Here is a 57,671-nt window from a genome sequence, read left to right as displayed (position 1 = left end):
TGGACGACGGCGCTGTCCGGCCCGATCAGTGAGGTGGACGGTTTGAGCAGCACCGCGGAGTCCGCCGCGCGGGGGAGTGGGCCGCCGGTGGGCCGATCGCCGGCCGCCCAGTTCAGGGCCAGGCAAACGATCTTGGTGGGTTCGGCCGGCGCGAGCAGTGTGACGTCGCTGAGCGGGCGCGACGGTCCGCCCGCGGGGACCCAGCTCCGGGCCGCGGTGTCGTAGCGGACCGGGGAGAGGTGCGTGCCGCCGGACCCGGAGTCGATGCGGCCGTATCCGTACCGGCCCGCGTCGGTGTATCGGCAGACGAGCAACGGTGTTCCTCCTTCCGGCTATGACGGCGGGGACGCGGTCACCAGGTGACGGGGAGTTCGGCGAGGCCCAAGGTGACGTGACCGCCCCGCCAGCGCAGGCTCTCCACCGGTACGGCGAGGCTGAGCCGCGGAAATCTGCGGAGCACCGCGGTGAGCGCGGTCCGGAGCTCGAGGCGGGCGAGCGCCGCACCGAGACAGTGATGGGCGCCGTGGCCGAAGGCGATGTGCGGGTTCGGGAGCCGGCCCACGTCGAGGCTTCCGCCGCCGGTGAAGACGGCCTCGTCGCGGTTGGCCGAGTTGATCGAGATCTGGACGAGCTCACCGGCCCGGATCAGCCGGCCGTCCAGCCGGACGTCTTCGGTGGCGATCTGCAGCCGGTTGACGTCGATGACCGGCTGGTAGCGCAGGATCTCCTCGACCGCCGTGTCCACCAGCGACGGGTCCGCGCGCAGCCGGCCGAGCTCGGCCGGGTGGGTGAGCAGCCGGAGCAGCCCGGCGCTGATCGAGGTCCCGGTGGTCTCCAGGCCACCCGCCAGGATCACGATGGTCAGGTTCACCAGCTCCTCGAGCACGAGCCGGCCGCCGGCGTCGAGGGCATGGACGAGGGTGCTGAGCACGTCCGAGTCCGGCGATGCCCCGGCGGCCAGCGCCGCCCGTTTCACCGCGACGTGCCCGCCCACGTAGGCGGCGAACTCCTGCCAGGCCGCCCGCTGGTCGCTGCCGTCGCCGGTCAGCGCGGTGATGCGGTTCGACAAGCCGTGCAGGAGCTCATGGTCGTCCGTGGGGAAGCCGAGCACCTCGACGATGACGAGCGCCGGCAGCGGCCGCGCGAGATGACCGACCAGGTCGGCGGGCGGTCCGGCCTTCTCCAGGTCGTCGAGCAGGCGTTCGGTGAGATCCTCCACCCGGGCGCGACGGCGGTCGACGTTGCGTACCGTGAAGGCTTTGGCCACCAGCCCGCGGAGCTGCGTGTGCGGCGGGCCGTCCATGTTGACCGTGCGGATCCCGGCTCCCGCGCCGGACGTGGCCCCCGGGATGTCCCGGGTGAAACCCTCCCCGGCGAGTACCGTCCGGACGTGCTCGTAGCGGGTGACCAGCCAGGCCGTCCGGCCGTCCGCGAGGCGGACCCGGGACAGCGGCTGCTCCCGGCGGAGCCGGCCGAACTCGGGAGGCAGTTCGCCGGCGTGGTCGGCCGCACGCGGGAACGCGCTCATCGGCCGCACGGATCCGGGCGGAGCGAGCCCAGCCGGGCCGGCGCGGCGGGCCGGCCCGCGCGGTGCCGGTGAGGGGTGGCTGTCCGGGCTGGCGTCATCGGTTCTCCTCCGTGGGCAACGGTGGGCGGAACGTGTACGACGGGGTCGTCCTCGGCGCTCGGAAACGCATCGCGCGCCGGTGTCGCGGTGGCCACGCTGCCGCACCGTGCCGGTGCGCAGAACCCCGATTTGAATGGGGTACCGACCCTTTTTCCTGCCTGCTATCGTTCCGTGTGCTCATTTGTTGCCCGAACGGAAAGGGCGGCGGCAAGCCATTATGTGATCGCGTGACCGAATAGCCGGGTGCGGGCGACGGTATCAGGCGGGGATCGACCGGAATACCCCGATCAAGTGGGGGTTGGGGCGGCCCCGGGAATGCGGCAGGGTTCACACCGCAACGAGGGTGCCGGAACGTCAGAGCCGGCGAGACCGCGATTGGACTGGCCCGTGGCTGTACCCGAACCGACGTACGGCGATTTCCTGCGCCTGGATTCCCTGTTGTCCCTGCCCCGGGAATCGCCCGACGTGCACGACGCGCATTTCTTCTTCACCGTGCACCAGGCATTCGAGCTGCTGTTCAAGATAATTCTCTACGAGCTGGACGCCACGGTGGCGGCCGTCGCGGCCGACGACATCGCCGTGGCCGTCCACTGCCTGCGCCGCGTCCGCTCGGTGGAAGACGTCATGGTCGAGCAGGTGGCGACGCTGGAGACGATCAGCCCCGGCAGCTACGCGCTGATGCGCCGCACCCTCGGCGGCGCCAGCGGTCTGCAATCGGTGCAGTTCCGCGAGATCGAATGCCTCTCCGGGCTCAAGAGGAAGAACCTGCTCGCCACGCTGCGGATGTCCGGCGCCGAACGGCGGCGCCTGGAACGGCGTCTGGCCGAACCGTCGCTGTGGGACGAGTTCCAGCGGCTCCGGGCCCGGCGCGGCAACCCCGATCTGGTGAAGCTCTATCGGTCGAAGGTCCCCGTCGACGAGGTCACCGTCCTGGCCGAAGCGATGCTCGACCACGACGAGGGCATCACGATGTGGCGGGCCCGGCACGTCCTGATGGTGGAACGGGTCATCGGGAACAGCGCGGGCACCGGCGGCTCGTCCGGCGTGTCCTATCTGCGCGCCACCTGCGAGAGACATTTCTTCCCGGAGCTCTGGGAACTGCGCGCCGAACTCTGACATGGCCGGGTCCGTCCACCGCCGACATCACCTCACACTGACAGACATGGGAGTATCGCCGTGAAGGGTATCGTCCTCGCCGGCGGGAACGGTAAACGGCTGCATCCGCTCACCATCGCGTTTTCCAAGCAGCTGCTCCCGGTCGGCAACAAACCGATGATCTACTATCCGCTCGCCGTTCTGATGGCAGCCGGGATCCGCGAGATCCTCATCGTTCTCCGCCCGGGAGACCTGCCGTTGTTCCGCGAGATTCTGGGCGACGGCTCCCCCTGGGGCGTGGCCCTCACCTACGCCGTCCAGCCCGAGCCGCGCGGTATCGCCGACGCCATCCTCATCGGCGCCGAACACATCGCCTCCGATGATTGCGCGCTGGTGCTCGGCGACAACATCTTCCACGGCAGCGGGTTCGGCCGGCTTCTGCAACGTGAGGTGACGCAGGTGAAAGGCTGCACCCTGTTCAGCTATCAGGTCACCGACCCGCACCGATACGGTGTCGCCGTCACCGACGCCGACGGGAACATCCTGGAGATCCAGGAGAAGCCGGAGAACCCGCCGTCCCACCGTGCGGTCACCGGTCTCTATCTGTACGACAACGACGTGGTCGACATCGCTAAGTACATCCGCCCGTCGGCGCGCGGCGAACTCGAGATAACCGATGTCAACAACGCCTACATCGCCTGCAACCGGGCCCGGGTGGTCGAACTCAGCCGGGGGTACGCGTGGCTGGACACCGGGACCCCGGAGGCATTGCTCCAGGCCGGCCAGTACGTACGCACCCTGGAGGAACGCCAGGGCGTGCAGATCGCCTGCCTCGAGGAGATCGCCCTGCGGATGGGTTACATCGACGCCGAGCAGTGTCACCGCCTCGGCCGGAGCATGGCCGGCTCGGCGTACGGTCGCTACGTCATGAACATCGCCCGGGAACTGGGTGCCGATACCGTGCCGGACCGAGCCGGGTGAGCTTCGCCGGGTTGCGGACCAGCCGGACCACGGCCACCCGGCCCTGCTCGTCGAGGTCGAGCAGCACCGCCGCGGCGACCCCGTCGGCGGTGGTGAGCAGACCGGCGGGCCCTCCGTTGAGGTCGGCGGGGTGCGCCGCGAGGTCCGGCGGGAACAGTTCGATCGAGTCGCGGAAGAACGCGACCACCGCGTCCCAGCCGTACAGAACCTCCCGCGGCATCTCGTTGGAGCCGTTCGCGTCGGCCCACAGCGCGACGTCGGGAGCGAGCACGTCCATCAGCTCGCTCAGATCGCCGCCCAGGCAGGCCTTCAGGAACCGGTCCGTGACGGTCCGCCGGAGCGCGGGATCGGCGTGGTACCGCGGGCGGCGTTCCCGGACGTGCGCCCGGGCGCGGGCGGCGAGCTGGCGCACCGCGGGCTCGGCACGGCCGACGGCCTCGGCCACCTCCGGGTAACCGAAGTCGAAGACGTCGTGCAGCACGAAGACCGCACGCTCCAGCGGCGACAGCGACTCCAGCAGCACCAGCACGGCCATCGAGACGGACTCGGCCCGCGCCACCGGCTCGTCGGCGCCCGGCGCGCTCGGCAGCGGCTCGGGCAGCCACGGTCCGATGTACGCCGCGCGGCGCACCCGCTCTCGGCGGAGGTGGTCGATCGCCAGCCGGGTGGCCGTGCGCACCAGGAAGGCCCTCGGGTCACGAACCGTCCCGGGCTCCACCCGGTGCCAGCGCAGCCACGTCTCCTGGACCACGTCCTCGGCGTCGGCGGTGCTGCCGGTCATCCGGTACGCCAGCTGGAAGAGCAGCCCGCGATGGCGCTGGAAATCGTCGGGGAACACGGTCTGTCCGGACACGCGAGGCCTCCCGCCGCGGCTTCCGATCTCGTTCTCACCCTACTTCGCACGGCATGTCACAGAGGACGGGCGCCCCGCGTCGTATGGGCCGAACGCACCGGTGCGGAACCGGCGACCGCTGTCCAGCAGGTCCGCTGGTCCGTTCCACCCCGATCCGAGAGGCATCCACCATGACCGACAGTTTCGGCGTCCGCTACCTCACCGCCGTGGCCTCCGCGGACTACGACACCCTGACCGAGATGTACGCCGACGACGTCGTCTTCTACACGCCGTTCCGTCGCGGTGACACCGGCCCCGCCTTCATCACGGGCTTCCTCGCGGCGTTCCACCGGGCACATCCGGGGCTGACGGCCTCGCTGCACGACGAGTTCAGCAACGCCGACGGCACCCGGGTCACCCTCCGGATGAGCATCCGGTGGCACAACACCGGCCCGTTCATGACCTTCCCGCCCACCGGCGCGGAGGGCGTGGAGAGCGAGATCCACACCTTCCGGCTGCGTGACGGCCGGATCGTCGAGCAGTGGGTGGGCCACAACACCCTCGGGCTGACCCGCCGGCAACTGACCGACTGGCAGATGCCGCTTCCGCAGGACGAACAGGACCCGGCACCGGCGATCGTGACCGTCCAGGCGACGCCGGCCGAGGTCGGCTGACACCGGGAGGAGCAGACCTCAGCGGCGGCAGCGGTAGGCGACCGGCACCGTGGCCTGGGCCGGCGACGGCTCGATGATGTTGACGGTGGCGGTCTCGGTGGCCGTGCCGACGCCGGTGAACGTCCAGGTGAGCGTGAGGGTGGCGGTGTGCTGTCCGCGGCCCACCCGTTCGGTGAGCACCGGCCCCGGCGGCGCGTCCGAGCGGAACCACTGGTAGCGGATCGTGCCGCCGCGTCCGTTGGTACGCACCGTGGCGACCACGTCGACGGCGACGTCGCAGCGGTTCCCGGCGGGCCGGGGCACGGCCACCGTGGCGCTCTCCACCTCGAGGGGGCGCAGCCGCTGCCACAGGTAGAGGCCGACCACCACGACCAGCGCGAGGGTCAGCAGGCCGGAGACCAGCGACACCAGCCGGCGCAGCAGTGGGCGCGCGCGGGCCGGCGGGGCGGTGGCCGGCCAGGCGGGGGTGGCCACCGGGGTCACCGGTACGCCGGGACCGAAGCGCATCTCGCTGTGGGTGCGGATGGTCGGCTCGGACTCGCCACCGGCGTGGACGGTCGGTACGAGGGGCGGCCCGGACAGGTGCACGGTCGCGTTCGGGTCGCCGAGCCGAGCGGTGCGCTCGTCGGCGGCACCGAAGTAGGCCGTGCGCTCGTCCGGCGAACCGACATGGGCCGTGCGCTCGTCGGGAGAGCCGACCGGGGCGGTGCGCTCGCCGGAGGACCCGATGTAGGCGGTGCGCTCGTCGGGCGAACCGGGGCGGCCGAGGGTCCGCCACGGATCGGCGGGCTCCGGCATCGCCCGGTCGTCGAAGGGTTCCTCCGGCACGGCCCTGCTCCTAACCGGGGGTGCAGATGTTGTCGAGAGTCACGTACACCGGGGACGCCGACCGCCCCGAGTTGCCGGCGGCGTCGACGGCGACGACCGAGATCGGGATCCGGGTGGCCACCTTGGGCATCGGCAGCGAGGTGAGCGTCCCCCGGAAGACGTTGCGGCCGGCCGAGCTCATCGCGACGGTCGAGGTGGCGCCGTTCAGGGTGTAGCGGAACGTCACCTTCAGCTCGGCCGGCCCGCTCTCGTCATCGGTGACGGTGGCCGTGACGGTGCTCGAGCGGTTGCCGTAGGTGCACTTCTCCGACTCCAGCCTGGTCGGGCTGGCCCGGACCGCGCCGACCGCGGGCGCGGTGGTGTCCGGCGGCGGAGTGGGGGAGGTGCTGACCGACGGGCTCGGCGCGGCCGTGGTGGGGGTCGTGGTCGTGGTGGGGGCCGGCGTGGACGGTGACCGGGTGGCCGGGGCCGTCGTCGATGTCGGGCCGGTGGTGGCGTCCGGTGTCTCCGGGCTGTCCGTGGCCGGTGCGGCCGTGGGTGTCGCCGACGCCGCCGGGGGGATCGGGCCGGCCGTCGCCGGGGCGACCGTCGTGGGATCGGCGGCCTCACCCGCCGCGATCACCGGGGACGCCTCGTCGGCGGCGGCGAAACGGTACCCCACCCCGGCGATCAGCAGCGTCGCGACGACGGCGGCCGCGGCGGCCGCGGTCACCTTGCGGGCGCGGCGGCCGGTGGCGGTGCCGGCGCCGACCGTCGTGGAGGCGAGGCTGGTGGCGTTCTCGGCGCGGTCCGGGAACGGCCACAGCAGGGCGAGCAGGGCGGCCCGGCGGGCCAGTTCGCGCAGCCCGCGGTCCTCCCAGTCCGGCCCGTACGCCGCACCGGCCACCCGCTCCAGGATGTCGAGGAAGGCGACGGCGTGCGGGGGCCGGTCGGCGGGCTGCTTGGCCATGCCCCGCCGGAGCAGGTCGTGCACCGGCGCCGGGGCCGGATCGGTCGGGATGGGCGCGTTGGCGTGCTGGTCGTGCAGGGCGAACAGGTTCGCGCCGTCGTAGGGCGGCCGGCCGGTGAGGCATTCGAAGAAGGTGGCGGTGGCGGCGTAGATGTCGCAGGCGGGTGTCGCCGGTGCGCCGGTCCACTGCTCGGGGGCCATGTAGCGGGGCGTGCCGGTGACGACGGTGCCGGTGCCCTGACCGGCCGTCGTGGCGATGCCGAAGTCGGCGAGTTTGCTCAGCCCATCACCGGTGACCAGCACGTTCTCCGGCTTGTAGTCCCGGTGCACGACACCGTGGGCGTGTGCCGCGGCCAGCCCGGCCAGCGAACCCTTCAGCACCACCAGCGCCGCCTCGGGGGTCGTCGGGCCGTTCTCCCGCAGCATCTGCCGCAGCGACACCCCGTCGACCAGCTCCATCACGATCGCCGCGCCGTCGGCGGTCTCCACGTACTCGTAGAGGCGCGAGACGTGCGGGTCGTCGATCTCGCCGAGCAGCTGCGCCTCCCGGCGGAACGCGGCCCGGAAGGCGGCGTCGTCGCCGAGCACGTGCACCAGATATTTGATGGCGACCGGGGTGCCGGTCTCGTCGTGGGTGGCGAGCACGACGCTGCCCGACGCGCCGGCGCCGAGCTGACGAACGGTCGTGTAGCCGGACAACTGCCAGCTGCTCATGTCGACCTACTCCACCATCCAAGGGGCGGAGGCCCACCTCCACCGCGCCGATCATTCTGGTCGCGCGACGGCCACCCGGGGGATCAGCACATCGGGTGATTTCCCCGGCCGGATCGGCGACCTCGAATGCGTCACAAGGTATCGGCCCGCCGCCACCGATCTCAGCCCGGCGGGCGCGGCAAAGGCCGGACCACCCGGAAAGCGCGCGCCGCACGGGCGGGACGGCCGGAACAAGGCGGGGCGAGGTCACGCGTACCGGTAGAAAGGGGTTGGGGGTGCTGGGACCTTGACCTCGAAAGCTCTACATAGGGCGTTTTCGGTACGTAACAGGGTCGTTGCCGTGTGTCAGTGGACACGTATCCGTCATTCCGGCGTCTTTCCCCGTCCCCGTCTCGTAGTTTCGAAGGCTGCCGCGGACGGTTCAGCGACAGGCGCCCGGCCGACGTCGACCCCGAGGCGGAGAGGAAGAGCGCACGGTGACCGTGACGAGCGACCCGCGACTGATCGAGCTTCCCGAGTTCACCCTGGAGCCGGAGGCCCCGGCGGTGTTCCGCTCGCGGTCCGCTCCGGTCCGGCGCACGCTGGTCGACATCCTCGACGCGACGGTCACGGCACACCCCGACGCCCCCGCGATCGACACCGGCGCCGGCACGCTGACCTACCGGCGGCTGGCCGCCGAGGTGGAGGCGCTGCGCGCCACGCTGAGCGGACACGGGATCGGCGTCGGCGACCGGGTCGGCGTCCGCATCTCCTCCGGTACGGCGGAACTGTACCTGGCCATCCTCGGTGTGCTGGCGGCCGGCGCGGCGTACGTGCCGGTGGACGCCGACGACCCGGACGAGCGCGCCGAGCTGGTCTTCGCCGAGGCGGGCGTCTGCGCCGTGCTGGGCGACGGCCTGGACGTGTCGCCGCGGGGCACCCCGCACGGGCGGCCGGGTCGGCGGGGCCCGGCCGACGACGCCTGGATCATCTTCACCTCGGGATCCACCGGCACCCCGAAGGGGGTGGCGGTCCCGCACGGCGCCGCGGCCGCGTTCGTGGACGCCGAGGCGCACCTGTTCCTCACCGGCGACGGCGCCGCGCCGCTCGGGCCGGGCGACCGCGTCCTGGCCGGCCTGTCGGTGGCCTTCGACGCGTCCTGTGAGGAGATGTGGCTCGCCTGGCGGCACGGCGCCTGCCTGGTGCCGGCCGCGCGGTCGCTGGTGCGCAGTGGCGTCGACCTGGGCCCGTGGCTGGCCGGGCAGCGCATCACGGTGGTGTCCACGGTGCCGACGCTCGCCGCGCTGTGGCCCGCCGAGGCGCTCGAGGACGTCCGGCTGCTGATCTTCGGTGGTGAGGCGTGCCCGCCGGAGCTGGCCGAGCGGCTGGCCGTCGGGGGACGCGAGCTGTGGAACACGTACGGCCCGACCGAGGCGACCGTGGTGGCCTGCGCCGCCCGGATGACCGGCGAGGGCCCGGTGCGCATCGGGCTGCCGCTGGCCGGCTGGGAGCTGGCCGTCGTCGACGAGTCCGGTGAGCCGGTCACCATGGGGCAGACCGGCGAGCTGGTGATCGGCGGTGTCGGCCTGGCCCGCTATCTCGACGCCGCCAAGGACGCCGAGAAGTTCGCGCCGCTGCCCGCCCTGGACTGGGACCGCGCCTACCGCAGCGGCGACATCGTCCGCGCCGAGCCGGACGGCCTGCTGTTCCTGGGCCGCGGCGACGAGCAGGTGAAACTCGGTGGCCGCCGGATCGAGCTGGGCGAGGTGGACGCGGCGCTGCAGGCACTGTCCGGGGTGGCCGGCGCGGCGGCCGCGGTGCGGCGGACCGCCGGCGGTAACCAGCTGCTGGTCGGCTACCTGGTGCCGCACGACGCCGCCGGTTTCGACCTGGCGGCCGCCAACCGGCGGATCCGCGAGCAGCTCCCGGCCGCGCTCGTCCCGCTGCTGGCCGTGGTGGACGGGCTGCCGACCCGCACCTCGGGCAAGGTGGACCGGGCGGCGCTGCCCTGGCCGCTGGCCGTGCCCGGCGCCGCACCGGACGCCGGGCTGACCGCGACCGAGCAGTGGCTGGCCGGCGGCTGGGAGGAGATCCTCGGGGTCCGCCCGGCCGAGCCCGGCGCCGACTTCTTCAGCAGCGGCGGCAGCAGCCTGAACGCGGCACAGCTGGTCGCCTGGATCCGGCGGGACCACCCGCGGGTGTCGGTGGCCGACGTCTACCAGAATCCGCGACTGTCCGAGATGGCGGGCGTGCTCGACGGGCTCGGCGCCGAGACCACGGTCCACCGGGCGGTGCGGCCCACGCCCCGGCGGACCGGGTTCCTCCAGGCCCTGCTCATGGTGCCGATGCTGGCGATGGTGGGGCTCCGCTGGCTCACCGTGGCCGCCGCGCTGGGCCGCGCCGTCGGGCTGCTCCCGGCGGTCTCCTGGTGGTGGATCGCGGCCGCCTGGGCGCTGCTGTTCAGCCCGCCGGGCCGGATCGTCATGGCCGCGGCCGCCGCCCGGCTGCTGCTGCGCGGCGTCGGCCCCGGCGCCTACCCGCGCGGCGGACACGTCCATCTCCGGCTGTGGGCGGCCGAACGCTTCGCCGAGCTGACCGGCGCGACCGGGGTGGCCGGGGCGGGCTGGATGATCACCTACGCGAAGGCGCTCGGCGCGCGGCTCGGCGCCGACGTCGACCTGCACTCCGCGCCGCCGGTCACCGGGCTGCTCAAGCTCGGCCGCGGCGCGGCGGTCGAGCCGGAGGTCGACCTCTCCGGCTACTGGGTCGACGGCGACGTGGTCCGGATCGGCACGGTGCGCGTCGGCGCCGGCGCCCGGGTCGGCTCCCGGAGCACTCTGATGCCCGGCGCCCGGGTCGGCAAAGGCGCGCGGATCGGCGCCGGCTCGACCGTGACCGGCGCGGTGCCGGCCGGGCAGCGCTGGGCCGGCTCCCCGGCCGTACCGGTCGCCGGTAAGGACACGACCGGCTGGCCGGAGCGGCGCCCGGAACCCTCCCGGCTCGGCGGCCCGTTCTGGGTGGCCGCCTACAGCGTCACCGCCCAGCTGCTGGGCCTGCTCCCGGTGCTCGCCGCGCTGCCCGCGCTCGCCCTGGCCGGCTGGGCGAACACCCGCGGCCCCGCGCTGCTCGCCGTCCCGGCCGCGCCGGTCGCCTACCTGGTCGCCTACGCCCTGCTCGTGCTGGCGGCGGTGCGCCTGCTCGGCATCGGCCTGCGGGAGGGGTTCCACCCGGTCCGCGGGCGCGTCGCCTGGCAGGTGTGGACCACCGAGCGCCTGATGGGGATGGCCCGGGTCGCGCTGTTCCCGATCTACTCCAGCCTGTTCACCCCGGTGTGGCTGCGCCTGCTCGGCGCGCGGGTGGGCCGGGGCGCCGAGATCTCCACGGTGCTGGCGGTCCCGGCCATGACCACCGTCGACGACCACGCGTTCCTGGCCGACGACACCATGGTCGCCACCTACCAGCTGAGCCACGGCTGGCTGCGGGTCGCCCCGGCCCGGATCGGCAAGCAGGCGTTCCTCGGCAACTCCGGGATGGCCGCGCCGGGCCGGTCGGTGCCCAAACGCGGCCTGGTCGGGGTGCTCTCGTCGGCGCCGCGCCGGGCCAAGAAGGGCTCGTCCTGGCTGGGCGCCCCGCCGATGCCGCTGCGCCGCGTCGTCGAGGCGGCCGACACCGGCCGCACCTTCGACCCGCCGCCGCGGCTGCGGCTGGCCCGCGCCGCGATCGAACTGTGCCGGGTCGTCCCGGTGATCGGCTCCGGCGCCCTGGCGATCCTGGTGCTCGCCGTGCTCACGCTGATCTGGCGGACCGCCGGAGCAGCGGTGGCCGCGCTCGCCGCCGGGCCGGTGCTGTCGGCCGCCGCGATCGTCGCGGCGCTCACCGCGTCAGCGGCGAAGTGGCTGCTGGTCGGCCGGTTCCGGGCCGGCGAGCGGGCGCTGTGGACGTCGTTCGTCTGGCGCAACGAGCTCGCCGACACGTTCGTCGAGGTGCTCGGCGCGCCCTGGCTGTTCCGGTTCGTCACCGGGACGCCGCTGCTGAACCTGTGGCTACGGACGCTCGGCGCGCGGATCGGCCGTGGTGTGTGGCTGGAGACGCTGTGGCTGCCGGAGTTCGATCTGGTCCGTCTCGGCGCCGGCGCGACCGTGAACCGGGGGTGCGTGGTGCAGACCCACCTGTTCCATGATCGGATCATGAGCATGGATGAGGTCACTCTCGGCGCGGGCGCCACCCTCGGCCCGCACGGCATCGTGCTGCCCGGCGCGAGCATCGGTGCCCGGACCACCGTGGGCCCCGGCTCGCTGGTCACCCGCGGCGACGCCGTGCCCGCCGACACCCGCTGGCTCGGCAACCCGATCGCGACCTGGGCTTGACATCTCCTTGCCCTGAAAGGGACAAGGATTCCACTGGGTCGCCCCAGAGTGTTTCCTGCTTCATCGCCGATCGCCCGCCCGGGAGGTGGTTCCCCGTTGAGGTCTCACATCAGCTCCACAGGCCGACACCGCCAGCCCGGCGGCCACCAGGTTTCGGGCCGCATTCACGTCCCGATCATGCCTGATATCGCAGCCGATGCAGGTCCACACCCGCACCGACAGATCCATCCTCCGCGCCCGCATTCCGCAGTGGGAGCAGAGCCGGGTGGACGGGTACCAGCGTGGCACCACGATCAGCGTCCGCCCGTACTCCTTGGCTTTGTATTCGAGCAGCTCACGGAACAAGCCCCAGGAGGCGTCGCTGATCGCCCGCGCGAGCGTGTGGTTTTGGAGCATGTTGCGGACGGCGAGGTCTTCGATCACGAGCGTTTGGTTTTCGCGCACGAGTCGAGTCGTCACCTGATGCCACATGTCCCGGCGCCGGTCAGCCACTTGGGCATGCACCCGCGCCACCTTCAGCCGCGCCTTCTCCCGGTTCCGGGAGCCCTTCTCCTTCCGCGCCAACTCACGCTGCGCCTGGGCCACCCGCTGGCGTGCGCGGCGTTTCTGCCGCGGGTTCTCCACCGCCTCGCCGGTGGAGAAGGTCAGCAGCCGATTCAACCCGGCGTCGATCCCCACCACCTTTTCGGCGATAGGGGCGGTGGCGGCTGGGATTTCGCACCGCAGGGAGACGAACCAGCGGCCGGCCCGGTCCTGGGACACGGTCACTGTCGACGGCACCACACCCTCGGGCAGCGGCCGCGACCACACCACAGCCAGAGGTGCGCCCATCAGCTTCGCCAGCCGCAGTTCGCCCTGCCGGTAGGTGAAGGCACTCGCGGTGAACTCCGCCGACCGCCGCGACCTCTTCCGCGACTTGAACCGCGGGAACCGGCATTCACCCTTGAAAAATTTCTGGTAGGCGGTGTCCAGATGCCGCAACGCCTGCTGCAACGGCACGCACGACACCTCGCCCAGAAACGCCAGCTCGGCGGTCGTCTTCCAGCCGGTCAACAACGCCGACGTCGCCCCGTAGCCGAGCTTCTCCTGCCGCTGCTGCCAGGCGTCACGGCGGGCCTGCAAACCCAGGTTGTACACCAACCGGACACACCCGAACGTCCGCGTCAACAGGCTGGCCTGCGCCGGGGTGGGATAGAAGCGGTACCGATACCCGCGCTCCACCACCCTGACCATCCACGCAGGATAGAACAGGCGTACGAGCGCGGTCGTGGCGGGTCGGTGTGCCGACGCCGATTCGCCGGGACGGCGAATCGGCTATCCCTGTCCTGCTCCGCAGGCAACTCCGTTTCCTCTCCGGCCTGAAGGCCGGAGTATCCACGAAAGAATTCTGATGAACCCACCGGCCACGCCGGGCGCCGACCGTTCCCCCGACCCGTACCTGCCGGAGCACGGCAACGGCGGCTACCGGGTGCTGCACTACGAACTCGACCTCGACTACCGGGTGGTGTCGAACCGGCTGGCCGGTAAGGCGATCGTCACGGCGCGGGCGGTCCAGCCGCTGTCACGGTTCAGCCTGGACCTGGCCGGGATGCGGGTCCAGGGGGTGCGCGTCGACGGCCGCCCGGCGAGCTTCGACCACCGGCGGGGCAAGCTCCGGATCAAACCGGAGCGCCCGATCGGCTACGGCGCGACCTTCAAGACCGAGATCCGGTACGGCGGGAAGCCGGTGCCGGTCTCCGGGCGGTGGGGCGACATCGGGTGGGACGAGCTGACCGACGGTGTGCTGGTGGCGAGCCAGCCGAACGGGGCGCCGTCCTGGTTCCCGTGCAACGACCGGCCGGACGACAAGGCCGGGTTCCTGGTGCGGTTGACCGTGCCGTCGCCGTACACCGTGCTGGTCACCGGCGACCTGGTGTCCCGGCGCCGCGGGGCCGGATCGACCACCTGGGTGTACGAGCGTGACGAGCCGACCGCCCCGTACCTGATGAGCGTCCAGATCGGCCGTTACGACCTGGTGGAGCTGGCCGCCGGCGGGGTGACCCAGCGGGCCGCGATCACCCCGCGGGTGCGCGCCGCCTTCCGGCACGACTTCGGCCGGCACGGCGAGATCATGACGGCTCTGGAGGGGCTGTTCGGGCCGTACCCGTTCCGCGAGTACGTCGTGGTGGTCACCGACGACGAGCTGGACGACCCGGTCGAGGCGCAGGGCATGGCCGTCTTCGGGCGCAACCACGTCGACGGGCGGCGCACCCACGAGCGGCTGGTCGTGCACGAGCTGGCCCATCAGTGGTTCGGCAACAGCCTCACGGTCGCCGACTGGCGGCACATCTGGCTCAACGAGGGCTTCGCCACGTACGCCGAGTGGTTGTGGTCCGAGGTCTCCGGCGGCGTGCCGGAACAGGTGCACGCGGCCCGATGGCACGCCTGGGCGGCGGCGCAGCCGGCGACCGTCGTCGTCGGCGACCCGGGCGTCGACCGGATGTTCGACCCGCGCGTCTACAAACGCGGCGCGCTGACCCTGCACGCCCTGCGGGTGCGGGTCGGTGAGCAGGCGTTCTTCGCACTGTTGCGCTCCTGGGTGGCCGAGCACCGGCACCGGACCGTGACGACCGCCCTGTTCAAGGCGCACGCCGCCCGGTTCACGAGTGCGCCGCTGGACGACCTGTTCACCGCGTGGCTCGACCGCCCGGCGCTGCCGCCGCCCCCGCGCCTGCTCTGACCTTCCGATCGGCACCGTTCATGTTCGGTTGTGAACGGTTCTGAGTGCCCTTGCTCGCTTCGTGGACACCTGTCATCCCGACTGAACATATTCAGTGTGCGGTCCACGAAGGGAGGAAGGATGAAACGCATTCTGATGGCGGTGACCGGCCTGGTCGCCGTCGTCCTCGGCGGCCTGGCCCTGCCCCAGCCCGCCAGCGCGGCCACGACGCTGATCTACGCCACCTTCAAGGGCGACGGGGCGGCCGACCAGGAGCTGTGGATCTACCAGTCCACCAACGGCGGCACCAGCTACAACGTCCTGTACGACACCAACTTCCGGGGCCCGACCGGGGTGCTGCGCGACCCGAGCATCATCAAGCGGGGCAGCACCTGGTTCATCGCCTACACCTGGCAGTCCTGGACGACGAACTCGACGTACTTCGCGGTGGCCCGCAGCACCGACCTGCTGAACTGGACCAACATCGCCACCGTCCCGTCCGGGATCAGCAGCACCCGGTTCACCTGGGCGCCGGAGTTCTACATCGAGGGCAGCACGGTCACCATCATCGCCAACGTGGCCCAGACGACCTGCTCCAACTGCTTCCGGCCGTACGTCTACACGGCGCAGAACAGCGACCTCACCTCGTGGAGCGGGCCGCAGCAGATGTGGGGCCTCGGCTTCAACCACATCGACGCGTACGTGGTGAAGTCCGGCAGCACCTGGCACTCCTTCGTCAAGAACGAGACCACCAAGTACATCGAGCACTGGACCAGCACCGACCGGCTCACCGGCGGCTGGATCAACCGGGGCACCCTGTGGGCCTCCGGTTACGAGGGGCCGTCCCTGGTCCGGCTGGACGACGGCCGGTGGCGCATCTACATCGACAAGTACACCAACGGCGGGATCTGGACCGCGACCAGCTCCGACCTCGACACGTGGACCGGCCTGAGCGCGGTCGGCTGCTCCGGTTGCCGCCACGGCACCGCGATTCCCCGATGATTGGACTCCCCATGACACCGTTGCGCCGGATCCTCACCCCTCTCCTGGTGACCGCCCTGACCGCGCTGGGCGCCGTCGCCGTCGGCTCGTCACCGGCGGCCGCCGCCACCAACCAGTTCCGCGGTATGAACTGGGCGGTGCTGGGCGACAACTTCAGCACCGGCCCGCTGGTCGTGCAGGGCCTCAGTTCGTCGGACAGCAACGCGACGGTCCGGGCCAAGGCCAACGCCCTGTACGACGACATGGCCGCGATCGGCGTCAACACGGTCCGGCTGCCGATCAACACGCACACCGTCGGCACAGCGTGGTGGGAGAACTACCGGGGCGCCATCGACGCCGCCACCGCCCGCGGGTTCAAGGTGATCCTCGCCTACTGGGAGGACGGCGCCGCCTCCGGTGGCCGGATCACCAACATCGCGGCCTGGAACACCATGTGGTCGAAGGTGACCTACCAATACGGCGGGAACACCAACGTCTACTTCGAGCCGATGAACGAGCCGCACGGCTACAGTTCGGCGGAGTGGCGCAACGTGGCGGCGAACTGGATGAGCTACCACTACTCGGCGGTGCCGGCCCGGACGCTGATCGGCGGCACCGGGTACAGCCAGGACCTGCGGGACGTCTGCAACGACAGCCGGTTCAGCGGCACGCTGCTCTCGTTCCACCATTACGCGTTCTTCTACAGCGCGATGACCTACGACGCCTTCCGCAGCCACATCCAGACCCGGCTCGGCAACTGCGCCTCCCGCGCCGTGGTGACCGAGTTCGGCGCCCCGATGTCCACCGGGCTCAACTACGCCGACGCGAACAGCACCGACAATTTCGTACGCCACATCCGCGCCGTCACCCAGGTCATGCGGGACAACCAGATGGGCGGCACCTACTGGCCGGCCCTGGGCGGCAAACCCACCGGCACCTCGGGTTTCGACTACTACTCGATGTTCGCCTTCAGTGGCAGCGGCACCAACCTCAACCTGGCCGTCCGCAACGCCTCCGGCCGCGACCGCATCCGCTACGGGTGGGGCCTCTGACGCTCGGAACGGACCGGCCCCCTGCCACGGCACGCGCCGCTGTGGCAGGGGGCGGTGCATGTACATCCACGGGGCCGCGACCGCCGGTCCCCCCGGCGGCCCGCCCGGTCGTGTGAAGCCCGGCACGCCGGAGATCTCCCGGGCGGCCCGGCCGTCCGCCTGACCCTATTCTGGTAGCCCCCCGGCCCGGGGGAGGCAGGTCACGCCCTCGACCGGATCCGGAGTCCTCGGGATGTATGCGCTCGGTATCGATCTGGGAACCACCTACACGGCCGCGGCCGTCTGGCGTTCCGGCCACGCCGAGATCGTCTCGCTGGGCAGCCGGTCGGCGGCCGTACCCTCGGTGGTGCTGCTGCGCGCCGACGAGACCATCCTGACCGGCGAGATCGCCAGCCGTCGTGGGCTGACCGAGCCGCACCGGGTCGCCCGCGAGTTCAAGCGGCGTCTCGGCGACCCCACGCCGATCCTGCTCGGTGGGGCACCGTACTCGGCCGAGTCGCTGATGGCCCGGATGCTGCGGGCCGTGATCGACGAGGTGTCGTCCCGCGAGGGCGGTGAGCCGAACGCGATCTGCGTCTCGCATCCGGCGAACTGGGGACCGTACAAGATCGATCTGTTGTATCAGGTGCTCCGGCTGGCCGGCATCGAGCGGCCGGTCCAGCTGATCACCGAGCCGCACGCGGCGGCGGTCTTCTACGCCCGGCAGCAGAGGCTGGAGCCGGACGCGACGGTGGCCGTCTACGACCTCGGCGGCGGCACGTTCGACGCGGCGGTGTTGCGCAAGACTCCGGACGGATTCGACCTGATCGGCAAGCCGGAGGGGATCGAGCGTCTCGGCGGCATCGACTTCGACGCCGCGATCTTCGCCCACGTCGCCGGCTCCCTCGACGGCGCGCTGGACGACCTCGACGGGGAGGATCCGGCGGTGACCGCCGCGGTCGCCCGCCTCCGCGAGGAGTGTGTGCAGGCCAAGGAGGCGCTGTCGGTGGACACCGACGTGACGATCCCGGTGCTGCTGCCGGCTCTCACCACCGAGGTCCGGCTCACTCGCGCCGAATTGGAGGCGATGGTCCGCCCGGTGCTGAGTGGCCCGACCGAGGCGTTGCGCCGGGCCGTCAGGTCGGCCGGAATCGAGCCGGCGGACCTGCACTCGGTGCTGCTGGTCGGCGGGTCGTCGCGGATTCCGCTGGTCGCGCAGATGGTGGGCGCGGAGTTCGGCCGTCCGGTGGCGGTCGACGCCCACCCCAAGCACGCGGTGGCGCTCGGCGCCGCCTGGCACGCCGGCGCCTCGATCGCCGAGGCCCAGACGGCGCTGGTGCTGCCCGAGGCCGTCGACCCGTGGGCGACCGGCGCCGCGGAGGCCGTCGCCCCGGCCTGGCCCGGTGACGCCTGGACGGCCACCGCCGAGCCCGCCCCGGAATCGTCGCGGCCGCCGGCGACCTCCGGAGCGCCGGTTCCGGAGCCGGCCGGGCCGACCGCCGCCGTCGCGTCGCCGGCCGGCCGGCCGAAGCTGTCGCGCCCCGTCGGCGCTGTTCTGGCCGCCGCCGTGGTCGCGCTACTGGCCGGCGTCGCCGGCACGGTCTGGGCGGTGGACAGGTTCGGCGGGGACGACAGGACGAAGGCCCCGGCCACCGAGGCCGGCATGCACAGCCCGCAGCACACTCCGGCCGCGGGGGCGACCGCCTCGCCGAGCGCGAGCGTTCCGGCGAGCGCGGCCGCCGCCCCGGTGCCGGCCGACGAGGCGTGCACCGATCAGATGAGGCAGAGCCCGCGCTGGGTCTGCCTTTCCCGCGCCACCATCCGGGACGGCAAGTTCGTCATCTGGTACGAGGCGGACTGGAACGGCGAGACCCCGGACACCGTGAAGGGGTTCCACCTGCACGTTTACGGCGGCGACGGGCAGAATCCCGACGAGACGACGATGGGCAGCCAGGTGACCGCGCACGGCGAGTACTACTTCGAGGACCAGCAACCCTCGGTGCGCCGGACCAGCGACGCCGACTTCGAGGCCGTCGGCGACGCCCCGAAGGTGTGCGCCCGCATCGCCAAGAGCGGACACGGGCTGGCCCGGGCCGCCGACGGCAGCTACCACACCGGGAACTGCATCCCCATCCAACGCGACTGACGAGCCGCGCGCCGGTGCCGGGCCGGGCCCCGTCGGGCTCTGCCCGGGACGGGGACGGCGAACCTCGCGCGAACATGTCCGAAGCTGTTGCCTTCTGTTGACTCACGTATGCAAATAGTTCAGTGTGTTTGCAGTGTCGTCGATCGAAGGGAAACAATCGATGCCCCGATCGCCCGGGAGAACCCTGCTCCTCGCCGTCCTGCTGGTTCTCTCCGTCCTCGCCGCGCCCGCCGCGCCCGCCTCCGCGGCGCCGCCGGTGCACGGCCTCAAGGGTGAGTACTTCCGGATGTCCGCGCCGGGCGCCCGGGACTTCGCCGAACTCGGCGGGATCCTGCTCGATGCGAACATCGACCTGCCCGGCCTGGCCGGCACGTTCGCGTCGCTGACCGGGCGCACCGAGCACACCACCGCACGCTGGACCGGAAAGATCACGGCGCCGGCCACCGGCGACTACACGTTCTCGATGATCGGCGACAACGGGTTCCGGTTCCTGATCGACGGGCGGCCGGTGATCGACCACTGGGTCGGTGACTGGGACCGCGAGCAGGTCAGCGCCCCGGTGCCGCTGGTGGCGGGGGAGGCGCACGACGTCCGCATCGAGATGTTCCAGGACGTCGGCGGCGCGAACCTGTTCCTGCGGTGGTCGGGCGCCGGGCTCGAGAGGCAGATCGTCCCGGAGAGCGCTTTCACGCCGCCGGACGGCTTCCAGGTCTTCCCGGTCGCGTTCACCGTCCAGCCGGACGGCCGCACCCTGATCGCCGACTTCGACGCGACCGTCGACGACCTCGGCACCCTCGCCCAGCACCTCAAGGTCGAGGTGGACACCACCGCCTTCCCGATCCGGAGCGTCCGCAAGCACGGCGACAGGGCGGTCGTCACCCTCACCGAGAAGATCCAGAAGGGTCAGCGGGTCCGGGTGAATTACGACGGCGGCGGTGGGCTCGTCGTCGGCGGCGAGACGGTCCCGCAGGTCATCCGCTCGGCGGTCAACACGTCCACACACCGGCTCACCACGCCGTGGGGTGACCGGGTCGACGAGCGCCATCCGCTGCCCGAATACCCGCGTCCACAGTTGATCCGCAAGGACTGGATCAACCTGAACGGGCCGTGGGAGTTCGCCGCGGCCCAGGCCGGGGAGCAGCCGGTCTTCGGCAAGGCCCTCGGCGAGCGGATCATCGTGCCCTACCCGGTCGAGTCGCTGCTGTCCGGCATCGAACGGCGCGAGGACCACATGTTCTACCGCAAGCTCGTCACCGTTCCGCGCGGCTGGACCGGCAAGCGGATCAAGCTCAACTTCGGCGCCGTCGACTACGAGGCGAAGGTGTGGGTCAACGGCACGCTGGTCGCCACGCACACCGGTGGCTACACGGCCTTCACCGCCGACATCACCGGCGCGCTCCGCAAGCACGGCCAGCAGGAGATCATCGTCGCGGTCACCGACGTGACCGGGCCGAACCAGCCGAAGGGCAAGCAGTCGCTGAACCCGGGCGGCATCGTCTACGAGCCGTCGTCCGGCATCTGGCAGACGGTCTGGATGGAGCCGGTCGCCCCGGTCGCCGTCGACGACCTGGTCGTCACCCCCGACGCCGCGACCGGGTCGGTGACCGTCCGGGTCGCCTCCGCGGCCGACGCGACGGCGGTCGTCGTGGCCCGCGACCGGAAGGGCCGGATCGCCGGTAGGGCGGTGGCGAAGACCAACACCGACGTCCACGTGAAGATCGACAAGCCGCGCCTGTGGAGCCCCGACGACCCCTACCTGTACGACCTCGACGTGCGGCTCGGCAATGACTCCGTCCGCGGCTACTTCGGCCTCCGTGACGTCGCCGTACTGAACGTCGGCGGTTTCCCGAAGCTGGTGCTGAACGGTAAGCCGATCTTCTCGCTCGCCACCCTGGACCAGGGCTTCTGGCCGGACGGCCTGTATACCCAGCCCAGTGACGCGGCCCTGCGCTTCGACCTGGCGGAGACCAAGAAGCTCGGCTTCAACGCGGTTCGCAAGCACATCAAGGTGGAGTCGGCCCGCTGGTACCGGCACGCCGACGAACTCGGCCTGCTCGTCTGGCAGGATTTCGTCTCCGCCGACATCACCAGCACGGCCGGCCGGGAGGCGTTCCTGAGCCAGGGCCGGGAGATGATGCGCCAGCTGCACGGCTTCCCGTCGATCATCGGATGGATCGTCTTCAACGAGGGCTGGGGTGAATGGGACCGCACGGCGACCGGACAGATCGCCACCGCCGTCAAGATTGACGACCCGTCCCGCATCGTCAACGCGCACAGTGGCGTCAACTGTTGCGCGTCCAAGGGTGACTCCGGCAAGGGTGACGTGATCGACCATCACGACTACGTCAACAACGATCCGCCCTACCCGGACGCCACCCGCATCGCGATGGACGGTGAACACGGCGGCTTCACCCTGCGTACTCCTGGGCACATGTGGCCGGGCCCGCCCGCCGTCATCTACAGCGGCGTCGCCGACAAGGCCGCGCTCACCGCGAAGTACGTCGACAACACCGAGCGCTTCTACCTGGAGGCGGCCGGAGCGGAGCTGTCCGGCTCCGTCTACACCCAGATCACCGACCTGGAGACCGAGCTCAACGGCCTCTGGACCTACGACCGGCGAGAGATCAAGGTCGACCCCGCGGCGGTACGGGCGGTGAACGCGAAAGTGATCGCGGCCGGGGCGGCGTCCGGTCAGGCCCGGACCTATCCCGGGCACGGCGACTGGAACCTGGACGAGGGCAGCGGCACGGCCGCCCGCGACAGCGGCGGCGACAGCCACCTGACCCTGACCGGCGACACCGCGTGGGTTCCCGGCGTGAGCGGCACGGCGCTGCGCTTCGACGGCGCCGGCGACCACGCCGACACGGCGGCGCCGGTGCTCGACACCACGAAGGACTACACGGTCGCGGCCTGGGTGACCCTCGACGAGCTGCCCGGCAACTACGCCACCGCGGTCAGCCAGGACGGCCGCCGCACCGAGAACCCCTTCTATCTCCAGTACGGGCAGGGCGCCTTCGCCTTCAGCACGCCCGGCGGCAACCGGGCCCGGCTGGTCACCACGCCCGAACTGAACCGCTGGTACCACCTGGCCGGCGTCCGGGACCACGCCACCGGCGAGATCCGCCTCTACGTCGACGGCCGGCGTGTCGCCACGGTCCCGGCCGGCCCGGACGTGGTGAGCACCGGCCCGCTGTCGGTGGGCCGGGCGAAGTACGCGGGCAACCGCACCGACTTCTGGTCCGGCTCGATCGACCGGGTGCACGCCTACGACCGGGGCCTGACCGACGAGGAGGTGGCCGCCCTCTACACGGCCGAACACGCCTGACCCGCCCCGGTCGGGAGGTCACCGCCCCTCATCCGGCCGAGGCCGCCTGACCCCGCTCCGGCGCCGGTATCGTCCTGATCCCGGCGCCGGACGTCATTCCGCCGGCAGGCCGTCCCGGAGGTCGTCGGCGTCCGGGTGCCGAGAGCATCAGCAGGTGATTCGAGCGTTTCAACCGGTCCCGCTCGCCCGCGGTCAGGGCGCATCGTCTCCTGCCGTCTCCGTGCCGTTCCGGCCGCCGGAATCGACCCGGGAGGATGCCGGGCCGGGTTGCCCGCGGCCTGCCGGACGGTGTCGGGTGACCGTGTTGAGCTGCGGCGATATCCGGGTTGCCGAGCTCGATCGGGGTCCGGCCGTGTCCAGCGCGAGGCCGGGAGTGCCGAATTCAATCGATGAGCATCGAAGCTTGACCCTCGATTGAATCGTTAACATACTCAAGAAACCGCGAGCCGCCCCGAGGCTCGCTTCGCCCGCGCTTTCCCCGAGCGCGGTCCGTGTGTCCCCGTTCCTGCACACGATGGGATCCCCATGAACCACTCTGCCCTGCCCCGAAGCGCCGTCGCACTGGCGGCCACGACCGTACTGTTGCTCGGTGGCGCCGTCCCGGTGGCCGCCGTCGAGAGCGGCCCCGTGGCGACTGCCGCGCCGTCCGCCCGTACCACTGAAGATCTTGACCGTGGTCTTGTCGCTCTGCGCACGTCGCGAGGGAACTTCCTGTCGTGGCGGCTGCTCGCGTCCGACCCGGCCGGGGTGGCGTTCAACGTCTACCGCGGATCGGTCAAGGTCAACGCCGCCCCGATCGCCGCCGGCACGAACTACACCGACGCCGGCGCCCCGGCCGGCGCCGCCTACACCGTGCGACCGGTCGTCGACGGCCGCGAGGCCGTCACCCTCGCGGCCGAGGAACCCAGCGTCGGGCTGCTGGCGGCCTACCAGGACGTGCCGATCCAGATCCCGGCCGGCGGCACCACACCGGACGGCGTGGCCTACACCTACTCGGCCAACGACGCCTCGGTGGGCGACCTCGACGGCGACGGCCAGTACGAGATCGTCCTCAAGTGGGACCCGTCGAACGCCAAGGACAACTCGCAGTCCGGCTACACCGGCAACGTGTTCATCGACGCCTACAAGCTCAACGGCACCCGGCTGTGGCGCATCGACCTGGGCCGCAACATCCGGGCGGGCGCGCACTACACCCAGTTCCAGGTGTTCGACTACGACGGCGACGGCCGGGCCGAGGTGGCCATGAAGACCGCCGACGGTACGAAGGACGGCGCCGGCGTGGTGATCGGCAGCTCGAGCGCCGACTACCGCAACTCGTCGGGCTACATCCTGTCCGGTCCCGAGTTCCTGACCGTGTTCAACGGGCAGACCGGGCGGGCCATGGCCACCGCCGACTACGTGCCCGCCCGCGGCACCGTCTCGTCGTGGGGTGACTCCTACGGCAACCGGGTCGACCGGTTCCTGGCCGGAACCGCCTACCTCAACGGGTCGTACCCGAGCATCATCATGGCCCGCGGCTACTACACCCGCAGCGTGATCGCCGCCTGGGACTTCCGCAACGGCACGCTGACCCGCAAGTGGACGTTCGACAGCAACTCGTCCACCAACGGATCCGCCTGGGCGGGGCAGGGCAACCACCAGTTGTCCATCGCCGACGTGGACGCCGACGGGCGCGACGAGATCCTGTACGGCGCCATGGCGGTCGACGACAACGGCTACGGGCTGTGGACCACCGGCCGGGGACACGGCGACGCCTACCACGTCAGCGACCTGATCCCGGGCCGCTCGGGGCAGGAGGTCTTCAAGGTGTCCGAGGACGGGTCCAAGCCGGCCATGTGGATGGCGGACGCCCGTACCGGTGCTCTGATCTGGTCCACCGCGTCGTGCGGCTGCGACAACGGCCGGGGCGTGTCCGCCGACATCTACGCCGGAAGCGCGGGCGCCGAGTCGTGGTCGTCGGCGGTGGACGGCCTGCGCAGCACCAGTGGCGCGAACATCGGCCGCAAACCGTCGTCGACGAACTTCGTGATCTGGTGGGACGGTGACGCCCAGCGGGAGCTGCTCGACCAGACCCGGATCGACAAGTACGGAACCGGCGGCGACACCCGGCTGCTGACCGCCAGTGGCGTGCACTCGAACAACGGCACCAAGGCCACCCCGTCATTGCAGGCCGACATCCTCGGTGACTGGCGGGAGGAGGTCATCTGGCCGACCACGAACAACACCGCCCTGCGGATCTACTCGACCACCGATCCGACCAGCATCTCGCGGGCCTCGCTGATGCAGGACCGGCAGTACCGGGAGGCGGTCGCCTGGCAGAACACCGCGTACAACCAGCCGCCGCACCCGAGTTTCGCGATCGGCTGAGGGGTCGCGGGGGCGGGCGACCGCCCCCGCGGTCACTTCTAGCCGAGGCGCCAGTTCTGGGCGGCCAGGCTGTTGCAGGTGTAGAGGGAGAGGCGGGCGCCGTTGGCGGCGTCCCAGTTGTAGTTGTCCAGGCAGGTGTTGCCGGCGACGTTGCGCAGCGAGAACCAGCCGCTGCCCCGGTCCAGCACGATCCACTGCTGGCTGGTGGAGCCGTTGCAGGTGTAGAGGCCGACGTCGGCGTTCAGAGCGGTGCTGGCGTTGATGTTCGACAGGCAGGTGCCGGTGTTGCGGTTGCGGATCTCGTAGTACGTACCGTTGCGGTAGGTCAGCTCGAAGTGCTGCGCCGTGCCGCCGTTGCAGTCGTAGAGACGGACCAGGGCGCCGAGCGTGGTGTCGCGGTTGTAGTTGTCGACGCACCGGTTGCTGTGCTGGCCCCGGATGCCCGGGTTGGTGACGGTGCTCGGGATCGGCTGGCCGAAGAACGGGTCGCCGTTCTCCCGCCACAGCAGCTGCTGCATGCGGGTGTGCCGGTTCGGGTCGGTCAGCGCGTCCGGCGTCGGGGTGGCGTAGTCGCGGGCGTGGTAGACCAGCATGTCGGTGACCCCGTCCTCGGCGACGGTGAAGCTGCCGTGGCCGGGGCCGTAGACGCCGTTGGCGGTCTGGAAGACCGGGTTCGGATGCTTGTACCAGGACGCCGGGTTGAGCAGGTCGGCGGTGTCCCACGAGGAGAGCAGGCCCAGCTTGTAGCGGGAGTCGGTCGCGGACGCCGAGTAGGCGATGTAGACACGGCCGTTCTTGACCAGCGGCGACGGGCCCTCCACGACGCCGGCGACGCCCTCCTTCTCCCACGCCACGGTGGGCCGGGCGATCTCCACGGCGGTCCCGGTGATCGCGGTCGGGCCGTTCATCCGGGCCAGGTACATGTGGCTGTTGAAGCTGGTGGACGGGCTGTCCTGGGCCCAGGCGAAGTAGCGGACGCCCTTGTTGACGAAGACCGCGGCGTCCAGCTGGAACGACTCCCAGCCGGTGTTGAAGCGCTGCGGGGCGCTCCACGTACCGGTCATCGGGTTGGCGCTGGTGTTGCGGATCCAGTAGAGCCGCTGGTCGAAGACGGCGGTGCTGGGCGACGCCGAGAAGTACATGTACCAGGCGCCGTCGATGTACTGGATGTCCGGCGCCCAGATCCAGCCGCTGAGGGCGCCGCTGGACGGGGCGACGAACGCGTTGGACGTCGCGGCGGTGCCGAGACCCTGGAGGGTGGTGGCACGGCGCAGCTCGACGCGCTTGTAGTCGGGCACCGACGCGGTCATGTAGTAGTAGCCGTCGGTGTGCTTGAAGATCGCGGTGTCGGCGCGCTGCGAGACGACCGGGTTCTTGACGCTGATGTATTGGGCGGACGCCGGGGAGGCGAAGCCGGCCAGCAGCACGACCGTCGCGGCCAGCGCGACGGTGAGCTTGCGACGGATGCGAGCACGAAGACCCATCGATGACTTCCTCGTAGGTGGGGGACGGGGAGGTGTGATCGTTAACATGCACGGCGATCACCCGTCGCGTCAAGAAACGTCGCCGAAATAGAAGGCGGTCGCGGGAGCCGGAGATCAAGCCTTGTGACGGGTATGGATGTCTCGTAACATGCCGGTCATCTTTGTGAGCGTTAACGCTTTAGGAGGCGCGCCGTGCGGATACGGGCCTTGGTCACCGCGTTGGTCACCGCGATGGCTCTCATCGTGACGCCCACCCCGGCGCTCGCCGCGCCGGGGGCGTCCTATCAGAACCCCGTCGTCGGCACGCCCAACAGCGCCGACCCGTGGATGAGCTACTACAACGGCAACTACTACTACGCCGCCACGACGTGGACCGGGAAGATCCTCATCCGCCGGTCCACCACCCTGGCCGGGCTGAAGACCGCCGCCGAGACGACCGTGTTCACGATGTCGCAGCCCAACGCGGTGTCGAACATGTGGGCGCCCAGCCTGCACCTGCTCAACGGGCCCAACGGGCAGCGCTGGTACCTCTACTACTCGGCCGGGCCGTCGGCCTGCTGCGGCGGCCAGCGCCAGCACGTCCTCGAAAGCGCCGGCACCGACCCGATGGGGCCGTACACCTACAAGGGCGCGCTCACCCTGATGCCGAACAACGGCTGGTCGATCGACGGCAGCGTGATGACCGTCGGCGGGGTCAACTACTTCGTGTTCTCCGCCTTCAACAACAACGGCGGATTCGAGAACGGCGGGTTGCAGAGCCTCTTCATCACCCGCCTGACCAACCCGTGGACACCCGCGTCGCTCGGCATCATCATCTCCGAGCCGACCCTGGCCTGGGAACGGGTCGGCAACCCGGTCAACGAGGGGCCCTACGTGCTCCAGCGCAACGGCCGTACCTTCCTGACCTACTCGGCCAGCTTCTGCGGCACACCCGACTACAAGATCGGCGCGCTCGAACTCACCGGCTCCGACCCGCTCAACCGGTCCGCGTGGACCAAGCTCGCCAACCCGCTCTTCCAGCGCAGCGACGCCAACGGGGTCTACGGGCCGGCCCACCACAGCTTCTTCAAGTCACCGGACGGCACCGAGGACTGGATCGTCTACCACGCCAACGACTCCACCTCGCAAGGGTGCGGCACCACGCGTACCAGCCGGGCCCAGCGCATCTCCTGGAACGCCGACGGCACCCCCAACCTGGGCGTCCCGGTCTCCACCGCGACCGTGCTGGCCGGACCCTCCGGCGAGCTGGGCAACCCGGGTGCGGTCACGGTCCAGCGGATCCAGTCCTACAACTTCCAGGACCGATTCGTACGCCACTCGAACTACGCCACCCGCATCGACGCGAACGTGACCCCGGCGCTGGACTCCCAGTTCCGCGTCGTGGCCGGCCTGGCCGACAGCACCGCCGTGTCCTTCGAGTCGGTCAACTTCCCCGGCCACTACCTGCGGCACAACAACTACGTGCTGCGGCTCGAACCGAACAACGGGACCGCCACGTTCCGGCAGGACGCCACCTTCCGTCAGGTGGCCGGGCTGGCGGACTCCTCCTGGTCGTCGTTCCAGTCGTACAACTTCCCGACCCACTACATCCGGCACAGCAACTACGTGCTGCGGATCGACCCGGTCTCCACCGCCACCGAACGCGCCGACGCCACCTTCCGCCGCACCTCCTGACCGCGTACGCCGTCGGTCGCCAGCCACAGCCACACCAGGAAGGCGCCGGCGACGACCGCGGCGACCCCGGCCGCTCCGGAGGCGACCGCGATGCGGCTCGGCTCCGGAGTGGTGGTCATCGGCTCGGACGCCTTCGCGACGAGGAAGCCCAGCGCCGCGGCCGGTGCCGTGACCAGCCCGGTCACGGCCAGCGGCAGCACACCCAACGGGGTCGGGCGGCCGGTCGCGGCCGTCCGGTCCCGGCTCGTCAGCCGGACGCCGAGGACCACCAGCGCACCCCAGCCCAGCACCACGAACATGGCGGCGACCGCGTCGCTGGGCCGGTGCCACTGCGACCACACGGTGGCGATCGCGATGGCCGCCGTGTAACCGGCCCCGCACAGGGCGGCGGTCGCGCGGACCGCCTCGGGCAGGACCAGGACCACCGCGAACGCCACCGACGCGGCCGCCGTCGTATGGCCGCTGGGCAGCGAGTTCGCGAACTCCAGCCGGTCGATGGGCGGCCGGGTCAGGACGTCCTTGAGGAACTGGGTGGTGCCGTTGGCGCCGAGCACCAGCACCGCCGCCGCCACCGCCAGACCGGGCCGCCGCCGGACCACACCGACCGCGACCACGACCAGGCAGACCAGCACCAGACCGGCCAGGGTGGTGCCGTTCAGCACCCGGGTCAGGATCTGCGCGAGCCGGGGATGCTCCACGTCCGTGCCGAGCATCGCGGCGGTGTCCAGCCACTGCCCGGAGATGGTGCGCACGAACACGTGATAGGTCGCCAGCGTCCCGAGGGCGGCGAGAACGCCGACGACCAGCGGTGCCACCAGACGACGCCGGGTGGTCATGTCGGTCATGTCGCGGCCGCCTCCAGCTTGTCGAGCGACCGAGCTTAGGCCCTGCGGTCAACCGGGGGAGGCACCGGGCGGGCCACCTCGACCGGCCGCTCGCCGCGAGACCGCCCCCGGAGAAGGCCCGGACGTCACCACCCGCCCGGCCTCCGGGACGAGATTTCTTCTCCGAGCGAGCAACCAATCCATGATCCGTCACCACTAGTGGGTGATCGACACGGCGGCCATCCCCCCAGAGCCCGCCGCATCATCCCCCGGAGAACAGGTGAAGACCATGAAACGATCAGTCGCGCTGCGACTCTCCGCCGTCCTCGGCGTGGCCGGCGTCGCCGGAGCCATCGCCTTCGGGCTGCCCCAGCACGACGCGTCGGCCGCGGAAGCCACCGTCACCGGTTTCGCCAGCCAGAACGGCGGCACCACCGGTGGCGCGGGCGGGGCCACCGTCAAGGCCACCACCGGCACCGCGATCCACAACGCGCTGTGCACCCGGGCTTCCAGTGACACGCCGATCATCATTCAGGTTGAGGGCACGATCAATCACGGCAACACGAGCAAGGTGTCCGGTGACAGCTGCAACACGGCGGCCGATCGTATCGAGTTGAAAGAGATCAGCAACGTCACGATCGTCGGTGTGGGCGCGGGCGCCACGTTCGATCAACTCGGCATCCACATCCGGGACTCCAGCAACATCGTCATCCAGAACGTGACGGTGCAGAACGTCAAGAAGTCCGGCTCGCCGCTGTCCAACGGCGGTGACGCGATCAGCATGGAGAGCACGGTCCGCAACGTGTGGGTGGACCACGCCACGCTGATCGCCTCGGGTGGTGAGTCGGAGGGCTTCGACGGCCTCTTCGACATGAAGGACGACACCCAATACGTGACGCTGTCCTACAGCATCCTGCGCGACTCCGGCCGGGGTGGCCTGATCGGCTCCAGCGAGAGCGACACCGGCAACAGCTTCATCACCTTCCACCACAACAAATATCAGAACATCGATTCGCGTACGCCGTTGCTGCGCGGCGGGGTCGCCCACATCTACAACAACCACTACGTGAGCCTCAACGAGTCGGGCATCAACTCGCGGGCCGGCGCCAAGGCCCGGGTGGACGGCAACTACTTCGAGGACTCGAAGGACGTGCTCGGCACCTTCTACACCGACGCGGCCGGCTACTGGCAGGTGTCCGGCAACATCCTCGACAACGTGACCTGGTCGGCGAAGGGCACCGAGAACAACCCGGCCGGCCCGGACCTGGTGTCCACCACCAGCGTCACCATCCCGTACGCGTTCACCCTCGACAACGCGTCCTGCGTCCCGTCGATCGTGGCGGCCACCGCGGGCGCCGGCATCGGCCTGAAGGTCTCGGACGGAAAGTGCAGCGCGACCGCTTCTCCCACCGCGACCGCCACCGTTTCCCCCACCGCAACTGCCACCGTTTCTCCCACCGCCACCGCCACCGCGACTGTTTCTCCCACCGCGACCGCTTCTCCGACGGCCACCGCGACCAGCGGCGTCAACCTGAGCATCGGCGCCGGCGCGGACGGTTCCAGCAAGGCGAGCGGAACCAGCTACGGCAACGTGAAGGACGGCAACACGGCCACCTACTGGTCGCCGAACGGCGCCACCGGTGACATCTCGATCAAGTGGCCGGCGGCCACCAAGGTCTCCCGCATCACCATCGTCGAGGCGTCCGGCTCGTCGATCGGCGCCTACCAGGTGATCAACGGCGCGACCGGCACGGTTCTGGCCTCCGGCACGGGCGGCGGGAACGTCAGCTTCGCGGCCACCTCCACCACCAAGCTGACCTTCAAGATCACAAGCTCTTCCGGTACGCCGAGGATCGCCGAATTCCAGACATACGCCTCCTGACGGCCCGCGCCTCCTGACGGCCTCGCCGGACCGGGTACGTCCCGGTCCGGCCGACCGCCGCCCGTCCCGAGCCGCGACTCGGCACACATGGCAGCCCTCTGCCCAGTTCCAGGCGACGGCGCATGGTGATAGCTCCTGCCCGGCCGACGCTGAGCGCTGTCATCCGGACGGCCCCCGTGACCGCCGGATGGGTTGCGGTTCTTGGCGGGATCCGGACCCTCGTGTGATGTCCGGTCAGTTCGACTGTTCGGCGAGGGTGTGCGCGACCAGGGCGTTGGCGTGCCCGTGCCCGAGGCCGTGTTCGGTCTTCAGCCACGTGACGAGTTCACCGTGCCGGGTGAGCGGGGACGATCGGATGAGGTCGGTCCAGTACGCGATCGGCTGCCCGTACTTCTTCTCGATCGACGGAAAATAGCTGGCGGGGCCCTTCACCGGGTTGGTCATACGGGGTAGACCGGCCCCGCTCCGGGAACTCATCGGTGATCTGGGTCACCGAAAGGTATTTCCTGAAATCCGTTCATGTTCTTCAATGGATGGATGCGCACCGTCGTACGCCTGCTGGTGGTTCTGTCGTTGTCGTTGACGTCCCTGCTGCCCGGCGCACCGGCCGCCCTGGCGGCCGAACCCGGATGGACCGGCCCACTCTCGACCCGTGGCCGCTACATCGTCGACGCCGACGGGCAGCGTTTCAAACTGCGCTCCGGCAACTGGCACGGCGCGAGCGGCACGTGGAACGGTTCCGGCGACACCCTGGTCGACGCGAACCATCACGCGGGGGAGAACTCGGGGCGGATCCCGCTCGGGCTCGACCGGGCGCCGCTGGACACCATCGTCGCGGGATTCCGGGAGCTGGGGCTCAACAGCGTACGGCTGCCGTTCTCGAACGAGATGCTGCGCGACAGCCGCCCGGTGACCGACCGGGCCGTCGCCGCGAATCCGCAGTTGCGCGGGCTCACCCCGTTGCAGGTGTACGACCGGGTCGTCGCCGCGCTCACCGGTGGCGGGCTCGCGGTGATCCTCAACAACCACACCAACACGACCCGCTGGTGCTGTGCCGTCGACGGCAACGAGCGGTGGAACACGTCGCAGAGTGTGCGGCAGTGGGAGGACGACTGGCTGTTCATGGCCCGCCGCTACCGTGACGATCCGCGGGTGGTCGGCGCCGATCTGTACAACGAGGTGCGCCGCACCGTCCTGGACGACCCGAACTGGGGCTGGGGCAACGCCCACGACTGGTTCGCCGCGTCGCAGCGCACCGGCGACCGGATTCTCGCCGAGGCCAACCCGAACCTGCTGATCATCGTGGAGGGGATCAACTGGACCGGGATCCCGGTGGACGGGTTCGCGCACGAGCGGCCCACGCTGCGGCCGGTCCGGACCCTGTCGCACACCCTGATCCGGTCCGGGAAACTGGTGTATTCGGCGCATTTCTACGACTACACCGGCCCGAATCACAGTGGGGCCACCGGGACCGGCGAGACCACCGATCCGCGCTACCGGGACCTGAGCCCCGCCGATCTGGCCGCCGTCGTGCAGCGGGACGCCCTGTATGTCGCCGGGGAGCCCGGCAACCACTTCACCGCGCCGGTGTGGATCAGTGAGTTCGGGGTGGCCGCCGACGCCGCGCCGGGCAGCCTGCAACGGGCCTGGTTCGAGAACTTCGTCGACATCCTGATCCGGGCGGACGCCGATTTCGCCTACTGGCCGGTGATCGGCTGGGCGGAGAGCGGCAACGAGTGGGGGCTGCTGTTCTTCGACGCCGCGGGGCGGCGATCCGGGCTGATCGACGGTCCGGATTGGCGGTCGGCCGCCTGGCAGCGGCTGGTCAATGCCACGACACGACAGGGGTACGTTGATCCGGTCCCGTCACGATCAATGTTGAGCCCGGACCATGTTGACTTCATCGCGTCAACGTTGATGCGTGCACAGCCGGACTGGGACCGGGGTGCCCGCAAGGCCGCCTGCCCGGACGGTCAACGGTTGATCGGGTTGAGCCACACCGGCAACCGTGGCCTGTGCACCGACTACTCCGGCGCGACCGTCTGGACCGGCTACCAGGTGGTGACCGACGAGCGGCACGTCTCCCGCGACTGGGCGTCCGGCTACACCAAGGTGCAGTGCCCGGCGTCGTCGGTGCTGATCGGCTACGCGGTGCGGGGCGCCGCCGTGTCCAGCGTTTTGTGCGCCACCGCCCTGCCCACAGCGGCCACCGACAGCGGCCGGACCGTGTGGTTCGACCGCGGCGACAACCGCCCGGCCGGTGGGCCGGGCGGTGACTTCGCGAGCGGGCACTACAAGGGCCAGTGCGCCGACGGCGAGTACGCGGCCGGAATCGCCTACACCGGGCGCTTCCTGTCGTCCAAGACCCCGGACGCCCTCTTCTGCCGCCGCCTATGACAGGCCGGCGTCGAGCGTCCCCGGCTTCTCGTCGGTCAGTGCCTGTGGGGCCGGTGTCGAAGACGCTCGGCGCTCATTTCGGCGGTGCCTATGACAGGCCTGCGTCGAACACCCCGTCGAGTCTGAGGCCCGGGTGGCGGCCGGCCACCGTGCGCATCCGCCAGCGGTGCTGGAAGACGGCGAGTAGCGCGTCGTCGCGGACCCGGGTCATCACCTCGACGTTCGACTCGCCGCGCAGCATCTCGCGGCCGGCCGTGTCGGTGACGGCGGCGATCTCGTACGGCAGGAACTCCAGCTTCACCCGCACCCCGAACTCGGCCTCGAGGCGGTGGGTGGCGACCTCGAACTGCATCGGCCCGACGGCGGCGAACACCGGTGTGCCGTCGCCGCGCTGTTCGGAGCGCAGCACCTGGATCACGCCCTCGGCGTCGAGCTGCTCGATGCCGCGGCGGAACCGCTTGTAGGCCGAGGTGTCGTCGGTGCGGACCGCGGCGAAGTGCTCCGGCGGGAATGAGGGGAGTGCCGGGTACCGGACCGGGCGGCCGGCGTAGAGCGTGTCGCCGATGCCCAGTGCGGTCGCGTTGACCAGGCCGACCACGTCGCCGGGGAACGCCTCGTCGATGGTGTCGCGGCCCTGCCCGAAGATCTGCTGCGCGTACTTCGTGGTGAACGGCTTGCCGGTGCCGCCGTGGGTGACGACCATGCCACGCTCGAATTTGCCGGAGCACACCCGCATGAACGCCACCTGATCGCGGTGGGCCCGGTTCATGTTCGCCTGAATCTTGAAGACGAACCCGGAGAACGGCGCGTCGACCGGCTGGTCGGTGCCGGCCGCGGTGGGCCGCGCGGTCGCCGGCGGCGCCAGCTCCACGAGAACGTTCAACAGCTGGCGTACGCCGAGGTTCGCGACCGCCGCGCCGAACAGCACCGGCGTGGTGGTCGCGGCCAGGAACGCCTCCTGGTCGTGGTCGGCGCCGGTCATGTCGAGGAGTTCGAGCTCCTCGTTGGCGGTGGTCCAGTCCGCCCCGAACCGCTCGGCCGCCTCGTCGGCGGTCATGTCCTCCTCGATCGCCAGGTCGGCGCCGCCGGGGGAGCGCTGCATGCGGGTGAACACCCCGGTCCGGCGGTCGATCACGCCGTGGAAGTGCCCGGCGATGCCGACCGGCCAGGTCAGCGGGGTGGGCCGCAGGCCGATCCGCTGTTCGATCTCGTCCATCAGGGCGAGGGCGTCGTTGCCGGGACGGTCCCACTTGTTGATGAAGGTGATCACCGGGATGCCGCGCTGCCGGCACACCTCGAACAGCTTGAGGGTCTGCGGCTCGAGGCCCTTGGCGGCGTCGAGCAGCATGACGGCGCTGTCCACCGCGGTGATCACCCGGTAGGTGTCCTCGGAGAAGTCGGCGTGACCGGGCGTGTCCAGCAGGTTGATGACCGTGTCGCGGTAGGAGAACTGGAGTGCGGCCGAGGTGACCGAGATTCCGCGCTCCTGCTCCATGGCCATCCAGTCGGAGACCACGCCCCGGCGGTCGCCCTTGCCGTGCACCGCGCCGGCCTGCCCGATCACCCGCGCGTGCAGGGCGAGTGCCTCGGTCATCGTCGACTTGCCGGCGTCCGGGTGCGAGATCACCGCGAAGGTACGCCGTCTGGCCGCCTGGACACCGACACCCGCCGCCGTGGCTGCTGACGACACGCTCTGACTCACGAAACCCCAACTTCCCCTGTGACCCGCACGGCGCCTCCGCGCCGCTGCCCCTGCAACTTTAAGGTCGGCGCGGATCGCACCCACGGAAAGCCCCGGTGGGAAGCGTCATACTCCCGCTTGACATCGAGAATTGTCGATACTTAGGCTCGTCCGTGAAACGATTCATCCCCCATGGAGGTCCCATGCGCTCGTTTCGCCTACTGATCGCCACCGCCCTCGCCGTGCCCCTGCTGCTGGCCGCCCCCGCCTCGGCCGAGCTGCCCGGATGCGGCATCCGCTCCGCCGCCGCGGCGGCCGCCGCGGCTCCCACCACGGTCTGGCTCGCCGGGGACTCCACCATGGCGAACCCGTCCGCCACCTGCCCGGTGGGCTGGGGCGCCTCGTTCGACCCGCTGTTCACCGGCGACGTCGTCGTCGACAACCTGGCCCTCGGCGGCCGCAGCATCCAGACGTGGCTCTACGAGGGCAACGTCACCTCCACCATCGGCGCCGACGGTGAGTGCGTGCTGAGCTCGACGACGGCGTCGGCGCGCTGGCAGCGGGTGCTCGACGGGATGAAGGCCGGCGACTACCTGTTCATCCAGTTCGGCATCAACGACGGCTCCACCACCTGCCCCCGGCACGTCGGGGTCGCCCGCTACCAGCAGTTGATGACGATGATGGCCCGCACGGCACTGGCCCGGGGCGCCCACCCGGTGCTGCTCACCGCCGTGGCGGCGATCACCTGCTCGGGCGGCACCGCGGTCAAGAACCGTGGCTTCGTCACCCCGGCCCAGGCGGCCGCGGCCGCGACCGGCGCTCCGCTCATCGACCTGCAGACGCTCAGCGTGAACCACTACAACGCGGTCCGGCTCTGCCCCAACAACGGCGACTACACGGCCGGGCTGGTCGGCCGGTACTTCTGCAACGACCACACCCACTTCGAGGCGTACGGTGCCCAGCGCATCGCCGGCCTGGTGGCCGGCGCGCTGCGCACCCAGAACATCCCGCTGGCCACCTACCTGCTGTAGGAGCCGCGCCCCGTTTCAGGCGGTGCCCGTCGCACACGAGAGTCCCCACGTGTGCGGCGGCACCGCCCGGGGGCCGGGCGCCCGCCGGTGGCCGTGGCTTCGGACAGCGGCCGCTCTCGCCCAGCTGGTCGTCAGTGCCGTCGAGACGGCGCGGGAGCCAGCCGGTCGGTTTCGGCTGGTCGTGGGGCTGTCTCGGCGGCGCTGAGACTGCCCTCAGGGCCGGCCGGGGGTGACCACCGATCTGAGCCCGGCGGGCGCGGCACCGGCTGGAGTGGCAGTGAGCTCGCGTGGCGGGGCGGAACAGCCCTGATGAGGCGGGACGGGATCGCGCGTACCGGAAATGGTTTTCAGGTTGTGCTCTCGCGTTCGACGATCTGGGCCTTCGGGGCCTCGTAGACGGTGGCGGCGGCCGCGTCGCGCATGGCGTCGAGGATGGCGCCGCCGCCGAGTTCGCCGATGCGGCCCACGTCGTGGCTCATGGCGGAGAGCGCCGGGACGGCGAGCTGGCACTGGGCCGAGTCGTCCCAGGCGACGACCGAGACGTCCGCCGGGACCCGGAGGCCGCGGTCGCGGATCGTGTCCAGACCGCCGAGGGCCATCATGTCGTTGTCGTAGACGATGGCGGTGGGGCGGCCGGCGGCGTGGCTCAGCACCCGCGCGGTGGCCTGGCGGCCGGACTCCTGCGAGTAGTCGCCCTCGGCGGTGACCAGGGTCAGCCCGCGTTCGCCCGCCTCCGTCTCGGCGCCTTCGCGGCGCAACTGGGTGTGGGCGAACAGCAGCGGGCCGGAGACGTGACCGACCACGGTGTGGCCGCGTTCGGCGAGGAAGCGGACCGCGTCGCGGGCGAAACCGGCGTCGTCGGTCCACACCGTCGGGAGGCCGTCCGCGGTCGACGGGTCACCGAGGACGACCGCCGGGATGCCGAGGCGGCGGACCAGCGGAACCCGTTCGTCGTCGGGGCTCAGATCGACCAGCATCACACCCGCGACCTGTTTGCGCTCGGCCCACTGCTCGTAGGTGGCGGTCTCCGCGGCCCGGTCGGTGACCACCTTGACCAGCAGCGACACCCCGGCGGGGGTGAGCACGCGCTCCAGCCCCTCGATGAACTCGTGGTAGAACGGCTCCTCCCCGAGGACCTGCGAGGCGCGTGCCAGCACCAGACCGACCCGCTGTGGTTCCTGCGACACCGGACTCCTTTTTCTAGGCGGCCGCGCCGGGCGTGTGGCCGGGGGCGATGGCCGCCTGGACGACCAGGGCGGCGGCGCCGATGCCGGCCGCGTCGCGGGGCTGGGCGGAGAGTTCGACGGCGAGGCTGTGCCGGTGCCGGGCGTGCGCGGTCCGGCTCAGGTGGGTGCGCAGCCGGCGGGCGTAGATGGAGCCGGCCAGCGCGACACCCGGCCCGGTGAGCACCAGCCGGCCCAGGTCCAGCAGGTTGACCATCGAGGTGGCGGCCATGCTGAGGAAGACGGCGGCCTGGTCGAGCACCGCGTACGCCGCCGGGTCCCCGTTGACGGCGGCCCGGGCGATGGCGTCGTAGGCGCTGGACTCGCTGCCGTCCAGGGGCAGCCGGGCGCGCAGTCCCGGATCCTCCCGGGCCGCCCGGACGGTGGCCGAGGTGGACGCGTACTGCTCCACGCAGCCCAGGTTGCCGCACGGGCAGGGCCGGCCGTCGTACGAGATGGAGACGTGACCGAGTTCGCCGGCGTCGAAGCCGGCGCCGCGGTGCAGGGCGCCGCCGAAGACCAGCCCGGCGCCGATGCCGGTGGACAGGTAGACGCAGCCGAAGGTCTGGTCGCGGGAGACCCGGCGGCTCCAGAACTCGCCGAGCGCGGCGGCCGCGGCGTCGTTCTCGACCAGGACCGGTACGCCGATGCGGTCGGTGAGCTCGGCGCGCAGCAGGCTCAGCGTGGTGGCGGTGTCGGGCTGGCCGGGGACCGGGGCGGGCGCCACCACGGCGAGACCCTCGATGCGGCCGCGCGGCAGGTCGAGGCATGCGGTGAAGTCGTCGAACCGCCGGGCCAGCAGGTCGGCCGGCCAGATGTCCCGCGGGCCGCGGGGGACCACCTCGCGGCCGACGACACCGCCGGTGAGGTCGATGGCGACGCAGGTCAGCGTGTCCGGGCCGAGGTGGAAGCCGACGCCGAAACGGTTGGCCGGGTCGATGGCGATGAGCTTGCGGGGCCGGCCGGAGGTGGAGCCGGTCGATCCGATCTCGTGGATGATCCCGTCGGCGATCAGGTCGCGCACGATGATCGAGATGGACGGCTGGGTGAGACCGGTCTTGTCGGCCAGTTCGCCGCGGCTGATGGTCACCGCGGAACGGACCACGTCGACGATCAGGGCGCGGCTGCCGGGCCCGGCCGCGGGCGTTTCTCGACGTGCCATGCCGATGGGTCTCCGCTCCTGCTCACCGCTCTCCGCCGTTACCGTACCCGGCCGCCGGTCCTTCATGGTCACAAGCCTGCCACCAGCGAAGGCGCGACTTAAATTAGTAATATAACCTTGACAGCGCGGTAACGGCGGCTCCATGCTCTGCACTCGACGAAGCGAGACGAAGCGAGATGTGCAGATGGGACGCTGTCATGATCAATAGAAGGAACGCGATCGTCGCCGGGGCCGTGACGGCTCTCGCCCTGATGGCCGGATGCACCGGAGGCGCCGAGCCGGCCGGCTTCTCCGGCGAGATCAAGGGCGACATCACGGTTCTCACCAACCGCACCGACCTGGTCACCGGCAAACTGCCCGAGTACGCCAAGAGGTTCGAGGCGAAGTACCCGGGCACGAAGGTCACCTTCGAGGGCGTGACCAACTACGAGCAGGACGTCACCACCCAGCTCAGCGGCGGCGAGTACGGCGACGTGCTGCTCATCCCGAACACCGTCGCCGTGGACCAGCTCGGCCAGTTCTTCGAGCCGCTGGGCACCGTCGGCGAACTGAAGGACAGGTACCGGTTCACCGACGAGAAGGCCTACGACGGCAAGGTCTACGGCCTGTCGCTGGGCGGCGTCGCCAACGGCTTCGTGGTCAACAAGCGGGTCTGGGCCGAGGCTGGGATCACCGCCCCGCCGAAGACGCCGGAGGAGTTCCTGGCCGGGCTCAAGGCGGTCGCGGACAAGACCGGGGCCACCCCGTTCTACACCAACTACAAGGACGGCTGGCCGCTGAGCTTCTTCAACAGCCAGCGCGCCGTCCTCGCCGACCCGACGGTCAACGAGACGTTCCCGGCCGACCCGCGGCCGTGGCAGCCCGGCAAGCTCCAGCACCTCACCGACGGCCTGCTCTTCGACATCGTGAACCGGGGGCTCAGCGAGAAGGACCCGCTCACCACCAACTGGGAGGGCTCCAAGCCGATGCTCGGCACCGGCAAGGTCGCCAGCATGCTGCTCGGCTCCTGGGCGGTCCCGCAGATGCGCGACGCCGCCACCGCGGCCGGCGCGAACCCGGAGGACATCGCCTTCTGGCCGTTCCCGTACCAGACCGGCGGGAAGTTCCACGCCCGCATCGAGGGTGACTACAAGGGCGCGGTCAGCCGGAACTCGGACAACAAGGCCACCGCGAAGGCGTGGCTGGAGTGGTTCGTCACCGAGTCCGGGTTCGCCGCCGACCAGCAGGCCATCCCCACCCCGGTCGGCCAGCCGCTGCCCCAGGCCCTGCAGGACTTCACCGCCACCGGCGTCGAACTGCTGGAACTGCCGGCCGCGACGGCCAACAGCGGCAAGGAGGACCAGATCATCAAGGAGTCCGAGATCGACCTGGCCGGCCCGATCTACCGGCAGAAGCTCGTCGACATCGCCCGCGGCGCGGCCGAGGGTGACAAGGAGTCCTACTTCGCCGAACTGAACAAGCGATGGAGCGCCGCCCAGTCGCAGGTCATGAAGTGACCCGTCGGCCCTGGCTGTACGTCGCGCCGGCCCTGATCCTGCTGATCACCTTCACCTACGTCCCGGTCGGCGCCATGGTGTTCTACAGCTTCCACAAGTGGGACGGCCTGGACGTCACCATGGAGCCGGCCGGCTTCGGCAACTACGTGCGGGTCCTCACCGACGAACGGTACTGGCGCGTCTTCATGATCAGCCTCTACTACCTGGCCGCGTCGTTCGCGCAGATCGCGATCGCCCTCTACTTCGCGGTCGTGCTGTCCTTCCGGACCCGGTTCCGGAACCTGTTCAAGGGCATCCTGTTCTTCCCGTACCTGCTCAACGGGGTCGCCGTCGGCTTCGTCTTCCTCTACCTGTTCCAGCCCGACGGCACTCTGGACACCGTGCTGCGGCTGATCGGCCTCGGCGACCACACACGGCAGTGGCTCGGTGATCCGGACATCGCCAACATCTCGCTGGCCGGCACCTCGGTGTGGCGGTTCACCGGGCTCAACTTCGTGCTGTTCCTCGGCGCGATCCAGTCGATCCCCGGCGACGTCTACGAGGCCGCCGAGATCGACGGCGCGAACCGGTGGCACCAGTTCCGGCACATCATCGTGCCGGGCATCCGCCGGATCATCAGCCTCTCCTTCATCCTGGCGATCTCCGGGAGCCTGTCGGTCTTCGAGATCCCGTTCATCATGACCGGCGGCGCGAACGGCACCCGCACGTTCGTCGTCCAGGCCTACGAGACCGCCTTCCAGTTCCGGCAGATCGGCCTGGCCTCGGCGATGGCGGTCGTGCTGCTGCTGCTCGTGCTGCTCATCACCGGGGTCCAGCGGCGGATCCTGCCCGACGAGGAGGTGACCCTGTCGTGAGGACCGTGGCGCGCCTGGCCAAGTACGGCTCGCTCGTGCTGGCCTCGATGATCGTGCTCATCCCGCTGGTGGTGGTGCTGTTCGCTTCTTTCAAAACCCATGAGGAGTACGCGCGAAGCGGTCCCCTGACGCCTCCGGAGAGCTGGCTGCACCTGGACAACTTCGCCACCGCCTGGACCGGGGGCGACATGCTGCGGGGCTTCGGCAACACCACGCTGATCCTGGTGGTGTCGCTGGCCGGCACCGTGCTGGTGGGGACGCTCGCGGCGTACGCGATCAGTCGTTTCGTCTTTCCGTTCAAGCGCCTGATCCTGGGGCTGTTCCTGGTCGCGGCACTGGTGCCCGGTGTCACCACACAGGTCGCGACCTACCAGATCGTCAAGTCGATGGGCCTGGTCAACACACCGTGGTCGGCGATCGTCCTGTTCATGGGTACCGACATCATCTCGATATACATCTTCATCCAGTTCATGCAGTCGATACCGCCGAGTCTCGACCAGGCGGCCATGATCGACGGAGCGTCCCGGTTCACCGTCTACCGCCGGATCATCCTGCCGCTGATGAGACCGGCCATCGCCACCGTCGTGATCATCAAGGGCATCGCGATCTACAACGAGTTCTACATCCCCTTCCTCTACATGCGGTCGCCCGGCCTCAACGTCATCTCCACCGCGCTGTTCCGGTTCAAGGGGCCCTACGGAGCGCAGTGGGAGACCATCGCCGCCTGCACCATGATCGTGATCATCCCGACCGTGGTCGTGTTCCTGCTGTTGCAGCGGTTCATCTACAACGGCATCACGGCGGGAGCTACCAAATGACCTCCGACGGATCCCGCTGAAAGGTGGGAGGCGCGGACCGCGCCTCCCACCTCGTGGCTCAGGACGGCAGCAGGAGGTCCTGGCCGGCCTCGCCGTCGCCGGTCCACGGCTGCACCGGGGCGGCGTTCGCCGTGCCGGCGCCGGGCAGGCTGATCTCGCCTCGGCTCAGCACCCGCGGGATGTGGTAGGCCGCCTGGATCTCGGCGGTGGTGTTGTTTCCGAGCAGGTGCTCGGACCACATCATGAAGTACGCCCACCGCGGCTGGGTGGCCAGCAGCGCCGCGGTCGGCATCTTCCCGATCTCGGCGACGGCGATCGGCTTGCCCGCGGCGACCGTCTGGATCTGCTGGTAGTCGGCGGACGAGGGATGGCTCTTCCACCAGACGTCGAGGCTCACCACGTCGGCGTAGTTCGCGCCCGGGTAGTACTGCGACCAGTTAGCGGCCGGGTTGTCCTGGACGTTCCACACCCAGATCAGGTTGTTCAGGCCCTGACTGTCGAAGTAGTCCCGCATCTGCTGGAAGATCTTGGCGCCGCCGTTGGCCCCGGGACGGCCGCCCCACCAGTTCCAGGTCTCGTTCATCTCGTGGAAGGGCCGCCACAGCACTGGGACACCGGCGTCGCGCAGCTGCCTGAGGTACGGCACGACAGTGGCCATCCGGCTGCGCCAGGTGGTGTTGAGCGCGGTGCCGCCGGTGACGATCTCCTGGAACTGCGCGTTCGTGATCCGCGTCTTCACCCCGCCGTCGAACTCGCAGGTGACGCCGACCGTCGGCGAGCAGGCGTGCCAGGTGAGCGCCACCAGTGAGCCGGCTGCCCACTGCGCCTTGGCCTCGTCGATCACGCGCTGCCGGTCGGCCTGGTCGTCGGCGCGGAACATCATGTCGCCGCCCCACAGCCCCGGGTACTGGCCGGTGACGTTGCGGACCTGCTGGGTGTACTGGGCGGGGCTGCTCGCGGGTTCCTTGTTGTGCTGCCCGGAGACGACCGACCTGCCGGTGACCGACCGGAGGTAGTCGATCACCACGGTTCTCGCCGTGGCCGGGAACGCCGCGGCCTCGGTGGGGTGGTGGGCCAGGCCCGCGCCGAGCAGCACCAGCGCGGCGCCGACGGCCCACATCGGACGGTTGAGTCGCATGCGGAACCTCCTTGGGGGAAGGGACGCGGCTCAGCATGCGACCGTAGATACAACCCTGTCAATGTTAGATTAATAATCTAATAAACTGCGACAGGCGACGGTCCATCCGTACGGGAGGAGGCGCCGGCCGGGCCCACCGGGGAATCCTGTGGCGATGAGGCGGAGGTCCGGGGCGGCGGATATCCGCGTACCCGGGGCCAGGCCACCGCGGCCGTCACCGCCTGTGTGGAACATCTGCGCGGCCGCTTCCGGGCGGCGGTCCGCGACGCCGCGGGGCTGCACGACTCCGTCCCCGGGGTGGGCGTGTGCGAGCGGCGGATCACCCATGCGGCCCTCAACAAGGACAACGGCCTGATCGACGCGGCCACCGGTGCGGCGAGCGGGCCGGGCACGCCGCGCGGCCGGGTGGGTACGAACTTCGCCAAGGCGGTGACCGGCGCCGTCGTGGAGAGCCGTCACCAGTGGCGGGAACTGCGGGACGCGCTGCGCGAGGAGTACGGCGAGCGGCGCGCGTCGGTGATGGTGTGCGCGCTGACCCACGACGATCCACTGTCCGATTGTGGCGGTGCCTCCGACCGTACGATTATTGCGTCTTTTGTCATGTTTGCCCTGGTCCTTGGGGTGATCGCGGTCTCGTCACGGCGCCGGCATCCGGCCGGGTGACGCAGGTCTCGTCACTGAATCCGGGTTCCGGAGCGATCGAAGGCCGATGCGGTGTACCGGGCGGGCTCAAGATCTGTCAGGATGTCCTCTCCAGAAACACACCTGCATAGTTCGATCGACTCGACAGGCAACGTTCCGAGCCTCAGCCACGTCATCAAGATGTACGGACATCACGATGTACGGCCACGGATGGCGCCGACGGGACCCCCTCGATTGTGAGAGCCATGATTCAGCGACGTAAGGTCATCATCGGCACACTGGGCGTGGCCGCGGCCGCCACGGCGGCCGGGTGCACCTCGCGTGACAAGAAGGGCACCGACTGGGTCGAGCCGGTGGCGAACATCGAGCCCCCGGTCGCGCCGGTCAAGCTGAACGTGACGCCGGTGAGCGGCACCAAGGACGTGTCGCCGGTGACGCCGATCACCGTGGCCGTCGAGGAGGGCACGCTCCAGTCGGTCACCGTCACCGTCGGCAAGACCAAGGTCGAGGGCGCCCTCCAGGCCGACGGCACGTGGAAGTCGACAGAGGACCTGGACTACGGCAAGACCTACAAGGTGGTCGCGACGGCCGCCGACGCCAAGGGCGTGACCAGCGACCACACCTCCAGCTTCGCCACGGTGAACCCGAAGAACCTCGCGAAGATCACATTCCAGGCCAACGCCATGGCGTCGCTCAAATCCGGGCAGACGTACGGCGCCGGCCAGCCGGTGATCGTCGCGTTCAGCCGTGCCGTCAACAAGGCCGCGGCCGAGAAGGCCATCGAGATCACCACCTCGCCGTCGGTCGAGGGCAAGTTCTACTGGAAGAACGACCGGACCGTGCACTGGCGGCCCGCGAAGTACTGGGCGGCCGGCACGCGGATCAAGGTCAAGGTCAACGCCTTCGGCGTCAAACTCGGCAAGACGGTGTACGGCGCGAAGAACGCCTCCACGAACTTCGAGATCGGTCGTCAGCTGATCGCGATCAGTGACAACCGGACGCACATGACGAAGGTCTACGTCAACGGCAAGCTGGTCCGTTCCATGAAGTGCAGCCTCGGCAAGGGCGGCGGCACCACCGGGGCGAACGGCGAGCGCATCAGCTACTGGACGACCGGCGGCCCGCACGTCGTGCTCGGCCGGCTGCGGACGCACACGATGACCTCGGCGAGCTACGGCGTCAGCGACCCGAAGGATCCGAACTACTACGTGTCGGAGGACATCGAGTACTGCACCCGGATCAGCTACTCCGGCGAGTACCTGCACGCCGCCCCGTGGAACGGTTCGCTGGGCCGCGCCAACCTGTCCCACGGCTGCATCAACCTGAGCACCTCCGACGCCAAGTGGGTGTACGAGAACTTCCTGATCGGCGACATCGTCGACGTCCGGAACAGCCCTCGTGACCTGACGATCGACAACGGCCTCGGCGACTGGACCGTCCCCTTCGACAAGTACGGTCGCTGACCGCGAACGCCGCGAGCCCCGCCGATCTGATCGGCGGGGCTCGTTCGTGTCCTCAGGCGGTGACCGGCTCCGCGGTGGTGGCCGCGCGCCGGCGGGACAGCAGCGCCTCCACCGACCAGGGGCCCGCGCCGAGGGCGGCCACCGCCAGGAACGACCACGCGTAGAGCGCCGAGGTGACGCCGCCGTTCTGGATCGGCATCAGGCCGGTCTGCTGGTGGACGACGAAGTAGGCGTACGCCATCGAACCGGACGCCAGGATCGCCGCCGGCCGGGTGAACAGGCCGACCAGGACCAGGCCGCCGCAGACCAGCTGGATGACGGCCGCGTACCACCCGGGCCAGGTGCCGAGCGGGACGGCCTCGCCGGTGCCCTTGTTGCCGCCCAGCAGGCCGAACAGGCTGGCGAGACCGTGGCAGGCGAAGAGCAGGCCGACGACCATGCGGAACAGCGACCAGACCGGGCCGGTGAAGCGATCGAACGTCATGGGGATCTCCTAGATCATCTGGGGTGAGGTAAGCCTACCCTAAATAGAGATCATTCGATCGCCTAAACGTGAAAGGACCTGTGGCGTCAGCCACAGGTCCCTTCGGAGCGCGTGATTCAGTGCTTACGGGCGACCAGCGCGTTGCACATGACGTCCGCGGCGGACGCCCGGGACGGGTCGTCGTTGTGCCAGTGGGCCACCGAGACGACACCCGGCTCGACGATCTCCACCCGGTCGCCGAACAGCTCACGCAGCCGCTCGCCGTCGCGCGGGACGAACCGGCCGTCCCGGTTGGCCTCCGCCAGGCCGGCGACCACCTCGGCGGGCATGAACTCGTAGGTGGCGTGACTGGCCGCGACCCAGCTGCCGGCCGGGAGCCGGTCCAGCAGCTTGGTGACGACACCCTCGACGTCCTCGTCGTCCCGGACGAAATGCAGCACCGCGATCAGGAGCAACCCGACCGGCCGGGAGAAGTCGATCAGCGCACGCAGGTCGTCGTGATCCAGGATGGCGGCCGGATCCCGCAGGTCGGCGTCCAGGTACGCGATCGTGCCGGGCGTCCCGGACAGCAGCGCGCGGGCGTGCGCCAGCACCAGCGGATCGTTGTCGACATAGACCACCCGGGTCGCCGGGTCGATGGCCTGGACGACCTCATGGGTGTTGCCCGGTGCCGGGATGCCGGTGCCGATGTCGAGGAACTGCCGCACCCCCTGCTCGGCGATGTGCCGCGCCGCACGGCCGAGGAAGGCCCGGTTCTCCAGCGCGGCCGTGCGGATCGACGGCGTCACCGCGGCGATCTGGTCGCCGGACTCCCGGTCGGCGGCGAAATGGTCCTTGCCGCCCAGCCAGTAGTTGTACCGGCGGGCCGGATGTGGCCTGCTCGAATCGATCGGTTCCGTCACCGCTGCACCTTTCACCCCGTATATAGACGTCTCGGGATGTTACCGGAGCCCGGTATCCGATGTGGACATCCGGTCAATCGGCGGCGAGACGGGGCAACAGCACCAGCAGCACCACCGCGAGCGCCGCCAGCACGACAGCCGCCTTGAACAGCCGCTCCCTGCGCAGCCGGGCCCGGATCAGGCGGGCCGCGTCCGGCCGCTCACCCGACCACTGAGACACCAGCCGCTCGAACGGATCCGTGGTGGCGTCGGCCGGGCAGGCCGTCTCCAGGCGGTTGCAGACATCGGCGACCCCCGGGAAGCCGCCGGCGACCTCACCCGCGACAGCCCTCGCCCGAACCGAGCCGACCACGCCGGTCAGCGTCACGACCCGGTTCTGCGCCACCACACCGATGGGCTCACCCGCGAGCCGGGAATCGGCCAGGATCCGCTCGGTCACCCGCCAGGCCAGCCGCAGATCCGGGCTGATCACCGGCGGGTCTTCGAAAGGCCCCATGCTGTACTCCGTCCACTGCGCGGCGCGCTCGGCCCCCCGTGGGACGACGCGGTTACACGGCACAGTCTGGGAAACGGGTGCAAGCCGCCAGGATCGCGGCGAAACGGCGGCGGCCGAGATCGAGCTGGCCGCGGATGTGCTCCTTCACGTCGGCGTCCAGCGGGGTGTCCGGGCGGTCGAGGTGCGCCCGCAGGATCGGTACGGCCGGGTCGTACTTGCGGGCGGACCGCGCCACCAGCGGCCCCGACGAGTGGATGATGCCGACACCGTTGTCGGTGAAGTCGGACAACTTGATCACCCGCGCCCACGGATCCCCGGCCAGCGACGCGGTGAGATGGTCCAGGTAGTGCCGGATCCGGTCGGCCCCGGCCGGTCGCGGCGGCACCGTCACGGCCGCGACCAGAGCGGCCACCCGCGGATTGTGCCGCCGCGCGATGACCGCGAGCGCCTCCCCGGCCGGTGGCGGCCCCGCCCGCTCGGCGCCGGTGACGGCCCACGGCTGGTCCTCCACGACGTCGTGGAGCAGACCCGCCACCAGCACGTCCGGATCAGTGACCCGGTAGTGGCAGAGCATCCGCAGGGTGACCCGCAGCGGATGGTTCACGTACGGCTCCCGGGTGCGGCGCTGCCCCGCGTGCAGGTGGGCCGCCCAGCCGGCGGCGCTCGCGACGTCGGTCCGGCCCTCCGGTGGGAGCCGGCCCAGTTCCAGGTCGAGCCGGCGCCGGAGCCCGGCCTCGCCGTACACCTCGGTCACCGCGTGCAGCGGCATGACGGTCAACTGCGCGTCCGATGTGGTCATGGGTTCATGATCGTGGATGCCGATCATCGGAAGAACTATGTTCTGCGCGAGTGCTCATAGAATAGTTCTATGGCCAATCCCCGGGTCTCCTCCGACGCGCTGGCCGCCTTCGCGGTCTTCGCCGACCACCTCAACATGACCCGCGCGGCCAAGGAGCTGCACATCAGCCAGCCGTCCCTGCACTCCAAACTGGCGACGCTGGCCCGCGAACTGGGGCGACCGCTCTACCTGCGGGCCGGCAACCGGTTACGGCTCACCGCCGACGGCGAACGGGTGGCCCGGTTCGCCCGCGACCATCAGGAACGCCTCGACCTGTTCCTGGCCGAGCTGCGCGGGGTGCCCGCCACCCGCCCACTGGTCATCGCGTCCGGCCACACGGCGTACCTCTACCTGCTCGGCGACGTGATCCGCGGCATGCTGTCGGAACGTCCCGGCAGCCTGCGGCCACTGCACACCAACCGGCAGGAGATGCAGGCGGCCGTCCGGACCGGACAGGCCCACCTCGGCGTGTTCAGCCTGCACGTGCTGCCCGCCGACCTGGTCACCGTGCCGATCGCCCGCTACCCGCAGATGCTGCTCATGCCCGCCGAACACCCGCTCGCGTCCCGCCGCTCCCTGCGCCTGCGCGATCTGGCCGGCGCCGAACTGATCGTCCCGCCGCCGACCCGCCCCCACCGGATCAACCTGGAACGCGCCCTCACCGACGCCGGCATCGGCTGGACGATCGCGGTCGAGGCCGAGGGCCTGCCGATGACCCTCGACTTCGCGGCCCTCGGCGTCGGCCTCGCCGTCGTCGCCGGCTGCGTCGAACCCCCACCCGGCCTGGTCGCCCGCCCGATCGCTGACCTGCCGCACGTCACCTTCCACGCCATCCACCGGCCGGGCGCCCTCGACGACCCGCGCGTCGCCGACCTGTTCGCCCGGATCCGCGAGGCCGTCCCCGCGCCGGCCCGCCGCCGCGCTGCCGGCCGGCCGCGTTCCCGTGGTCCAGCCCAGCGTTCCGCTTCCGCCCCTTCCCGGTACGCGTGACCCCGTCCCGTTCCTTCCAGGACAGTCCCGCCCAGCCACGCGAGCTCCCTGCAACTCCATCCTTTGCCGCGCCCGCCGGGCTGAGCTCGGTGGCCGGCCGATCGCGCAGGCTCGCTGCAGCTCCATCCTTTGCCGCGGCCGCCGGGCTGAGCTCGGTGGCCAGCTGGAGGGGTGTGACGGGACTGGACCGCTATTGCGATCAGATTCGCGGCGCTGCCGCCACCGCTCCCGCCCACACGTCGATCTTGGTCGATTTCACACCGTTTTCGGTGGTGAGGCGCCCAAGATCTCGCCGGTTCGGTGGGTGCCGGCTGCGCGGCGGCCTGTTCGGATAGGGGAGGTGTCTATGGATCCTGCGTGGGTGCGTCCCGAAACGCGGTTCGTGGTGTGAGAGCCGCGCGTCTTGCATGCCGGATCGCGCGATCTTGAGTACTTCCCCACCGGCGGCGGTGGTGGATCGTTCAAGATCGGCGCTGGGTCGGTGCTGGGTTGGTGCGGGTGGCGCTGCCACTATCGCTCCTGCCCGCGCGCCGATCTTGGACGATTTTCCACCGTTTTCGGTGGTGAGGCGCCCAAGGTCTCGCCGGTCTGGTGGGTGCTGGGTGCGCGACGGGCTGTTCGGACCGGGAGGGTGTCTATGGATTTTGCGTGGTGGTGTTTCGCAACGCGGTTCGTGGTGTGAGGGCCGCGCGTGTTGCATGCCGAATTGCGGATTCTTGAGTGCTTTGCAACCCGAGGCGGTGGTGGATCGTTCAAGGTCGGCGCTGGGTCGGCGCTGGGTCGGTGCGGGTTGGCGGCGCCGTCACCGCTTCTGTCATTGCGTCGATCTTGGACGTTTTCCTGCCGTTTTCGGTGGTGGGGCGTTCAAGGTCTTGCGGGGATCTGGTGGGTGACGGATGCGTGGCCGGCTGCTCGGGTCGGGAGGGTGTCTATGGATCTTGCGTGAGTGCGTTTCGCAACGCGGTTCGTGGTGTGAGGGCCGCGCGTCTTGCATGCCGGATCTGCGCGATCTTGGGTGCTTTTCCACCGGCGGCGGTGGTGGATCGTTCAAGATCGGTGCTGGGTTGGTGCTGGTGCTGGTGCTGGTGCTGGTGCTGGGCTGGGTTGGTGCGCCTGCGGTGGTGCGGTCGCGCGAGGTCAAGTCGAACGCGGCCGTCGGCATTGCGTTTGGCGCGCCATGCGGTGGATTGTCCTAAGTCGACGTTAGGGCGGTGTGGGAGTTGGCGGCGTTGGGACGCTGAGCGGGGAAGCGGTTCAGCAGCCGAGGCGAGTGGAGGAGAGGGCTATGTCGTCGATCCAGAGGTTGAACTCGGTGGGGGTGGTGTTCGGCTGGTAGAGCTGCCAGCCGATCTTCACGGTGTCGACCGCGGGCAGGATGAACGGGACGTCGTTGCCGCCGTGGTCGGTGGTGGAGGCGGTCAGGTCGGGGTTGGCGACGCCGTCGATCCAGACGGTGATCCGGTTGTCGGCACGGTCCAGGGACCATTCGAAGCACTGCCAGGTGTCCTCGGCCACCGGGGCGGATTCGCGCCACTCGGTCCAGTCGCCGGTGGGGCCGCCGTCGGCGCCGATGCCCCAGAACGTGCCGGGGACGGTGGGGGCGTACTGGCCGCCGATCGGGCGGACCACCTCGGGGCTGCCGGTTCCGGTGGCCTCCACCAGGGTGAAGTGGGCCCAGTCGGGGGCGGTGGGGAAGGCGTCCACCCGCAGCCGCATGCGGCCGAAGAAGCGGTTGCCGGGCGCGGCGAAGTCGTCGACGCGGAGAAAGGCTCGGCCGTTGTCGACCGTGCGGATGTGCAGCTGCTTGCCGTGGCGGGCGCGTTCGACGGTGAGGGTTCCGTTGCGGGTGTCGACGCCCCAGTTCAGGGTGTTCGGGCCGCCGGACGGTAGCCGGTCGAAGTCCTCGCAGAAGAGCAGGTCCCGGGTGCAGGATCCACGGTGGACCGCTCCCGCCGGGCCCGCCGGGACACTGCCGGCCGCGACGGCGGCCACCAGGGCCGCGGCGCACGCGGCGATGAGCTTGCGCATAGTTCTCCTTCGGAAGTCCTTGAGCGGCGAACGATTTCCCGTCCCGGCCGCGACCGACCGTCGGCCGCGCCGGTCTGTGTCTTGGACTGCGGGTGGCGAGGGTCGAGTCGAGGGTGAGTCGGTGTTTACGGCTGGTGGGTGGTCGGGCCGGTGCTGGCGGGTGGCCGAGGCGAGGTGGGAGCGAGTTGGCGTTGCGCCTGGCGGGTGGCCGGGGCGGAGCGGGAGCGAGTTGGCGTTGCGCTTGGTGGGTGGCCGGTCGGGGGTGCGTTGGCGTCTGCGGTTTGGGTGGACGAGCCGGGGGTGAGTTGGTGCCGGTGGGTGGTGGGTGGTCGGGCCGGGGTGAGCTGATGCTTGTGGCTTTGGGTGGTCGGACCGGGGTGAGTTGGTGCCGGTGGGTGGTGGGTGGTCGGGCCGGGGTGAGCTGGGGTTTGGGGGTGATGGGAGGGGTGGGGTGAGGGTGAGGTTGGGCTCACGCCCGGCGGGCGCGGCATGGCCGGGAGGGGGTGGCTGGCTTGCGTGGAGCGGGCGGGGCGAGGGGGGTGTGGTTGGGGAGGTGGTGCGCGTACGAGAAAGGGGTGGGGAGAGGCCGCCGGACCGCGACGGCCTCTCCGGAGGGTGATCAGGCTCGGGTGCAGGCGGTGCCGTTCAGGGTGAACGTGGTGGGTGCGGTGAACGTGCCGCCGTAGGTGCCCTGGAAGCCGAAGGTCGTGCTGCCGCCGGCCGGGATGGCGCCGTTGTGGCCGGCGTTGCGGGCCGTGATCGCGCCGGAGGTGCCGCTGAGGGCGGCGTTCCAGGAGCCGGTGACGGACTGGCCGGACGGCAGGGTGAAGTTGAGCGCCCAGCCGTTGACGGCGCTGTTGCCGGTGTTGGCGAGGGTGACGTTGGCGGTGAAGCCGGTGTTCCAGACGTTGGTGGCGTAGGTGACCCGGCAGGCCGCCGTGCCGGTGGGCGGGCTGGACGGCGTGGACGACGTGGACGGCACGGTGCCGCCGCCGTTGACCGTCGCGGCGAAGCTGTTGACCGCGAGGCCGGCGCCGCCGATCCAGGGTTCGAAGCCGGCCTGGATGCTGGTCAGGTACCACGAGCTGGTGATGGCGCCGCGGTTCTTCACGTCGGTGATGAAGTCCAGGACGCTGAAGTTCCAGCTGCTGATGGGGGAGGGCGCCACGTAGGAGACGACGGCGTTGGAGCCGTTGCTGCCCTGCCACACCTCCCAGGAGCGGCCGCCGACGGTGGCGGTGCCGACCCGGGAGCCGATCGGCTGGATGTTGCCCTGCCGGTTGAACCAGATCATGATCTCCTGCGCGTTGACGCCGTCGGTCTTCGGCGAGGGGTCGAGCCAGATGTCGTAGGAGGCGTTGTAGGTGGCGCCGGAGACGAAGTTGTAGCTGATGCTGCTGGTGGCGCTGCTGATCGCGTCGACGCGGATCGGCAGGTTCGTGCCGGGCGAGCACCTCGTGTAGTGGCAGCCGAAGTAGACGGCCGGGTAGGAGACGGGGGCGCCGCTGGTGCTGCCGGTGCCCTGCTGGCGGGTGATGGTGAAGCCAGAGGCGGTGACGTTGATGCACTGTTCGGCGCTGGTGCCCCAGCGGTTGTTCATCGCGATGTAGCGGCCACCGACGGTGGTGGCACCGTACTGATCGCAGATGAGGGTGTCGGCCTGGGCCGGGCCGGCCAGGGTGAGAGCGGTCAGCCCGGTCGCGGCCAGGAGGCCGGCGGCGAACAGGGCACGGAGAGAACGGGCCACAGGAAGCTCCTTAGGGGATTGTGGGAGCGCTCCCAGGTCACGTTAGCTTCCTCCCGGGTTCGTGCCAACGGGTATCTTCCTCACAGGATTTTCATAGCCGTCCTATTCGGATGATCCGGCCGCGGCCGTCCCTCGGCCGCACCGACCGGAAGGACAGCATGACCGATCCGACGAATCGTCGTCGCCGTTCCCGCCTGCTGACCCTCGGCGCCGTCACCGGCGCCCTCGCGCTCACCGCCGCCGGGGTGGGGGTGGCGCAGGCCGCGGCCTCGCCGCCGCCGCTCGCCTTCGTGGCCGCCACCACCGCGGTGACCGCCGAACGGTACGACTACGACGGCGACATCTATCTCTCGCTCGACCTCGGCCTGCACGTGGTCGCCGGCAAGGACCCGTTCGAGATCTGGGCCAAGCGCGCCGGGTACGACAAGCCGATCACCGCCGAGCGGTTGGTGGTGCAGAACGGCAAGAAGAAGAAGGTGGCCCTGCCGGCCGGGACCGTCACCGACTTCTACGGGCTCAAGGACTTCACCACGATCAGTTTCGCCGACGAGTCCGGGGCGAAGGTCGCCGAGTACAAGACCACGTTCTGCGGCAACGGCTGGGGGTCGGCGCGGACCCGGCCGGACGCGCCGGCGACCAACCCGTACCCGACCGGCTGCAACGGCTACAACCCGTTCACCCTGGGCGCCGTCTGGGGCGTCCAGGCCGGGTGGAACGCGCAGGTGCCGGACCAGCCGGACTACGCGCCGGGCAAGCCGGCGTTCGACCTGGCGCCCGGTAAGTACACGGCTACCGCCACGGTGAACCCGGTCTACCGGGAGCTGTTCGGCATCCCGCAGGGGTCGGCGAGCGCCACGATCGGCGTCACCGTGGTCGACGCGGACGAGGGCGGCGAGGAGGCCGCGCTGACCAAGGCCAGGAAGGTGGAACCGGCCGCCGCGCCGCCGGCCGAGGGCGAGCACGCCCTGCACGCCGGTGAGGGCGACGCGAGCCGGCAGGTGTCGTCGTACCTGCCGGAGTTCCGTGCCCCGGCCAAGCGCCCGGCCACGCTGAAGGCGGCGCCGGCGAGCGGGCCCAAGCCGGACCTCAAGTCGCTTCCGGCCTGGGGGATCACCCTCAGTGACGAGGACGGCAAGTGGTACGTCAACTTCGGCGCCACGGTCTGGAACGCCGGCACGTCTCCGCTGCTGGTGGACGGCTTCCGCCGGACCGGAACGGATCTGATGGACGCCTACCAGTACTTCTTCGACGCGAAGGGCAACCAGGTCGGGTCGAAGGAGGCCGGAACCATGGAGTGGGACCCGCGGGAGGGTCACAAGCACTGGCACTTCACCGACTTCGCCCAGTACAACCTGCTCTCGTCCGACCAGAAGCTGGCGGTGCGCAGCGGCAAGGAGGCGTTCTGCCTGGCCAACACGGACGCGGTCGACTACACCATCGCGGGCGCGAAGTGGCGGCCGGAGAACACCTCGCTGGAGACCTCGTGCGGTGCGGACACCGTGGTGGCGGTGCGTGAGGTGCTGGACATCGGCAACGGTGACACGTACAGCCAGGACCGGCCCGGCCAGTCGTTCGAGATCACCGATCTGCCGAACGGCACCTACTACATCCAGGTGCTGGCCAACCCGGAGAAGAAGCTGGCCGAGCTGAGCACCACCAACAACACGGCGCTGCGCGAGATCATTCTCGGCGGCACGCCGGAGGCGCGGACGCTGACCGTTCCGCCGGTGCACGGCCTCGACGGCTGACCGATGACGTTCACCGCCGGCGCCCGTTGTGGGGCGTCGGCGGTGAATATATCGATTGAGGCTTATAAGTGCTGTTCAGGGCCGCTGATATGACTCGGAAGATATAGATGTTCTTCGCTTGAAGTTCTCCATACTGAGCCGACACGTCGTTCGACGTGTCCATCGGGTTCGGGGAGGAACCAAGTGAAGAGACCCCTTGCGCTGGCCGGCGTCACCCTGCTGGCCGGCAGCGTCCTCGTCGCCACCGCCACGAGCAGCTCGGCGGCGCCCACACCCCCCGTCACTCCGCCCTCGGAAGCGCAGGCGGTCCGTACGGCCGAGAACCACATCGACGCCCGCCCGGCGGCCATCGAGGCGGCGCCCGGCGAGACCTATGCCGTATACCGCACCACGGTGGACGACAGCGGCGCCGCACACGTCCGCTACACCCGCGAATACCAGGGGCTGCGGGTCTACGGCGGTGACTTCGTCGTGCACTCCCGGCCGGGCGGCGCCTTCGACGGCACCTCGGTCGGCCTGGACGCCCCGCTCAGCCTGAGCACCACCGCGAAGGTCAGCGCGGCCAAGGCGCAGAAGGCGGCCAAGGCCCGCTTCGAGGGCCGGATCACCGGCACCGGGACCCCGGAGCTGTTCGTCGACGCGAGCTCCGGCACCGGTGTGCTGGCCTGGGAGACCCTGGTCAGCGGCTGGGCGCCGGACGGGCAGACCCCGTCCAGGCTGCACGTCATCAGCGACGCGGTCACCGGCGCGTACATCGGTGAGTTCGACGACATCGAGACGGTCGCCGGCACCGGGGCGAGCCTCTACTCGGGCAGCGTCACCGTCGACACCACCCTCTCCGGCTCCACCTACAGCATGATCGACCCGTCGCACGGCAACGGCCGCACCTGCGACATGAACAACGGCACCAGCACCTGTACGACCTTCACCGACGCCGACAACGCGTGGGGCACCGGGGCCACCTCGAACCGGCAGTCCGCCGGGGTCGACGCCCACTTCGGCGCCGCCAAGACGTTCGACTACTTCAAGAACGTGCACGGCCGCAACGGCATCTTCGGCAACGGCACGGGCGTCCCGTCCCGCGTCCACTACGGCAACGCCTACGTCAACGCGTTCTGGGACGGATCCCAGATGACCTACGGCGACGGCTCCGGTAACTCCCGGCCGCTGGTCTCGCTCGACGTCGCCGGCCACGAGATGTCGCACGGCGTGACCGAGAGCGTGGTCTCCGGCGGTCTCACCTACTCCGGCGAGTCCGGCGGCCTCAACGAGGCCACCAGCGACATCTTCGGCAACATGGTGGAGTTCTACGCCAACACCAGCGCCGACCCGGGTGACTACCAGGTCGGTGAGAAGATCAACATCAACGGCAACGGTACGCCGCTGCGGTACATGTACAACCCGACGCTGGACGGGGCCTCGCACGGCTGCTGGTCCACCAGCACGAACAGCGTCAACGTGCACTACTCGTCGGGCCCGGGCAACCACTTCTTCTTCAACCTGGCCGAGGGCACCGGGGCGACCTCCTACGGCACCTCGCCGGTGTGCGGCTCGGCGCCCGCGGTGACCGGCATCGGCCGGGACAAGGCGGCCGCCATCTGGTTCCGGGCGCTGGACTCCTACTTCACCTCCAACACCCGCTACGTCAACTCGTCGAACCCGGCCAACACCTCGCGCGCCTACACCCTGCGGGCCGCCACCGACCTGTACGGCTCCTGCTCAGGCGAGTACCGCGCCGTGCAGGCCGCCTGGACCGCCGTGAACGTGGCCGGCAGCGACGCCACCTGCTCCACCGGCAACGACTTCTCGGTGACCGTGTCGCCCACCTCCGCCTCGGTCAACCCCGGCTCGTCCGCCACCGCCACCGTCAGCACCGCCGTCACCAGCGGCTCGGCGCAGACCGTGACGTTCAGCGCGAGCGGCCTGCCGAGCGGCGCCACCGCGTCGTTCAGCCCGGCCTCGGTCACCGCGGGCGGCACCTCGACGGTCACCATCGCCACCACGACGGCCACCCCGGCCGGCACCTACACCGTCACCCTCAGCGGCGCCGGCGCCTCGGCGACCCGGACCGCGTCGTTCACCCTGACCGTCAACGGCGCGGGCGGCAGCTGCTCGGGCACCAACGGCACCGACGTGACGATCCCGGACAACACCACCGTCACCTCGACGATCGCGATCAGCGGCTGCGCCCGCAACGCGTCGTCGACCAGCACCGTCGAGATCCACATCGTCCACACGTACGTCGGTGACCTGGTGGTGGCCCTGGTCGCGCCGGACGGCAGCGCCTACACCCTGCGCAACCGGAGCGGCGGCAGCGCCGACAACATCGACACCACCTACACTGCGAACCTGTCCTCCGAGGCGGCCAACGGCACCTGGACACTGCGGGTCCAGGACGCCGCCACCGTCGACACCGGATACATCAACAGCTGGACCCTGACTCTCTGAGAGCCGGGGGCGGTCGTCAGGATGAGGGCATGACGACTCCTCAGGACGACAGCCGTATCGTCAGCGCCGGCCGCGTGATCGCGGCCGGCGCCGACCGTATCTTCGAGCTGATCGCCGACCCGGCGCGGCAGCCCCGCTGGGACGGCAACGACAACCTCACCGAGGCGGCCGCCGGCCAGCGGGTCCGGTCCGCCGGCCAGGTCTTCGCCATGACCCTCACGAACGGTCAGGTCCGGGAGAACCACGTCGTCGAGTTCACCGAGGGCCGGCTCATCGCCTGGCGGCCCGCCGAGCCCGGGCAGGCGACGCCCGGCCACCTGTGGCGGTGGGAGCTGGAACCGGTCGACGCCACCCACACCCGCGTCACGCACACCTACGACTGGACCGAGCTCACCGACGAGCGGCGCTTCCCCAAGGCGCGGGCCACCACCGGCGACCGGCTCCAGGCGTCGGTGGACCGCCTGGCCGCCGTCGCCGAGGACGGGCGGCCGGTCACCTCCTGATCGCGGCCGTACACATGTCCCGGCGGCGAGGGACAATGGTCGATGGTGGGACGGCCGGCAAGGGAAGGTGACGCCATGGGAACCGGTGACAGGCAACGCGAGTTCGAGCAGATCGTGGCGGGCCTGACCGCCGACTACCCGTCCCTGGCGGGCCGTCGCCGCTGGTCACGCACCACCCGGGCGGTCGTCGCGGTGGCCGGCGGCGTGGTGTGGGCGCTGCTGTCGGTGGCGATGGTCGCCTGGGGGACCGCCGGGGTGCTGCTCACCCTCACGGTGGTCGCCCTCGCCGCCACGGCGGCGGTCGTCGACGCCCGCCGCCGCCGTCGCTGGTGAGTCAGGCGACCACCAGGGCCTGCGGAGCGGACTGTTTCATCCGGGTGCGCAGCCACCTCAGCTGTCCGGCGGTCTCGCCCTCGCACCGCTGGACCACCTGATCCAGGTCGTCGTCGCGGACCCCCTTGGCGGCCTGCCCGACGACGGTCCAGCAGATGTCGCACTCGGCGGCCATCAGGTAGAGATCCTGGAGATCGCGCAGCAGGCCGATGCCGCCGGTCCGGGTGCCGCCGAACAGTTCCGAGTGCAGCCGGTCCGGCTCGTCCGGTGCGTCCTCGGAATAGCGGCGGGCGAACGGTTCGAGCAGCTCGGCGTGCCGGTCGCACTGGACGGCGAGCCGCTCGCACAGGTGCGCGACGTCGGGTTCGTCCCGGTGTGCCGTGGCCACCTCACGGAAGGCGGAGGCCAGGTTGGTCTGGGCGCGGTGCAGCAGGCCGAGGTAGTGGGCGAGATGCATCGTCGTCACTCCGATCCGGCGAGCCGCGTCACCCGTACCGCCGCGGTCTTGAAAAGGGGTTGTTGGGAAACCGGGTCCCAGGCGGTGAGGGTGAGCTCGTTGGCCGCCCGGGGGACCGGCTCCTTCTGGTCGAAGTAGCCGTAGTGGAACGGGACGAACACCGCGCCGGGGCGGATCCGCCCGATGCGTGCGGTGGCCTGGATGGCCCCGCGGGGCGAGGCGATACCGACGAGATCGCCGTCGGTGATGCCGAGCCGGGGGGGGGGGGGGGGGGGGGGCGGGGCCCCCCCCCCCCCCGCCCCCCCCGGGGCCCCCCCGGCCCCCCCGGGGGGGG

Annotated in this window: 46 protein-coding genes (1 of these 46 running past the window's edge); 25 read left to right on the top strand and 21 right to left on the bottom strand. The window is 70.5% G+C overall.

From position 1 onward, the window contains the following. Both J5X75_RS27880 and J5X75_RS27875 read right to left on the bottom strand, forming a co-directional pair. Positions 1–314 carry the start of a fumarylacetoacetate hydrolase family protein gene (locus tag J5X75_RS27880; protein ID WP_208470474.1) on the bottom strand. It extends 550 nt beyond the left edge of the window, so the window shows 314 of its 864 coding nt (coding positions 1–314); it begins with the start codon at positions 312–314; the stop codon falls past the left edge of the window. A 38-nt stretch (positions 315–352) separates the two neighbouring features. Further along, the gene (locus tag J5X75_RS27875) at positions 353–1,528 is read right to left on the bottom strand and encodes a cytochrome P450 (RefSeq protein ID WP_208470473.1); all 1,176 of its coding nucleotides are present in this window, start codon (positions 1,526–1,528) and stop codon (positions 353–355) included. A 486-nt stretch (positions 1,529–2,014) separates the two neighbouring features. Here J5X75_RS27875 and J5X75_RS27870 point away from each other — a divergent pair, with 486 nt between their 5' ends. Both J5X75_RS27870 and rfbA read left to right on the top strand, forming a co-directional pair. Then, positions 2,015–2,743 carry a tryptophan 2,3-dioxygenase family protein gene (locus J5X75_RS27870; RefSeq protein ID WP_208470472.1) on the top strand — a complete coding sequence of 243 codons (729 nt, stop codon included), beginning with the start codon at positions 2,015–2,017 and terminating at the stop codon, positions 2,741–2,743. 60 nt (positions 2,744–2,803) lie between these two features. Further along, positions 2,804–3,703: a glucose-1-phosphate thymidylyltransferase RfbA gene (rfbA, locus tag J5X75_RS27865; protein ID WP_208470471.1), complete on the top strand. Its 900-nt coding sequence runs from the start codon at positions 2,804–2,806 to the stop codon at positions 3,701–3,703. On the opposite strand, the gene sigJ is transcribed toward rfbA, so the two are convergent. Further along, on the bottom strand, positions 3,648–4,556 hold the full coding sequence (gene sigJ, locus J5X75_RS27860; protein ID WP_307798301.1) for an RNA polymerase sigma factor SigJ: 909 nt from the start codon (positions 4,554–4,556) through the stop codon (positions 3,648–3,650). The genes rfbA and sigJ overlap by 56 nt on opposite strands. Positions 4,557–4,726: 170 nt before the next feature. Between sigJ and J5X75_RS27855 the strand changes: the two genes are divergently transcribed. Beyond that, positions 4,727–5,209 carry an ester cyclase gene (locus J5X75_RS27855; protein ID WP_208470470.1) on the top strand — a complete coding sequence of 161 codons (483 nt, stop codon included), beginning with the start codon at positions 4,727–4,729 and terminating at the stop codon, positions 5,207–5,209. 18 nt (positions 5,210–5,227) lie between these two features. On the opposite strand, the gene J5X75_RS27850 is transcribed toward J5X75_RS27855, so the two are convergent. Both J5X75_RS27850 and J5X75_RS27845 read right to left on the bottom strand, forming a co-directional pair. Next, positions 5,228–6,037: a hypothetical protein gene (locus J5X75_RS27850; protein ID WP_307798299.1), complete on the bottom strand. Its 810-nt coding sequence runs from the start codon at positions 6,035–6,037 to the stop codon at positions 5,228–5,230. A 10-nt stretch (positions 6,038–6,047) separates the two neighbouring features. After that, positions 6,048–7,700 (bottom strand): serine/threonine-protein kinase, encoded by a 1,653-nt coding sequence (locus J5X75_RS27845; protein WP_208470469.1) that lies wholly within the window; start codon positions 7,698–7,700, stop codon positions 6,048–6,050. Positions 7,701–8,176: 476 nt separating this feature from the next. Here J5X75_RS27845 and J5X75_RS27840 point away from each other — a divergent pair, with 476 nt between their 5' ends. Next, positions 8,177–12,046 (top strand): Pls/PosA family non-ribosomal peptide synthetase, encoded by a 3,870-nt coding sequence (locus J5X75_RS27840; RefSeq protein WP_208470468.1) that lies wholly within the window; start codon positions 8,177–8,179, stop codon positions 12,044–12,046. Positions 12,047–12,106: 60 nt separating this feature from the next. Here J5X75_RS27840 and J5X75_RS27835 read toward each other — a convergent pair whose 3' ends face one another. After that, a complete protein-coding gene (locus tag J5X75_RS27835) occupies positions 12,107–13,279 on the bottom strand; it encodes an RNA-guided endonuclease InsQ/TnpB family protein (RefSeq protein WP_208470467.1) in 1,173 nt (390 codons plus the stop codon). A gap of 157 nt (positions 13,280–13,436) precedes the next feature. On the opposite strand from J5X75_RS27835, the gene J5X75_RS27830 reads away from it, so the two are divergent. The 6 genes from J5X75_RS27830 to J5X75_RS27805 all read left to right on the top strand — a co-directional run bounded on the left by J5X75_RS27830 (position 13,437) and on the right by J5X75_RS27805 (position 24,594). Continuing rightward, positions 13,437–14,765 carry a M1 family metallopeptidase gene (locus tag J5X75_RS27830; RefSeq protein ID WP_208470466.1) on the top strand — a complete coding sequence of 443 codons (1,329 nt, stop codon included), beginning with the start codon at positions 13,437–13,439 and terminating at the stop codon, positions 14,763–14,765. Between the two features lie 120 nt (positions 14,766–14,885). Further along, the gene (locus J5X75_RS27825; RefSeq protein ID WP_238489544.1) at positions 14,886–15,746 is read left to right on the top strand and encodes a glycoside hydrolase family protein; all 861 of its coding nucleotides are present in this window, start codon (positions 14,886–14,888) and stop codon (positions 15,744–15,746) included. A gap of 11 nt (positions 15,747–15,757) precedes the next feature. After that, on the top strand, positions 15,758–16,777 hold the full coding sequence (locus J5X75_RS27820) for a glycoside hydrolase family 5 protein (protein WP_238489542.1): 1,020 nt from the start codon (positions 15,758–15,760) through the stop codon (positions 16,775–16,777). 232 nt (positions 16,778–17,009) lie between these two features. Further along, the gene (locus J5X75_RS27815) at positions 17,010–18,902 is read left to right on the top strand and encodes an Hsp70 family protein (RefSeq protein ID WP_208470465.1); all 1,893 of its coding nucleotides are present in this window, start codon (positions 17,010–17,012) and stop codon (positions 18,900–18,902) included. Between the two features lie 160 nt (positions 18,903–19,062). Next, positions 19,063–22,227: a LamG-like jellyroll fold domain-containing protein gene (locus J5X75_RS27810; RefSeq protein WP_208470464.1), complete on the top strand. Its 3,165-nt coding sequence runs from the start codon at positions 19,063–19,065 to the stop codon at positions 22,225–22,227. Positions 22,228–22,752: 525 nt separating this feature from the next. Continuing rightward, positions 22,753–24,594, top strand: a complete 1,842-nt coding sequence (locus J5X75_RS27805; RefSeq protein ID WP_208470463.1) for a rhamnogalacturonan lyase — start codon at positions 22,753–22,755, stop codon at positions 24,592–24,594. A 38-nt stretch (positions 24,595–24,632) separates the two neighbouring features. Here J5X75_RS27805 and J5X75_RS27800 read toward each other — a convergent pair whose 3' ends face one another. Next, the gene (locus J5X75_RS27800; RefSeq protein WP_208470462.1) at positions 24,633–26,078 is read right to left on the bottom strand and encodes a family 43 glycosylhydrolase; all 1,446 of its coding nucleotides are present in this window, start codon (positions 26,076–26,078) and stop codon (positions 24,633–24,635) included. Between the two features lie 192 nt (positions 26,079–26,270). Between J5X75_RS27800 and J5X75_RS44690 the strand changes: the two genes are divergently transcribed. Further along, a complete protein-coding gene (locus J5X75_RS44690) occupies positions 26,271–27,752 on the top strand; it encodes a family 43 glycosylhydrolase (protein WP_307798298.1) in 1,482 nt (493 codons plus the stop codon). Here J5X75_RS44690 and J5X75_RS27790 read toward each other — a convergent pair. Next, complete coding sequence (locus J5X75_RS27790; RefSeq protein ID WP_208470461.1) at positions 27,680–28,597, bottom strand: phosphatase PAP2 family protein; 918 nt, start codon at positions 28,595–28,597, stop codon at positions 27,680–27,682. The genes J5X75_RS44690 and J5X75_RS27790 overlap by 73 nt on opposite strands. A 268-nt stretch (positions 28,598–28,865) precedes the next feature. On the opposite strand from J5X75_RS27790, the gene J5X75_RS27785 reads away from it, so the two are divergent. After that, on the top strand, positions 28,866–30,458 hold the full coding sequence (locus tag J5X75_RS27785; protein ID WP_208470460.1) for a pectate lyase family protein: 1,593 nt from the start codon (positions 28,866–28,868) through the stop codon (positions 30,456–30,458). A gap of 234 nt (positions 30,459–30,692) precedes the next feature. Here the strand turns inward: J5X75_RS27785 and J5X75_RS27780 are convergent, their stop codons facing one another. Continuing rightward, positions 30,693–30,902, bottom strand: a complete 210-nt coding sequence (locus J5X75_RS27780; RefSeq protein WP_208470459.1) for a DUF4287 domain-containing protein — start codon at positions 30,900–30,902, stop codon at positions 30,693–30,695. Positions 30,903–30,977: 75 nt separating this feature from the next. Here J5X75_RS27780 and J5X75_RS27775 point away from each other — a divergent pair, with 75 nt between their 5' ends. Then, the gene (locus J5X75_RS27775) at positions 30,978–32,855 is read left to right on the top strand and encodes a glycoside hydrolase family 5 protein (protein WP_208470458.1); all 1,878 of its coding nucleotides are present in this window, start codon (positions 30,978–30,980) and stop codon (positions 32,853–32,855) included. 88 nt (positions 32,856–32,943) lie between these two features. Here the strand turns inward: J5X75_RS27775 and J5X75_RS27770 are convergent, their stop codons facing one another. Then, the gene (locus tag J5X75_RS27770; protein ID WP_307798296.1) at positions 32,944–34,557 is read right to left on the bottom strand and encodes a peptide chain release factor 3; all 1,614 of its coding nucleotides are present in this window, start codon (positions 34,555–34,557) and stop codon (positions 32,944–32,946) included. 182 nt (positions 34,558–34,739) lie between these two features. Here J5X75_RS27770 and J5X75_RS27765 point away from each other — a divergent pair, with 182 nt between their 5' ends. After that, positions 34,740–35,567, top strand: a complete 828-nt coding sequence (locus tag J5X75_RS27765) for an SGNH/GDSL hydrolase family protein (RefSeq protein WP_208470457.1) — start codon at positions 34,740–34,742, stop codon at positions 35,565–35,567. Positions 35,568–35,914: 347 nt separating this feature from the next. Here the strand turns inward: J5X75_RS27765 and J5X75_RS27760 are convergent, their stop codons facing one another. Together J5X75_RS27760 and J5X75_RS27755 are read right to left on the bottom strand one after the other, a co-directional pair. Further along, positions 35,915–36,754 (bottom strand): LacI family DNA-binding transcriptional regulator, encoded by an 840-nt coding sequence (locus J5X75_RS27760; RefSeq protein WP_208470456.1) that lies wholly within the window; start codon positions 36,752–36,754, stop codon positions 35,915–35,917. 13 nt (positions 36,755–36,767) lie between these two features. After that, positions 36,768–37,952 (bottom strand): ROK family transcriptional regulator, encoded by a 1,185-nt coding sequence (locus tag J5X75_RS27755; protein WP_208470455.1) that lies wholly within the window; start codon positions 37,950–37,952, stop codon positions 36,768–36,770. A gap of 197 nt (positions 37,953–38,149) precedes the next feature. Between J5X75_RS27755 and J5X75_RS27750 the strand changes: the two genes are divergently transcribed. The 3 genes from J5X75_RS27750 to J5X75_RS27740 are packed head-to-tail and all read left to right on the top strand — an operon-like array spanning position 38,150 to position 41,120. Then, positions 38,150–39,448 carry an ABC transporter substrate-binding protein gene (locus tag J5X75_RS27750; protein ID WP_208470454.1) on the top strand — a complete coding sequence of 433 codons (1,299 nt, stop codon included), beginning with the start codon at positions 38,150–38,152 and terminating at the stop codon, positions 39,446–39,448. Next, positions 39,445–40,302: a carbohydrate ABC transporter permease gene (locus tag J5X75_RS27745; protein WP_307798295.1), complete on the top strand. Its 858-nt coding sequence runs from the start codon at positions 39,445–39,447 to the stop codon at positions 40,300–40,302. Before J5X75_RS27750 ends, J5X75_RS27745 begins: the two co-directional genes overlap by 4 nt. Then, positions 40,299–41,120, top strand: a complete 822-nt coding sequence (locus J5X75_RS27740; protein ID WP_307798294.1) for a carbohydrate ABC transporter permease — start codon at positions 40,299–40,301, stop codon at positions 41,118–41,120. The genes J5X75_RS27745 and J5X75_RS27740 overlap by 4 nt, the downstream gene beginning before the upstream one ends. 58 nt (positions 41,121–41,178) lie before the next feature. Here the strand turns inward: J5X75_RS27740 and J5X75_RS27735 are convergent, their stop codons facing one another. Further along, the gene (locus J5X75_RS27735; RefSeq protein ID WP_208470452.1) at positions 41,179–42,258 is read right to left on the bottom strand and encodes a glycosyl hydrolase; all 1,080 of its coding nucleotides are present in this window, start codon (positions 42,256–42,258) and stop codon (positions 41,179–41,181) included. A gap of 225 nt (positions 42,259–42,483) precedes the next feature. Here J5X75_RS27735 and J5X75_RS27730 point away from each other — a divergent pair, with 225 nt between their 5' ends. Both J5X75_RS27730 and J5X75_RS27725 read left to right on the top strand, forming a co-directional pair. Continuing rightward, on the top strand, positions 42,484–42,921 hold the full coding sequence (locus J5X75_RS27730; protein ID WP_208470451.1) for a hypothetical protein: 438 nt from the start codon (positions 42,484–42,486) through the stop codon (positions 42,919–42,921). Between the two features lie 224 nt (positions 42,922–43,145). Further along, the gene (locus J5X75_RS27725) at positions 43,146–44,363 is read left to right on the top strand and encodes a L,D-transpeptidase (protein WP_208470450.1); all 1,218 of its coding nucleotides are present in this window, start codon (positions 43,146–43,148) and stop codon (positions 44,361–44,363) included. A 52-nt stretch (positions 44,364–44,415) separates the two neighbouring features. Here the strand turns inward: J5X75_RS27725 and J5X75_RS27720 are convergent, their stop codons facing one another. The 4 genes from J5X75_RS27720 to J5X75_RS27705 all read right to left on the bottom strand — a co-directional run bounded on the left by J5X75_RS27720 (position 44,416) and on the right by J5X75_RS27705 (position 47,044). Then, positions 44,416–44,847 (bottom strand): DoxX family protein, encoded by a 432-nt coding sequence (locus J5X75_RS27720; RefSeq protein ID WP_208470449.1) that lies wholly within the window; start codon positions 44,845–44,847, stop codon positions 44,416–44,418. Positions 44,848–44,963: 116 nt separating this feature from the next. Continuing rightward, positions 44,964–45,749: an SAM-dependent methyltransferase gene (locus J5X75_RS27715; RefSeq protein ID WP_307798293.1), complete on the bottom strand. Its 786-nt coding sequence runs from the start codon at positions 45,747–45,749 to the stop codon at positions 44,964–44,966. A 73-nt stretch (positions 45,750–45,822) separates the two neighbouring features. Continuing rightward, positions 45,823–46,245, bottom strand: coding sequence for a BON domain-containing protein (locus tag J5X75_RS27710; RefSeq protein WP_208470447.1), 423 nt, complete (start codon positions 46,243–46,245; stop codon positions 45,823–45,825). A gap of 52 nt (positions 46,246–46,297) precedes the next feature. Continuing rightward, positions 46,298–47,044, bottom strand: a complete 747-nt coding sequence (locus J5X75_RS27705) for an HD domain-containing protein (RefSeq protein ID WP_238489540.1) — start codon at positions 47,042–47,044, stop codon at positions 46,298–46,300. 69 nt (positions 47,045–47,113) lie between these two features. Here J5X75_RS27705 and J5X75_RS27700 point away from each other — a divergent pair, with 69 nt between their 5' ends. Further along, positions 47,114–48,073 (top strand): LysR family transcriptional regulator, encoded by a 960-nt coding sequence (locus tag J5X75_RS27700; protein ID WP_208470446.1) that lies wholly within the window; start codon positions 47,114–47,116, stop codon positions 48,071–48,073. 992 nt (positions 48,074–49,065) lie between these two features. Then, entirely contained in the window at positions 49,066–49,269 is a 204-nt protein-coding gene (locus J5X75_RS27695; RefSeq protein WP_208470445.1) for a hypothetical protein, read from the top strand. A gap of 58 nt (positions 49,270–49,327) precedes the next feature. Here the strand turns inward: J5X75_RS27695 and J5X75_RS27690 are convergent, their stop codons facing one another. Further along, positions 49,328–50,101, bottom strand: a complete 774-nt coding sequence (locus J5X75_RS27690) for a hypothetical protein (RefSeq protein WP_208470444.1) — start codon at positions 50,099–50,101, stop codon at positions 49,328–49,330. 619 nt (positions 50,102–50,720) lie between these two features. Then, a complete protein-coding gene (locus J5X75_RS27685) occupies positions 50,721–51,848 on the bottom strand; it encodes a glycoside hydrolase family 12 protein (RefSeq protein WP_208470443.1) in 1,128 nt (375 codons plus the stop codon). 158 nt (positions 51,849–52,006) lie between these two features. On the opposite strand from J5X75_RS27685, the gene J5X75_RS27680 reads away from it, so the two are divergent. The 4 genes from J5X75_RS27680 (at position 52,007) to J5X75_RS27665 (ending at position 56,880) form a co-directional block, all read left to right on the top strand. Next, positions 52,007–53,596, top strand: a complete 1,590-nt coding sequence (locus J5X75_RS27680) for a lysyl oxidase family protein (protein WP_208470442.1) — start codon at positions 52,007–52,009, stop codon at positions 53,594–53,596. Between the two features lie 183 nt (positions 53,597–53,779). Continuing rightward, the gene (locus J5X75_RS27675) at positions 53,780–56,044 is read left to right on the top strand and encodes a M4 family metallopeptidase (RefSeq protein WP_208470441.1); all 2,265 of its coding nucleotides are present in this window, start codon (positions 53,780–53,782) and stop codon (positions 56,042–56,044) included. Positions 56,045–56,073: 29 nt separating this feature from the next. Further along, a complete protein-coding gene (locus J5X75_RS27670) occupies positions 56,074–56,547 on the top strand; it encodes an SRPBCC family protein (protein WP_208470440.1) in 474 nt (157 codons plus the stop codon). Between the two features lie 75 nt (positions 56,548–56,622). Then, entirely contained in the window at positions 56,623–56,880 is a 258-nt protein-coding gene (locus J5X75_RS27665) for a hypothetical protein (protein ID WP_208470439.1), read from the top strand. Position 56,881: 1 nt separating this feature from the next. Here J5X75_RS27665 and J5X75_RS27660 read toward each other — a convergent pair whose 3' ends face one another. Together J5X75_RS27660 and J5X75_RS27655 are read right to left on the bottom strand one after the other, a co-directional pair. Next, positions 56,882–57,337, bottom strand: a complete 456-nt coding sequence (locus J5X75_RS27660) for a hypothetical protein (RefSeq protein ID WP_208470556.1) — start codon at positions 57,335–57,337, stop codon at positions 56,882–56,884. A 5-nt stretch (positions 57,338–57,342) separates the two neighbouring features. Continuing rightward, the gene (locus tag J5X75_RS27655) at positions 57,343–57,585 is read right to left on the bottom strand and encodes a molybdopterin dinucleotide binding domain-containing protein (RefSeq protein WP_307798312.1); all 243 of its coding nucleotides are present in this window, start codon (positions 57,583–57,585) and stop codon (positions 57,343–57,345) included. Positions 57,586–57,671: the final 86 nt, after the last annotated feature.

Origin of the sequence: Actinoplanes flavus (genome assembly GCF_017592555.1) — a bacterium.
Classification (GTDB): Bacteria; Actinomycetota; Actinomycetes; order Mycobacteriales; family Micromonosporaceae; genus Actinoplanes; species Actinoplanes flavus.
This window is presented reverse-complemented; position numbering and strand designations above follow the sequence as displayed.

Coding starts and splice junctions, on each gene's coding strand:
- J5X75_RS27805 (WP_208470463.1), top strand. CDS start 22,753: ATGAACCACTCTGCCCTGCCCCGAAGCGCCGTCGCACTGGCGGCCACG.
- J5X75_RS27820 (WP_238489542.1), top strand. CDS start 15,758: ATGACACCGTTGCGCCGGATCCTCACCCCTCTCCTGGTGACCGCCCTG.
- J5X75_RS27855 (WP_208470470.1), top strand. CDS start 4,727: ATGACCGACAGTTTCGGCGTCCGCTACCTCACCGCCGTGGCCTCCGCG.
- J5X75_RS27835 (WP_208470467.1), bottom strand. CDS start 13,279: ATGGTCAGGGTGGTGGAGCGCGGGTATCGGTACCGCTTCTATCCCACC.
- J5X75_RS27765 (WP_208470457.1), top strand. CDS start 34,740: ATGCGCTCGTTTCGCCTACTGATCGCCACCGCCCTCGCCGTGCCCCTG.
- J5X75_RS27665 (WP_208470439.1), top strand. CDS start 56,623: ATGGGAACCGGTGACAGGCAACGCGAGTTCGAGCAGATCGTGGCGGGC.
- J5X75_RS27725 (WP_208470450.1), top strand. CDS start 43,146: ATGATTCAGCGACGTAAGGTCATCATCGGCACACTGGGCGTGGCCGCG.
- J5X75_RS27845 (WP_208470469.1), bottom strand. CDS start 7,700: ATGAGCAGCTGGCAGTTGTCCGGCTACACGACCGTTCGTCAGCTCGGC.
- J5X75_RS27705 (WP_238489540.1), bottom strand. CDS start 47,044: ATGACCACATCGGACGCGCAGTTGACCGTCATGCCGCTGCACGCGGTG.
- J5X75_RS27830 (WP_208470466.1), top strand. CDS start 13,437: ATGAACCCACCGGCCACGCCGGGCGCCGACCGTTCCCCCGACCCGTAC.
- J5X75_RS27695 (WP_208470445.1), top strand. CDS start 49,066: ATGCCGGATCTGCGCGATCTTGGGTGCTTTTCCACCGGCGGCGGTGGT.
- J5X75_RS27825 (WP_238489544.1), top strand. CDS start 14,886: ATGAAACGCATTCTGATGGCGGTGACCGGCCTGGTCGCCGTCGTCCTC.
- J5X75_RS27800 (WP_208470462.1), bottom strand. CDS start 26,078: ATGGGTCTTCGTGCTCGCATCCGTCGCAAGCTCACCGTCGCGCTGGCC.
- J5X75_RS27810 (WP_208470464.1), top strand. CDS start 19,063: ATGCCCCGATCGCCCGGGAGAACCCTGCTCCTCGCCGTCCTGCTGGTT.
- J5X75_RS27755 (WP_208470455.1), bottom strand. CDS start 37,952: ATGGCACGTCGAGAAACGCCCGCGGCCGGGCCCGGCAGCCGCGCCCTG.
- J5X75_RS27775 (WP_208470458.1), top strand. CDS start 30,978: ATGTTCTTCAATGGATGGATGCGCACCGTCGTACGCCTGCTGGTGGTT.
- J5X75_RS27700 (WP_208470446.1), top strand. CDS start 47,114: ATGGCCAATCCCCGGGTCTCCTCCGACGCGCTGGCCGCCTTCGCGGTC.
- J5X75_RS27660 (WP_208470556.1), bottom strand. CDS start 57,337: ATGCATCTCGCCCACTACCTCGGCCTGCTGCACCGCGCCCAGACCAAC.
- J5X75_RS27750 (WP_208470454.1), top strand. CDS start 38,150: ATGATCAATAGAAGGAACGCGATCGTCGCCGGGGCCGTGACGGCTCTC.
- J5X75_RS27735 (WP_208470452.1), bottom strand. CDS start 42,258: ATGCGACTCAACCGTCCGATGTGGGCCGTCGGCGCCGCGCTGGTGCTG.
- J5X75_RS27710 (WP_208470447.1), bottom strand. CDS start 46,245: ATGGGGCCTTTCGAAGACCCGCCGGTGATCAGCCCGGATCTGCGGCTG.
- J5X75_RS27690 (WP_208470444.1), bottom strand. CDS start 50,101: ATGCGCAAGCTCATCGCCGCGTGCGCCGCGGCCCTGGTGGCCGCCGTC.
- J5X75_RS27815 (WP_208470465.1), top strand. CDS start 17,010: ATGTATGCGCTCGGTATCGATCTGGGAACCACCTACACGGCCGCGGCC.
- J5X75_RS27875 (WP_208470473.1), bottom strand. CDS start 1,528: ATGAGCGCGTTCCCGCGTGCGGCCGACCACGCCGGCGAACTGCCTCCC.
- J5X75_RS27790 (WP_208470461.1), bottom strand. CDS start 28,597: ATGACCGACATGACCACCCGGCGTCGTCTGGTGGCACCGCTGGTCGTC.
- J5X75_RS27780 (WP_208470459.1), bottom strand. CDS start 30,902: ATGACCAACCCGGTGAAGGGCCCCGCCAGCTATTTTCCGTCGATCGAG.
- J5X75_RS27670 (WP_208470440.1), top strand. CDS start 56,074: ATGACGACTCCTCAGGACGACAGCCGTATCGTCAGCGCCGGCCGCGTG.
- J5X75_RS27680 (WP_208470442.1), top strand. CDS start 52,007: ATGACCGATCCGACGAATCGTCGTCGCCGTTCCCGCCTGCTGACCCTC.
- J5X75_RS27785 (WP_208470460.1), top strand. CDS start 28,866: ATGAAACGATCAGTCGCGCTGCGACTCTCCGCCGTCCTCGGCGTGGCC.
- J5X75_RS27720 (WP_208470449.1), bottom strand. CDS start 44,847: ATGACGTTCGATCGCTTCACCGGCCCGGTCTGGTCGCTGTTCCGCATG.